The organism is Kitasatospora sp. NPDC059088, from assembly GCF_042738155.1.
In the GTDB taxonomy this organism is placed as follows: domain Bacteria; phylum Actinomycetota; class Actinomycetes; order Streptomycetales; family Streptomycetaceae; genus Kitasatospora.
This window is the reverse complement of the sequence record NZ_JBHYGR010000021.1, coordinates 1-53628: the sequence shown is the minus strand read 5'-3', so window position 1 is coordinate 53628 and position 53628 is coordinate 1. Positions and strand designations below refer to the sequence as shown.

The window sequence follows — 53628 nt, the reverse complement described above, 5'->3', positions numbered from 1 at the left end:
CTCCTTGAGGGCCGCGACCTGGTCGACCGAGCGCAGGATGGTGGTCTCGCCCCAGTTCGACACCAGGTCGTCCTCGGTGAGGGTGGTGGAGACGACGTACTTCGGCAGCGTCTTGTAGCGGGCGAACTCCGGCATGTCCGGCCAGACCGGGCTGAACGCCTGGTAGCTGACCCGGCCCAGCAGCATCGCGGTGGCCTCCTCCTGCTCCTGTCCCTTGATCTCGTAGGCCTCGGGGACGAACTCGACGTCCTTGAAGGTCCATCCGGAGTTCCGGTAGCCGGGTTCGCCGCCGGGGGCCTCGACGACGCCGTCGAGCGAGACGAAGGCGGTGCTGATCAGGGTACGCATGGGTGGTTCCTCGGTTCTCGTGGCTCTGCGGTTCTCGCGGGTCTACGGTTCTCGTGGCTCTGCGGATGTCGGACGGGCGATGCGTGCGCGTCGGTCAGGCGAGGAGCCAGGCCAGCCATCGCTGCCAGGCGGCTTCGGCCCCGTCCGTCGCGGGCCCGAAGAGGTGGTGGAACATCAGCACCGTCCCCGCGCCGTGGTGGAAGGTGTAGAGCCCGTCGGCGGTGCGGAGTTCGAAGCGTTCGTCGTCCGCCCAGACCACCTCCCCGTCCAGTGCGGGCAGTCCGGCCGGTCCGGCGTGGGCCCGGGCACCCACGGTGACCGGGAGCGGCAGTGACAGGGCGTCGGCGAGCAGGCCGCGGACCTCCGGGTCCGGGCGTCCGCCTCCGGGCGCGGCGGCGAAGACCGGGGTGCCGGTGCGGCCGGGGAAGTGGGTGAGGTACTCGCGGAGCGTGTGCAGGTGGAACGGCCAGCCGCGGCGCAGCGCGTCGTACTCGTCCTGCCAGTCGTCGCCGAGCAGGCCGCTGTGGACGACGCGGAGCACGGTGCTGCCGCCGTCCCGGCCCTCGATCAGGTACTCGAAGGCCATGAACCGGCCGTCCTCGGCGGTGGCGGTGCGGGTGGCCAGGCGCTTGCCGGGCTCGTGGGCGGTGACCACCGCCTCCGTGCGGTGGCCGCCGATCTCCATGCCGGCGGTTCCGCCCTCGCGCGGATCGAGTTCGTTGCGGCCCATGAACCAGGAGTCGAGGCCCGGTCCGGTGGCGATGGCCTCCCAGACCTGTTCCGGGCTCGCCGGGAGGGTCGTCTCCAGTTCGATCTCGAAGGGGTGGGTCATGTCCGGTTCTCCTGGTCGGCCTCGGGCCGCGGTCGGGTGTCCGTGGGCCGCGGTCGGGTGTCCGCGGGTTGCGGTCGGTCGTCCTCGGGTTGCGGTGCCGAGGGGATCTGGTGGAGTCCGACGACCACCCGGTGGCTGCGGCCCCCGGGGGCGGACTCGTCGTGGTAGCGGCTGACCAGGGTGGCCACGGCCAGGGACAGTTCCTCGGCGAAGGCCGTCCGGTCGGCGGCGGAGGCGAACCGCACCTGGGCGTCGATGCCGAAGGAGGCGACCCGGCGCCCGGCGCGGGAGGCGCCGGTGAGCAGGGCCCCGACCTCCTGCACCAGCCGGGAGCCCAGGGCGAGCAGCCAGCGGGCGGAGAGCTGGTCGGGGGAACGGGAGGGGTCGGGGCTCACGGCGGCCAGGACGCTGGGGGAGATCACGTAGGAGGCGGCGGTGGCGCGGTACACCCGTTCGGTGACGTTGCCCTTGCGTCGTTCCTCGGCGAGTTCGACGAGTCCGTGCCGTTCCAGTTCTTTCAGGTGGTAGTTGACCTTCTGCCGGGGCAGTTCCAGCCGGGTGGCCAGCATGGCGGCCGAGCCGGGCTCGGCGAGGGCGGCGAGGATCCGGGACCGGATCGGGTCCAGGGAGGCCTCGGCCGCGGCGGGTTCTTCGATCACGGCGACGTCCAGCACCTCTCCAGCATCCGACCGACAAAAAAATTTGTCAAGGAAAAAAGGGTTGTCGGTCACCTGAAAGAGCCAAGGGGGCTCCGGCATTCGGCGCATCCGACACGGAGCGTGACGGATGGGGGTGGTGGGGTGGACTTGAATCTTTGCGAACGGATGTTCGATCCTGGGGCTGTGCCCGTTTTCGAACCTTCTTTCGAATCCACCGTCGAACAGCAGCCCGCACGCCCCGTGCTGCGGCCGGTGGCGCTCCCGGCTGCCGTGCCCGCGTCCGAGAGCGTGCGGACGGACGGGTTGACGGACGGGATGACGGCTGGCTTGACGGCTGGGCAGGCGGCCGGGCGCGGACTGGTGTCCGTGGTGCCCGCCCTGCGCGAGGTACTGCCGGACGGCGGACTGCGGCGCGGGACGGCGGTGTCGGTGGCGGGCGGGGACGCCGGACTGCTGCTCGCGCTGGCCGCCGGGGTCCGGGAGACCGGGGGCGGCTGGGCGGCCGCGGTCGGGCTGCCGGAGCTGGGCCTCGCCGCCGCCGAGGGGTACGGCCTGGACCTGCGCCGCCTGCTGGTCGCCGACGACCCGGGGCGGCACTGGCCCGAGGTGGTGTCGGTGCTGGCCGGCGCGGTCGAACTGATCATGCTGCGCCCGGACGGGCCGGTGCCCCCGAAGCTGGCCGCCCGTCTGGCCGCCGTGCTGCGGCGCACCGGCTGCGTGCTGCTGGTGGCCGGGCCGTGGCCGGGGGCGGTGCTGCGGCTGGGGGTGCGGTCCGGGCGCTGGTTCGGGCTGGGGGACGGCCACGGGCAGCTCGCCGGGCGTCAGGTGGAGGTGGTGGCCGAGGGGCGCGGTTCGGCGGTGCGCGGCCGGACGGCCCGGCTCTGGCTGCCGGACGAGCACGGCGCGGTGCGCCCGGTCCGGGAGCAGCCGCAGCCCCTCGCCGTTCCCCCGGGCCCCGCGGCCGTCCCTGCCGTCGTCCCTGCCGTCGTCCCTGCCGTTTCCGCCGTAGTGCCCGCCGTTCCCGTGGCGGCTCCGCTCGTGGCGGCGGTGGTGTGACATGCCGACGACGCCCGACGGCGACCGGACCCCCAGGGTCCTGGTGGTCTGGTGCCCGGACTGGCCGGTGGTGGCCGTCACCGGTGACGACCCGGTGGCCGTGACCGAGGCCGGCCGGATCCTCGCCTGCTCCGCGGGCGCCCGGGCTGCCGGGGTGCGGCAGGGGCAGCGGCTCAAGCTGGCCCAGCGGCTCTGCCCGGAACTGGAGCTGCGCGACCGCGACCCGGAGGCGGAGACCCGCCGCTTCGAGCCGGTGGTCGCGGCGGTGGAGGCGTTCACGCCCCGGGTGGAGGTGATCCGCCCGGGTCTGTGCGCCATTCCGGTGAAGGGCCCGGGCCGCTACTTCGGCGGCGAGGAGGCGCTCGCGGCCCTGGTCGGCGCGGCGGTGGCGGACGCCCTCGGGCGACCGCCCGTCCCGGACGCCGTCCCCGGCGCGGTGGCAGTGCCCGCCACCCCAGGCCCGCCCGCCATACCTGTCACCGGACCCACCGCCGGACCCACCGCCGGACCCACCGCCGAACCCACCGCCGCACCGGCCACCGGACCGACCGCCCCCCACGCCCGGATCGGCGTCGCCGACGGCCTGTTCGCCGCCGTGCTCGCCGCCCGCGCCGGGGTGCTGGTGCCCGCCGGTCGTACGGCGGAGTTCCTCGCCCCCTACCCGGTGGCCGCGCTGGGTGACGAGACGCTGGCCGAGCTGCTGGGGCGGCTCGGCCTGCCCACCGTCGGGGCCTTCGCCGCGCTGCCGCCCGAGGCGGTCGCGGACCGCTTCGGCCCGACCGGGACGGTCGCGCACCGGCTGGCCCGCGGCCTGCAGCCGCGCCCGCTGGTGCCGCGCGGCGAGGAGCCGGACCTCGCCGTCGAGCAGCGCTTCGACCCGCCGGAGCCGTCGACCGAGCCGCTGGTGTTCGTCGCCCGCACGCTGGCCGAGCAGCTGCACCGGCGGCTGGCCGGAGCCGGGCTGACCTGCCGCCGGGTGGCGGTCGAGGTGGCCTGCGCGGACGGCCGGACGGTCTCCCGACTGTGGCGGCACGAGGGCCGGCTGTCCGCGACGGCCCTGGCCGAACGGGTCCGCTGGCAGCTCCAGGCCTGGCAGGGCATGGGCACCTTCACCAGCGGCCCCGGCAGTACCGGCAACACCGACGGCCAGGGCAGCACTGGCAGCACCGGCAGCCCCGCCAGCCCTGGGGCCGAGGAGGGCTTCGCCCTGCTCCGCCTCGCCCCCGACGGCCTCTCCCCGGACCAGGGCCGCCAGCTCGCCCTGTGGGGCCAGGCCGTCGCGGACGACCGGGTGGAGCGCGCGGTGGCCCGGGTGCAGGCGGTGCTCGGGCATGCCGGGTTGCGCCGGATCGAGCCGGCGGGCGGGCGTGGTCCGGGTGAGCAGCAGGTCCGGGTGCCGTGGGGCGAGCCGTACGAGGCGGCGGCCGCGGCGGACGCGCCCTGGCCGGGGCGGCTGGCGGAGCGGTCGGCGGACCTCTGGCCGGCCGTGGTGCTGCGCGAGCCGGCGCCGGTCCGGGTGCTGGACGAGGCCGGCCGACCGGTCACGGTGGACGGCCGGGCGGGGGTGTCGGGCCGCCCGGCCCTGGTCGTGGCCCGGGGCCGGGAGGAGCGGGTGGCGGCCTGGACCGGGCCCTGGCCGGCGGTCGAGTACTGGTGGGACCAGTCGCTCACCCGCCGCCGGGCGCGGTTCCAGGTGGTGGTGGACGGCGGCCGGGCGCTGCTGCTCACCGTGGAGGGGGGTGCGTGGTACCTGGAGGCCGGCTACGACTAGCGGCCCGAAGGCCCGCGGCAGGGGGACAGGGGGGCAGGACCAGTACGAGAGCGACGAAGGCAACCCCGATGGGCTTCACCAGCCACCCCACCGTCCCCTGGAGCGAACTGCACCGCCGGCTGACCGGCGCCGCGCCGGACCGCACGGTCGTCCCGCTGCGCCGCCCCGCCTCGGAGACCCCCACCGAGGAAGCCCCCACCTCGGAGACCCCCACCGAACCCCCCACCGAAGAAGCCCCCACCGAACCCCCCGCCGAGGAACCCCCTGCCGAACCCTGGGCCGAACTGCACGTCCACTCCGCCTTCAGCTTCCTGGACGGCGCCAGCGACCCGGAGGACCTGGTCGCCGAGGCGGCCCGGCTGGGCGTGGAGACCCTGGCGATCACCGACCACGACGGCCTGTACGGAGCGGTCCGGCTCGCCGAGGCGGCCCGGGGGACGGGCGTGGCCACCGTCTTCGGCGCCGAACTGACGATCCGTCACGGCGCGAGGGGTGCGGGTGCCGAGGACGTCGAGCACCTGCTCGTCCTGGCCCGTGACCCGGCCGGCTACCGCCGTCTCTCCGCCGCGATCGCCGCCGCCCAGCTGGCCGGCGGCGCCAAGGGCCGTCCGGCGTACGACTTCGCCGCGCTCGCCGGGGCGCACGACGGCCACTGGGCGGTGCTCACCGGCTGCCGCCTCGGCCGGGTCCCGGCGGCCCTCGCGACCGGCGGGGCGGAGCAGCGACTGCGCACCCTCACCGAGGCGTTCGGCCGCGAGAACGTGTACGTCGAGCTGATCGACCAGTGGCTGCCCGGCGACGACCGGCGCAACGACGCCCTCGCCGCGCTCGCCGGAGAACTGCGGCTGCCGGTCGTCGCCTCCACCAACGCCCACCACGCCGGCCCCGCCCAGGGCCGGCTCGCCCAGAGCCTGGCGGCCCTGCACGGGCGCCGCACCCTCCAGGAGGCGGCCGGCTGGACGAGGGCCTCCGGCACCGCGCACCTGCGCTCGGGCCGGGAGATGGCCGCCCGGCTGGCCCGCTTCCCCGGCGTCCGGCGGGCCACCGCCGAACTCGGCCGGGCCTGCGCCTTCGACTTCGCCAAGCTGGACCCGGAGCTGCCCGGCTACCCCGTCCCCGAGGGGGAGACCGAGATCGGCCACCTGCGCGCCCTGGTCGCGGCCGGCGGCCCGGCCCGCTTCGGCCCCGGCAACGCCGCCGCCCGCCGCCAGCTCGCCAAGGAACTGGACGTGATCGAGGACCTCGACCTGGCCGGCTACTTCCTGATCGTCCACGACATCGTGGACTTCTGCCGGAGCCAGGACATCTGGTGCCAGGGCCGCGGCTCGGCCGCCAACTCGGCGGTCTGCTACGCCCTCGGGATCACCGCCGTCGACCCGGTCCACTACAAGCTGCTGTTCGAGCGCTTCCTGTCCACCGCCCGGGACGGCCCGCCCGACATCGACCTGGACATCGAGAACCGCCGCCGCGAGGAGGTCATCCAGTACGTCTACCGCCGCTACGGGCGCGAGCACGCCGCCCAGGTCGCCAACGTGATCACCTACCGCCCCCGGCTGGCGATCCGCGACGCCGCCCGGGTGCTCGGCTACCCGCAGGGGCAGGTGGACGCCTTCAGCCGGCAGACCGACTTCCGTTCCGCCCCCGGCGCGGACGCCGTCATCCCCGCCGACGTGCTCTCGCTCGCCGCCCAACTCCACGGCCTGCCGCGCCACCTGGGCATCCACTCGGGCGGCATGGTGCTCACCAGGGAGCCGATCGGGGAGATCTGCCCGACCGAGTGGGCCCGGATGCCCGGGCGCTCCGTCCTCCAGTGGGACAAGGAGTCCACCGCGGGCGCCGGGCTGGTGAAGATCGACCTGCTCGGCCTCGGCATGCTCGCCGCGCTGCACGACGCCTGCGACCTGATCGCGCTCCACCACGGCCTGCGCTACGACCTGGCCGGCATCCCGGGCGACGACGAGGGCGTGTACGCGATGCTGCGCCGCGCCGACACCGTGGGCGTCTTCCAGGTCGAGTCCCGGGCGCAGATGGCCACCCTGCCCCGGCTCAAGCCGGACCACTTCTACGACCTGGTGGTCGAGGTCGCGCTGATCCGCCCCGGCCCGATCCAGGGCGGCTCCGTCCACCCGTACCTGCGCCGCCGCGCCGGGGCGGAGCCGCCCGGCTGCCCGCACCCGCTGATGGAGAACGCCCTCGGCAAGACCCTCGGGGTGCCGCTGTTCCAGGAGCAGATGATGCAACTCGCCATCGACTGCGCCGGGTTCACGCCTGCCGAGGCCGACCGGCTGCGCCAGGCGATGGGCGCCAAGCGCTCGCACGAGCGGGTCGCCCGGCTGCGCGACCGGCTGCTCACCGGGATGGCCGAGCGCGGCATCCCGGCCGAGGTCGCCGAGGACGTCTACGGCAAGATCGAGGCCTTCTCCAACTACGGCTTCCCGGAGTCGCACGCGATCAGCTTCGCCTACCTGGTGTACGCCAGCGCCTGGCTCAAGCACCACTTCCCGGCGGCCTTCACCTGCGCCCTGCTGGCCAACCAGCCGATGGGCTTCTACTCGCCGCTCAGCCTGGTCGCGGACGTCCGCCGGCACGGCGTACGGGTGCGCGGGGTGGACGTCAACGCCAGCGGGCCGCGCCCCACCCTGGAGCCGTACCGGGGCCCGACCCCCGCGCCGCCGCTGACCGCCGGCCGGCCCCAACCGGCCATCCGGCTCGGCCTGGAGACGGTGCGCGGCATCGGCACCCCGCAGGCCGAGCTGATCGCGGCCGGGCAGCCGTACGCCGACCTGGAGGACTTCGCCCGCCGCACCGGTCTGCCCGCGCCCGCCCTGGAGGCGCTGGCGACGGCCGGGGCCTTCGACTGCTTCGGCCTGACGAGACGTCAGGCGCTGTGGGCGGCAGGCGCGTTCGCGGGGATCTCGGCCGAACTGCTCCCCGGCACCACGCCCGGCACCGAGGCGCCGGAACTGCCCGGGATGAGCCCGGTCGAGGAGACCATCGCCGACCTGTGGGCCACCGGCACCTCCGCCACCAGCCACCCGCTCCAGCACCTGCGCGCCCACCTGGACCGCGGCGGCGCGCTCAGCGCCGCCCAACTCCCGCACGTGCCACCGGGAACGGCCGTGGTGGTCGGCGGCCTGGTCACCCACCGCCAGCGCCCGCCGACGGCCGGCGGGGTGCTCTTCCTCAGCCTGGAGGACGAGACCGGCCTGATCAACGTGATCTGCAACCGCCCGGTCTGGGAGTCCCAGCGCCGCACCGCCCTGGACCGGGCCGGCCTCCTGGTGCACGGCCACATCGAACGCGACCGCGGCGCCACCAACCTGATCGCCACCCGCCTCGCCCCACTCCGGATCGGCCTCTGAGGCCCCGGTCCGCCCGGTCGTGCTCAGCCCGGTCGCGCTCAGTCCGGGTAACGCACCAGCCCGCTCAGCTCCAGCTCGAAGTCGAACGGCTCGGGAACGCGCATGCTGTCCCCGAACTTCCGGTCGTGCCGCGCGTGGTAGCGGTCGTGGTCCGGTGCAGTCTGTGCGCGGACCCGCTCCGGGCCGGTCAGGCTCCGGCGCCGGGCTGCCGGCCCTTGCCGGGAGGGCCGGCGAAGGTCTGGGCGATCGGCAGCCAGATGGTGGCGATCGGGCCGGTGGCGGTCAGGGCGAGGTCGTCGCGGTGGCGGCGCTGGGTGACCAGGAGGCAGAAGTCCAGGGCCGGGCCGGTCACCACGTCCATCGCGTCGGTCGGGCCGAAGGCCCACGAACCCCCGTCGGGTGCGGTCAGTTCGAGGCGCACCGGGCGTTGCGGCGCGGGCAGGCCGTGGGCCGCGAAGGCGAAGCCGAGGGTGCGCAGGCCCAGGTGGGCGATGTGCCGCAGCCGGTCGGTGGGTTCCCGGGTCGTGCCCAGCGCGTCCGCCACGTCCTGGCCGTGCGCCCAGGTCTCCATCAGTCGGGCGGTGGCCATCGAGGCGGGCTTCATCGGCGGGCCGAACCAGGGCAGCCGGACGTCGGCGGGGACGGCGGCGAGGGCGGCCTGTACCTGCGCCCGCCCGGCCCGCCAGCGGGCGAGCAGGGCGGCGGGTTCGGCGGCCGCACCCTCCCGGGCGCCGTCCTCGACCGGGTCGGCGCCGGTGGCCAGCAGCTGGGTGAAGCGGCCGCCGAGCGAGGCGGTGAAGCCCTCCGGGTCGCGGGTGGCCAGTGCCGTCCAGTCGTCGGTCCAGGCCAGGTGGGCGATCTGGTGCGCGACCGTCCAGCCCTCGGCCGGGGTGGGCGCGGCCCAGTCCGCGGCCGACAGTCCGGCCACCAGCCCGTCCAGGACGGCGCTCTCGGCCCGCAGGTCGGCCAGCAGGCCGTGCAGGACGTGGCCCGGGGCGCCCGGCGTGCCCGGGGTGTCGGGGTCGGTCATCGGCTCTTCCCTCCGCTCGGCGCGGTTGCTACTGGTCGGTAGCCCGCGGCCGCACCCTACGCCCCGACCGGCGCCGACGCCCGCCACTCCACGGAACACGCACGTCAGGACTCTCGCCTCCGGTCGCACCGCGTGTGACAATTCCGCGATGACCAGGGCTGCGGACCCCCTCACTGCCGTGCCGTTCGGCGCCCCCGAGCGCCCGGACCACCCCGAGCGCCCCCACCACTCCCACCACTCCCACCACCCCGCCGACTCCGACGACCCCGAACTCGCCGCCCGCGCCGCCGAGCTGGTGCGCCGCGCGGTGCTCGGAGACCTCGCCCGCCGGGTGGTGGCCGAGTGCGGTGCCGATGTCGGGCTGGTCGGCGTGCCCGAGCCGCTGCCCGGCCGCCGCCCCGGCAGCGAGGGCATGGTGCTGCGCCATTGGGCCGGCACCCGGGCGGACCTGCTGCACGATGTGCCCGTCCCGGCCGGCCTCGGCCTCGGCGGCCGGGCGCTCGCCGAGCGCGCGCCCACCTGGGTGCCCGACTACCGTGCGGCCACGACCATTTCGCACCAGTACGACGCGGCCGTGGCCGCCGACGACCTGTACGCGATGCTCACCGTCCCGCTGCTGGACGGCGACACCGTGCACGGCGTGGTGTACGCCTCGCTGCGCACCGTCGTCCCGTTCGGGGACGTCCGGATCTCCGCCGTCGGCCGGCTGGCGGCGACGGCCGCCCGGGCGCTCGCCGGGGCGGCGGCCTGGAGCCGTACGAAGCCCGAACCGGTGTCGCCCGCACGGCCGTTGACCCGGCGCGAGCACGAGGTGCTGCGCTGGGCGGCGACCGGCCGGACCAATCCGGAGATCGCCGCCCATCTGGGCCTGACCTGCAATACCGTGACCGGCTACCTCAAGTCCGCGATGCACAAGCTCGGTGTCCGCAACCGGACCGAACTCGCCCTGGCGGCCAGGGCGACCGGACTCGTCAGTTGACCTGGCGCTCCCGCCCGCTCCAGTACGGCTCGCGCAGCCGGAACTTCTGCAGCTTCCCGGTGGCCGTGCGCGGCAGTTCGGCGCGGAACTCCACCGAGGTGGGTGACTTGTAGCCGGCCAGCCGCTGCTTGCAGTGCGCGATCAACTCCGCCTCGGTGACGGCCGCCCGGTCCTCCCGGAGCACCACCAGGGCCTTGACCGTCTCGCCCCACTTCTCGTGCGGCACCCCGATCACCGCGACCTCGGCCACCGCCGGGTGGCCGTACAGGCAGTCCTCCACCTCGATCGAGGAGACGTTCTCCCCGCCGCTGATGATGACGTCCTTCTTCCGGTCCGAGATGGACAGTTGGCCGTCGGTGAGGGTGCCGCCGTCGCCGGTGTGGAACCACTCGCCCCGCAGCGCCTCGGCGCTCGCCTCCGGCTGCTGCCAGTACCCGTCCAGCACGGTGTTGGAGCGCACCAGCACCTCGCCCTGGGCGTCGACCCGCAGCTGGGTGCCGAGCGCGGGCGCGCCGGCCTGCACCAGCTTCTCGGCCCGTTCGGCGGCCGGCAGGGCGTCCCACTCGGCGCGCGAGCGGTTGACGGTGACGATCGGCGCGGTCTCGGTCAGGCCGTAGAGCTGCATGAACTCCCAGCCCAGCTGCTCCTCGACCTGCTGCACCACGGAGGTCGGCGGCGGGGCGCCGGCCACGATCATCCGCACCCTGTCCCGGCCGGGCACCGGGCCGTCCCAGTCGGCGGCCGCGTCCAGCACCATCTGCACCACGGCGGGCGCGCCGGACAGGAAGGTCACCCCGTGCCGCTCGACCCGGCGCAGGATCTCGGCGCCGTCCACCTTGCGCAGCACGATGTGCCGGGCGCCGAGTCCGGTGAGCGAGAACGGCAGGCCCCAGCCGTTGGCGTGGAACATCGGCAGGGTGTGCAGGTACACGTCCCGGTCGTTCGCGCCGTAGTGCAGGCCCATCAGCGTCGCGTTCAGCCAGACGTTGCGGTGGGTGAGCTGAACCCCCTTGGGGCGGGCGGTGGTTCCGCTGGTGTAGTTGATGGTCGCGGTGTCGTTCTCGGAGATCGCGTACCGGCGGGGCGCGTGGTCGAAGTCGTACAGCAGCGCGTCACTGTCCGCGCCGAGCACGAACTTGTGCTTGGCCACCACCCCGTGCAGCGCGTCGGCGAGTTCGGGGTCGACCAGCAGGACGGAGGCGCCGCTCTGCTCGACGATGTACGCGACCTCCTCGGCCCGCAGCCGGAAGTTGACCGGCACCAGTACCCGGCCGTACCCGCTCACCCCGAAGAAGGCGGTGAGCAGCCGGGCCGAGTTGTGCGAGACGATCGCGACCCGCTCGCCCGGACCGACGCCGAGCCGGTCCAGCCCGGCGGCCTGGGCCCGGGCGAGCCCGGCGATCCGCCGGTAGCTCAGCTCGCCCCAGGATTCGGCCGGTTGCACCGGCTCGTCGACGATGCCGACCCGGTCGCCGTAGACCAGCTCGGCCCGGTCGAGGAAGTCCAGCACGGAGAGTGGAATCTGCATGCGCCCACTGTCCTATCCCGCGCGCCCGCTGCACACCCCCGATCGGGGGTGTCACCCGTTCGAACGCAGCCGCTCGGCCGCCGTCAGCGCCACCAGCAGCCGGTCCCGGGCCTCGGTCTGGGCGGCGATCCGGCGTTCGAGCGCCGCCAGCCGCTCCCGGACGACCCCCAGCACCCGCTCGGACGGCGGCCGGGCGAGGACGTCCCCGTCCAGGCAGGTGAGCATCGGCCGGAGGTCCTCCATGGTGAGCCCGGCGGCGACCAGGGCGCGGATGTTGCGGACCCGCGGGACGGCCGAATCCCGGTACTCCCGGTAGCCGTTGGCCGCCCGCTCGGAGTCGATCAGCCCGGCCTGCTCGTAGTGCCGCAGCGCCCGGGCCGTACTGCCCGTCCGCCGCGCCAGTTCACCGATCCGCACCGCCGCCCCGCCCGTCCGTCCGTCGGTTCCTCAGGCCACCAGCGCGCCCCCGTCCACGGACAACACTACGCCGGTCACGAACGAGGCCTGCGGCGAGGCGAGTTGGGTGATCGCCCAGGCCACCTCGGCGGGCCGCCCGATCCGGCCCAGCGGGGTGAGCCCCAACTGCCACTCCAGGATCGCCGCCGACAGCTCGGGGCTGAAACCGGAGTGCTCGCCGATCGGGGTGTCGATCGCCCCGGGCGCCACCGCGACCACCCGGATGCCGCGCGGAGCCAGCTCCACCGCCCAGCTGCGGGTGATCGTCTCCAGCGCCGCCTTGCCCGCCGCGTACACCGAGTTGGTCGGCCAGCCGCGCTGTCCGACGGCGGTGCTGACGTTGACCACCACGCCCCGGCTCTCGGCCAGTGCGGGCAGCGCGGCCTGCCCGAGCAGCACCGGGGCGACCAGGTTGGTGGCCAGCAGCGTCTCGATCCCGGCCCGGTGGAAGTCGCCGACGCGCTGGGTGTTCTGCACGATGCCGGCGTTGTTCACCAGCACGTCGAGCCGCCCGTACCGCTCCAGGGCCGTTCCGACGATCCGCTCCGGGGCGTCCGGTCCGGTGACGTCCGCCACCAGCGGCTCGATCAGCCCCGGGTGCGCGGCCGCCGTCTCCGCCAGCGGCCCGGGGCGCCGCCCGACCGCCACCACCCGGGCGCCCTCGGCCGCGAAGGCCCGCGCGGTCTCCCGCCCGATCCCCGTCCCGGCCCCGGTGACCACCACGACCCGACCCGTCCCCGCTTCGTTCTGTTCGCTCATGGGAGCACTCTCCGACCCTGCCGCCAGCGTCAAGGTCAAGCCGCAACCGTCGAGCGGTGGCCGGCCGTCCGTCAGGAAGATCGTGCAGCGGTTCCGAACCCAGGGGGAGAGCACCATGAACCACCACCGACCCGACCCGGCCCTGACCACCTTCCCGACGGCGGACGGCCTGCTGCTGCGCCCCTTCGAGGACGCCGACGCCCCGGCCCTGCGCGGTGGAGGCGCTGACCGTCTGGGCCTTCGAGGTCTTCGCCGCGGACGGCCTGGTCCGGATCGACCTGCTGCACGAGGGCGACGACGACGCCTCCTGCCGGGTCGCGGAGAAGAGCGGCTACGCGTTCGCGGAGGTCGTCCCGGCCTTCCCGCCGTCGTACCCGCTGGACGGGCACCGGCACTGCCGGAAAAGGCTGGACACGACCGAACGGCACCGGCCAGAGTGAGCCCATGGCTTCTCTGGTACGTCATGTGACGATCGACTGCGCGGACCCGTTCGCCCTCGCGGACTTCTGGGCGAAGGTGCTGGACGGCACCCTCGCCGAGGACGACAACCCGGGTGACCCGGAGGCGGTGGTGATCTCCGCCAGTGCCGATCTGCTGTTCATCCGGGTGCCCGAGGGCAAGACCGTGAAGAACCGGGTCCACCTGGACCTCCAGCCGCAGGACCGCAGCCGTGACGAGGAGGTCGAGCGCCTGCTCGCCCTGGGCGCCACGGTGGTGTCGGACCAGCGCCGCCCGGACGGCACCGGCTGGGTCACCCTGGCCGACCCGGAGGGCAACGAGCTGTGCGTCGAGCGCAGCCAGGCCGAGCGCACCGCCACCGGCGCGTCCTGAACCACCGGCGCGCCCCGCAGTACGGCCGCCCGCCGAGGTCCGTTCCACCGGGGCCTGCGCGGGCGGCCGTTCGCGCTTCCGTCCGATAATCGAGCTGTCTGAGGCCAGTGAGAAGCGAGGCCACCCTCCGAGCACCGGGCAGGTACCCCATGGCCAAAATCGCCGTGATCGGCGCCAATGGCGGCATCGGCAGCGCCGTCGTCGCGGAGGCGGCGGCCCGCGGGCACGAGGTCACCGCCGTGGTCCGCGAGCCGGACCGCTACCGGGGTGCGGCGGCCCGGGTGGAGCGCGGCGACGTACTGGACCCGGCCGACGTGGCCCGGGTGGCGGCCGGCCGGGACGTCCTGGTGAGCGCCGTCGGCGGCGGCGACGGCCCGGGCCACCTGGCGCTGATCGAGCCCGCCGCCCGTTCACTGGTCGAGGGCCTGCGGGCGGTCGCCGACGGCGCCGCGCCCCGCCTGATCGCGGTCGGCGGCGCGGGCAGCCTGGAGACCGCCCCGGGCGTGCGGGTCTGGGACGCCCCGGGCCTGCCGGAGCCGATCCTGCAGATCATGCACGCCCACGGCGAGGCGCTGGACTACTACCGGACCGTCTCCGACGTCCGCTGGACGGTACTCAGCCCGGCCGCGGAGATCGGCCCGGGGGAGCGGACCGGCCGCTACCGGACCGGCCTGGAGCAACTGCTCACGGACGCCGGGGGCCACAGCCGGATCTCGGTGCCGGACTACGCGGTCGCCCTGGTGGACGAGATCGAGCAGCCCGAGCACATCGGCGAGCGCTTCACCTGCTGCTCGCTGTAGCGCGCCGGGCTCACCCGTTCAGCCCAGCTGGATCGACCGCTTGGCCAGCCCCATCCAGAACCCGTCGATCACGCTGCGCTGGCTGCCGAGGTCGGCCTCGCCGGCGCCGAGGGTCACGAACAGCGGCGCGAAGTGCTCGGTGCGCGGGTGGGCGAGCCGCCCGGCCGGGGCCTTGCGCTCGAAGTCGAGCAGCGCGTCCAGGTCCTGGGCGTCCAGGGCGCGCCTGCCCCAGTCGTCGAACTCGGCCATCACCGAGCTGGTCCGGCCGTCGCTGTTGAGCGCCCGCAGGTTGTGGGTGAAGAAGCCGCTGCCGATGATCAGCACGCCCTCGTCGCGCAGCGGGGCGAGCCGGCGGCCGATCTCCAGCAGGCGCTGCGGGTCCAGGGTGGGCAGGGAGATCTGCAGCACCGGGACGTCGGCCTCCGGGAACATCTCCACCAGCGGGACGTACGCGCCGTGGTCGAGCCCGCGGTCGGGGATGTCCTGGACGGGCGTGCCGGGGGCGCGCAGCAGCTTGTGCACGCGCTCGGCCAACTCGGGGGCGCCGGGGGCGGCGTACCGGACGGCGTAGTAGTGCTCGGGGAAGCCCCAGAAGTCGTAGACCAGCGGGACGGTGGTGACGGCGCCGACGGCCAGCGGGGCCTCCTCCCAGTGGGCGGAGACCATCAGGACGGCCTTGGGCCGGGGCAGGTCGGCGGACCAGGCGGCCAGCTGGCCCGGCCAGATCGGGTCGTCGGCGAGCGGCGGCGCGCCGTGCGAGAGGTACAGGGCGGGCATGCGCTCGGGGGCCGCGGTGCTCAAGGTGTCCTCCTCAAGGGGAACGAGTGGGTAGTTCAAATTTGAACCTCTACTCCGGGACGGTACACCTTCGTTCGAATTTGAACAACAGGAGTAGGCTTCACCCCATGTCCTCACTGAACGAACCCCGCTGGCTCGACCAGGACGAGATGGCCGCCTGGCGGGGCTTCGTCGTCGCGAGCAACCTGCTCAACCGGCGGCTGGAGCGCCAGCTCAAGGACGACTCCGGCCTCTCGCACCAGCAGTACGAGATCCTGGTGCACCTGTCCGCCGCCCCCGGCGACTCGCTGCGGATGACCGAACTCGCCGACAAGCTGGTCACCTCCAAGAGCGGCCTGACCTACCAGGTCACCCAACTGGAGCGGATGGGCCTGGTCGGCCGCCGCTCCTGCCCCAGCGACGTGCGCGGCGTCATCGCCGAACTCACCGACCAGGGGCGGGAGACGCTCCGCCAGGCCGCCCCCGGCCACGTCGCCCTGGTGCGCGAGCTGCTGATCGACGTGCTCACCCGCGAGCAGCTCGCCGTCCTCGCCGAAGGCCTCGGCGCGGTCAGCGCCCGCCTGCGCCAGGACGACACCCCCTAGCTAGGGCCTGTCGCCCAGTGCGGCCGCCCGCTCCCGCAGCAGCTCCCGCTCCCGCTCGTTGCGGGTCAGCCCCGCCGCCCGCTCGAACTCCGCCCGGGCCTGGGCCGTCCGCCCCAGCCGGGCCAGCAGGTCGCCCCGCACGCTCGGCAGCAGGTGGTAGTCGCGCAGCGCCGGCTCCGCCGCCAGGGCGTCCACCAGCTCCAGGGCGGCGGCCGGGCCCCGGGCCATCGAGACGGCCACCGCCCGGTTCAGCGCCACCACCGGTGAGGGCGTCAGCACCAGCAGCCGCTCGTACAGCGCGGCGATCGTCGCCCAGTCGGTGTCCTCGTACCGCCGCGCCCTGGCGTGGCAGGCGGCGATCGCGGCCTGCGCCGAGTACGGCCCGCTGCCCGCCCGCCCGAACGCCTCGAAGCCGCGCCGGATCAGCAGCCCGTCCCAGCGCGCCCGGTTCTGCTCGGCCAGCAGCACCGGCCGCCCGTCGGGGCCGGTGCGGGCGGCCGTCCGGGAGGCCTGGAACTCCAGCAGCGCGGCCAGCCCGTGCGCCTCCGGCTCCCCGGGCACCAGCGCGGCCAGCACCCGGGCCAGCCGCAGGGCGTCCTCGCACAGCTGCGGGCGCAGCAGGTCGTCCCCGGCGGTGGCCGAGTAGCCCTCGTTGAAGATCAGGTAGACGACCTCCAGCACCGAGGACAGCCGCTGCGCCCGGTCCTCGCCGTACGGCACCTCGAACGGCACGCCCGCCTTCGCCAGCGTCCGCTTCGCCCGGACGATCCGCTGGGCCACCGTCGCCTCCGGCACCAGGAAGGCGCGGGCGATCTCCGGGGTGGTCAGCCCGCCCAGCAGCCGCAGGGTGAGCGCGATCCGCGCCTGCGCCGACAGCACCGGGTGGCAGGCGGTGAAGATCAGCCGCAGCAGGTCGTCGTCGATGTCGTCCGGGCCGGACGGCTCCGGTGGCTCCGGCGCGTCCTCCAGCGACCGCCCCACCTCGGCGAGTTTGCGGGCGTAGACCTCCCGGCGGCGTACCAGGTCGACCGCCCGCCGCTTGGCGGTGGCCGTCAGCCAGGCGCCCGGGTTGTCCGGCACGCCGTCGCGCGGCCACTGCTCCAGCGCGGCCACCAGCGCGTCCTGCGCCAACTCCTCGGCCAGGCCGACGTCCCGGACGATCCGCGCGGCCGCGGCGATGATCCGCGCGGACTCGATCCGGTACGCCGCCTCGACGACCGCCGTCGCCTCCCTCTCCGTCACGGCCACCCATCAGAGCAGCCGGCGGAGCGGGAGGCAACGTGCGCCACGGTCGCTACGGCCCTTACTGCCCTACCGCCCTACCGCCCTTACTGCGGGGGCCGCGGTGCCTCGTCGAGCTGCCGGACCTCCGCCTCGACCTGCCAGTGCGCCGGGTGGGTCTGCAGGAAGCGCCTGGTCCACTCCAGCGCCTCCGCCTTGTCCTTGCACTGCATGATCGCGTAGCCGCCGATGACCTCCTTGGTCTCGGTGAACGGCCCGTCGGTGTAGCCGACCTTCCCGTCGGCCCAGGTCACCCGGGTGCCCTGGGCGGTCGGGGTCAGCCCGGCGGTGTCCAGCATCACCCCGGCCCTGGTGATCTCCTCGAACAGGGCCCCCATCCGCTGCTCGAACCCCGGGTCGGGCTCCCAGTCGCCCCGGGCGCTCTCGTCGATCCGGATCAGTGACATGAAGCGCGGCATGGTGACTCCTCGGTCCTGCGGGCGGGGCCGTTCCCCGCCGCTCACCCCTGCGTCGATCGGGCCGGCGCCGGATCGACATCGGCCGGGAAGAATCTTTTTCCTACCTGTCGTCCGTCCGGGCCCTGCTCGCCGACCGGACGGTCACCGGACGGCGGTCACCGGACGGCGGTCACCGGACGGCCGCCGCCGGCGCGCACAGCAGTGCCGCCCGCAGGTCGGTCCGGTCGCGGAGGCGGGCCAGGTTGCGGCCGGTCAGCTCCTCGATCCGGCGGATCCGGTAGTGGACGGTGTTGACGTGGATGTGGAGCTGCTCGGCCGTCCGCGCCCAGGAGCCGTCATGGTCGAGGAACACCGCCAGGGTGCCGAGCAGCGAGACGCCGTTCTCGGCGTCGTGGGCGGTCAGCGGGGCCAGCAGCCGGGCGTGGAAGGCGGCCGTCACCTCGGGCGGGATGCCGCGCAACAGCCCGTCCAGGGAGTCCAGTTCGGCGGTGCTGCCAACCGGGCCGGGGGCGCCCGCCAAGACGTACCGGGCCTGCACCAGGGCCGCCCGCAGCGCCTGGGGGGTGGCCGGGGCGGCCGGGCCGACGCCGATCCGCAGGGTGCGCCGGCCGGTCAGCCGGGCCTGGAGGGCGGGCCGGGCCCGGCGCAGCCGTTCGGCGACCCGCTCGGCGGGTGCGGCCACCAGTGCGGCGGTGAGCCCGGTGCGGTCGGTGCCGGCCGCGTACGGGACGTCCAGCGGGTGCAGGGCCTCGGCCAGCGCGTGCGCCGCCCAGTCGACCGGCGCCTCGTCGCCGGCCCGGCCGGGCTCGATCCGCGCGGTGACCGCCACCAGCGGGCCGGTCTCGGCCAGCCCGCAGGCGGCGAGCGGTTCGGTGAGTCCGGCGTCGTCGGCCAACGCGTCCAGCAGCCGTCCGGCGGCCCGCCGCCGGGTGCCGGCCGCGGCCCGGGCGCGGGCGGCGAGCGGGGCGAGCAGGTCGGCGAGGCCCTGGAGCGCCGGTTCCACGGCGGGGGTGTGCGGGTGGGCCCGCAGCCGCCAGCCGTCGAACGGGGAGCCGTCCTGCGGGCCGACCGGCAGCCCGGGCCCGCCGCGACCGGCGGCCGGTGCGGGCTGGGGCGGGCCGGCCACCGGGCGGCCGCCGGCGGTGGTGATCGAGCACTCGGGCAGCCCGAGCCGGCCGACCGCGCGGGCCAGCACCTGGCCGGGTGCGGCCTCGGTGCGGACCAGGTCGAGCAGTTCGCTGCGGACGGTCTCCGGGATCGCCGCGGTGTCCTGCGCCCCCGCCCGCAGGTCGCCCCAGAGCCGCAGGTAGACCCGGTCGGTGACGGCCCGGAAGCTCACCCCGGCGGGCACCGCGAGCAGCGGGATGGCGTGGGTGCGGCAGGCCTCGGCCAGGCCGTCCGGGATGCTGCCGTGGGTGCCCTCGCCGGCCAGCAGGGCGGCCACCCCGGCGCTGCGCAGCGCGGTGGCGAAGCGCAGCGCGCCGGAGGCGTCGGCGGGCTGCCACCAGACCAGGCCGGTGAGCACGAGTTCGCCGGGCTGGAGGTAGCGGGCCGGGTCCTGGAGGTCGGTGGAGCTGACGCCGGTGACCGGGCGGTCGAGCAGGTCGGGGGTGCCCCAGGCCAGCCGGATGGACAGGTCGTCGAGGTGCAGCAGGTCGCCGACGATCATCTTTCGCTCGCTCTCGCCAGGGGTGTCGCTCTGGTGCGCCGCGTCGCTTCCTCTCGCAGATGAGAGGGATGCCGACGCATATGCATCGTAAATGCCAGTGGAACAACCGCGAATCTTCTTGTCGGATCATCCAGCCGAGGGCCCCGTGACCGGTGTGCGGAACCAGTGGTCCGCCCGATTGCCGGGTTGCTTGAATCGGTGTGCGGGGCGCGCCGGTCCTTCTCCTCCGGCGGGCGCCGCGGCCTCCGGCGTGCACCGCGACCGGTCTCGCACCTGCGAGCTGAACCGTCGCCCGGTCATCTCAGCTGCCGCTGAATGAGGGCATTCAGCGCCGCAACCGCGAATGTCGGAGCTGCCCCTCGGGTAGTCCTCCTCCCGGGCCGCAGTGGCGCGGCCCGGGAGGAAGGAGCGCCATGATCCGGACCGGCCCCGGCGTGACCCCGGCACCACCCACCGTCCGGCTGCACGGCCACCTCGACGAGCCGGCCGAGCTGACCGTCGAGCAACTGCGCACCCTCCCCGCGCACCGGGTCGAGGTCAGCTTCGACTGCCTGACCGAGGGCGAGCAGCGGCACGGCTACGAGGGCCCGGCCCTGCTGGACGTCCTGCTCGCCGCCCGGCCCCGGATCGACTTCTCCGGCCGCAAGCAGCGGCTGCGCTTCCTGCTCAACGTGGTCGGTGCGGACGGCCACCGGGCGGTGGTCTCCTGGGCCGAGATCGACCCGGACTTCGGCGGCCGCCGGATCCTGCTCGCCACCAGCATGGACGGCGCCCCGCTGGACGCGGACGGCCCGCAGCTGGTCGTCCCGGACGACCACTGCGGCGCCCGCTACGTCAGTGCCGTCACCGCCGTCTGGCTGGGCCCGCTCGGCGACCAGGAGCGGCCCGCCGCGGGCTGACCGCCCGGCTCGCGGCCCCGGCCCGCCCCGTGCCGCGGTGCCGGGCGGGGCCCCTGGAAAACCGCTGGCCAGAGGCGGCTTTCCGTGCCAACATGCCCCATATGGGGACGATTCTGCACGGCACCCTGGTCACCCTCCGCCCGGCCACCGCCGACGACATCCCGGCACTGGTGGCGATCCGCAGCACGCCCGAGGTGTTCGCCCGCTGGCGGGGCGGTGACGACCTGGTCGACGAGGTCGCCCGGGACTTGGACGCCCCCGAGACCGAGACCTTCGCGATCGACGTGGGCGGCCGGGTGGTCGGCGCCGTGCAGTGGTACGCCGAGAACGACGACGAGTACCGGCACGCCGGGATGGACATCTTCCTCGACCCCTCGGTGCACGGTCTGGGCCTGGGGACGGACGCCGTGCGCACCCTGGCCCGGCACCTGGTGCACGACCACCACTACCACCGGCTGGTGATCGACCCGGCCGCGGACAACCTGGCCGCCATCCGCTGCTACACCAAGGTCGGCTTCCGCCCGGTCGGCACCATGCGCCAGTACGAGCGCGGCTCGGACGGCACCTGGCACGACAACCTGCTGATGGACCTGCTCGCGGACGAACTGTCGGACGGCTGACGGCCGTTCACCGGCCGGCCGGCGGCGGGTACCAGGGTGTACAGACATCTTGTCGGCCGACGGCCCTGAGCTGTACAGACATCTCAGCGCCACAGGAGCGATCGCAACTGATCGCCTGGCGTTCTTCCCGACGTACCGAGCAGTAGCTAGCGTTCCCCCGCCAATCACCGGCGGCCGGTCACCCCGGCCCGCCCGGAACCCCACCGGTTGACGGACCCCCAGGAGAACGCTCATGCTCTCGCGCCGCACGGCCACCGCCCTCACCTCGGCGGCCGCCGCCGCACTGCTGCTCGGCGGCACCGCCCCGAGCGCCTCCGCCACCACCGCGGCGAGCCCCACCGCGCTGTCCGTCCTCGCCTTCAACGTCGACCTCGGCACCGCGATCGTCGACAGCACCCAGAACGAGCAGGCCGCCCGCCGCACCCCGGTGATCGAGCAGATCGTCCGGCAGCACAACGCCGACGTGGTCGTCCTGGACGAGCAGTTCAACAACAGCTCGACCGCCGACATCAACGCCAAGCTCGCCGACCTCTACCCGTACCGCACCCCGGTGGTCGGCGGGACCTGCTCCGGCGGCGGCTGGACGGGCGTCAGCGGCAACTGCTCCAGCTCGTGGTTCGTCATCAACGGCGGCACGATGATCCTCTCCAAGTACCCGATCACCGCCCAGTACGCCCACGTGTTCAGCAACTCCACCTACGGCACCTGGGACTACCACGCCAACAAGGGCGCGGCGCTGGTGCAGGTGAAGAAGAACGGCAGCACCGCGTGGGTGGTCGGCACCCACCTCCAGGCGGACGAGGCCGACACCTCCACCGACACCACCCAGTCCACCCGGCTCGGCCAGCTCGCCGAGATCCGCGCCTGGGTCGACGGCATCGTGGGCAGCGGCGCGCCGGTGCTGATCGGCGGCGACCTCAACGTCGAGTACTTCCACGGCCAGGCCCGTGGCGACTACGCCAACGCCCAGAACGCGGTCAACGGCGTGCTCGGCACCCCGGCCACCGCCCCGAACCAGACCCGCACCACCATGGACTGCCCGGTCTCCTCCTGGTGCCAGTACATGGCGGGCGTGGAGACCTTCCCGACCGACTACCGGGACGACCTGGACTACCTCGGCTACCTCAACGCCCCGGGCCGCCCGGTGCCGAACTCGATGTCCGACGTGAAGGTCGACTTCGACCCCCAGGCCGGCTGGGTACCGGGGCAGCCGGACACCAACGCGCCCAGCGACCACTACCCGGTCGAGGCCACCTTCCAGCTCAACTGACCTGCGGTCTAGGGCTGTTGCCCGGCACCGCCGGCCGGGCAGCCGCAGGAGCGCCGCACCACCAGCCGGGCCGGGAAGGTCCGGGCCCCGGCGGCGCGGCGCTCCGGGCCGCCGAGCACCAGGTCCACCGCGGCCCGGGCCATCTCGTCCTGCGCGGTGGTGACGGTGGTCAGCGCCGGTCCGGCGATCACCGCCTCCGCGATGTCGTCGAACCCGGCCACCGCGAGCTCCTCGGGCACCCGGATGCCCAGGTCGTCGGCGGCCCGCAGCAGGCCGATCGCCTGGTCGTCCGTCGCGCAGAAGACGGCGGACGGCCGGTCGGGCCGGCTCAGCAGGGTGAGCGCCTCGGCGTGCGCCCGGACCCGGTCGAAGGGCGCCGGGGTGAGCCGGCCGTCGGTGGACAGCCCGGCCTCGGCCAGCGCCTCGGCCCAGCCGGCCGTCCGCCCGGTGACCGGGTCGAGCGGGCTGAGCGCCAGGGTGCCGCCGAAGCAGTGCACCTCGGCGTGGCCGTGGTCGAGCAGGTGGCGGACCACCTCGCGGGCGCCGCCCTCGTCGTCGGCCACCACGGCCACGCCGTCGACGCTCTCGGTGCGGTGGTGCAGCAGCACGACCGGGGTGCCGTCGGCCGAGTCGAAGCCGCTCAGCCCGGGGGCGGCCGGGTCCTGGGTGACCAGGATCAGCCCGTCCACCTGCATCCCCAGGAAGGCCCGGATGTAGTGCGCCTCGCGCTCGTCCGCGTAGTCGGAGTTGCCGATCAGCAGCAGCCGGCCGTGCTCGGTGGCGGCCTGCTCCACGGCGTGGGCGAGCCCGGCGAAGAAGGGCTGCCGGGCGTCCGGCACGACCATGCCGAGCAGGTCGGTCCGGCGGCGGGCCATCGCCTGGGCGACCCGGTTGGGCCGGTAGCCGAGCTCCTCCACCGCCGCGAGCACCCGCGCCCGGGTGGCCGGTGCCACCGGACGCGGTCCGTCGTTGATCACATAACTCACGACCGCCGTGGACGTCCCCGCCACCCGCGCCACATCGTCCCGTGTCACCCTCGCCATGACGGATGAGCCTACACAGCGGCTCCGACCAGCGTGTTTTCCGCGTCTGCGGGGAGGCCCCGGGCGGCCCGCCCCGGTTGCGGAGCAGGTGGTAGCGTGCCGACGCTGGCGGGACGGGCGGCAGCAGGTGCCGCCGCCGCCGACCGTGGGAGCAGGTCGATGAGCACGCCGCCGCACCGCAGGGCCGTCCGGCCCCTGCGTCCGACCGCCCGGCCCAAGGTCCGCATCGACGCCCGGGTGCGCGCCACGAGCGCCACCCGGCCGAAGGTCCGCCCCTGGCGGGCGTACGCCGTGCTGGTGGCGATCGTGCTGTTCGTGGCCGCCGGCCTGGTGCTCTACTCCGACGAGCGCTCCACCCGCGGTCGGGCCCAGGAGGTGGGCGTCGACCACCCGTCGGACTTCCTGGAGGTCGACGTGGTGCTCCAGCGGGTCGACGCGGCCGCCCAGACCGTCGCCGCCAAGATCCTGGTGGTGCCGCACGGCGCCCTGGGGACGTCCGGCATCCAGCAGATCCCGGCGCAGGACGTGGCACTGGAGACCACCTCGCTGGAGCAGACCGTGCTCAAGTACCCGGCCGGCCAGCCGATCCCCTCCAGCCCGGTGTCGTTCAGCCTCGCCGAGGGGCGGGTCACCGACTACCCCTTCGACGGCTACCGCGCGCAGGTCGGCTTCCGGGCCACCGTCGGGGGGCGGCCGGTCCCGGTGACGATCGGGATCCAGGAGGCCGACCCGTTCTTCGCCTTCACCCAGGGGGAGAAGGAGACCGACGGCCTCGGCATCGCCGTCACCGAGCAGATCAGCCGCTCGCGCAGCACCTACATCCTGGCCTGGTTCATGATGGCGGCGATGTGGGCACTGGCGCTGTCCGTCCTGGTGGCGGCCTGGCTGATCGTCCGGCAGCGGCGCGGGATCGTCTGGCCGGCCCTGAGCTGGATGGCGGCCACCCTGTTCGCGCTGGTCGGCATGCGCAACGCCGCGCCCGGCAGCCCGCCGATCGGCTCGCTGCTGGACTACGCGGCGTTCTTCTGGGCGGAGCTGCTGGTCGCGGTGGGCCTGACCATGGTCGTGGTGCGCGGCGCCCGGATCGAGGGCGCCCACCGGCCCAGCACGTAGCCGTCCTGATCGCCGGGGTCAGTACACGTAGTCCGCGCAGACGTCGGCGGCGAGCCGCAGGGCCTGCTCCGCGCGGGGCCCGCGCAGCGCCAGCAGGGTCTGGGCGAGCGCGTCCACGGCGGCCAGGTGGGCCAGCCGGCTGGCGGTGGTCTCCAGACCGAAGACCAGGTCCTGCCCGCCCGCGACCAGGACGCAGGTCGCCGTCTCGGTGAGCGGTGAGCGGGCGTAGCTGGTGAGCGCCAGCACCTCGGCCCCGGACGCCCGGGCGGCCCGGGCGGCGGCCACCACGCTGTGGGTGGCGCCGGTGTGGCTGACGGCCAGGCAGACGGCGCCCGGCGGCAGCCCGGCGGCGACCAGCTGGGCGGTCATCGAGTCGGCCGGGGCGTCCACCACCAGGCCGAGCGCCCGCAGCCGGTAGGCGATGTCCAGTGCGACGGCGCCGGACAGCCCGGTGCCGACCAGCAGCACCCGGGGGGCGTCGTCCAGCAGTTCGGCGGCGGCCCGCAGGTCGTCCGGGCCGAGCGTGGCGGTGATGCCCTCGAGGGCGGCCCGGGCGGCGCGCAGGGTGTCGGCGAGGGCCCGGGCGGCCGGGTCGTCGGCGTCCGCGGCCGGTTCCGCGGCGGGGGCGGCCGGGGCGTGCAGGGCCGCGGCGATCTTCAACTCCTGGAAGCCGCGGAAGCCGAGCCGCTGGCAGGCCCGGACCACCGAGGAGGGTGCCGTCCCGGCCAGCGCCGCCACGTCGCTGACGCTCAGGTGCACCAGTTCGGCGCCCCGGTCCAGCACCACCCGGGCGACCCGCGCCTCGGTGCCGCGCAGTTCGCCGAGCCTGGCCCGGATCTGCGCGGCCAGCTGGGATTCCAGGGGCGTGAAAAATTCGGAACGTTCTTCCATGGCTCTAGGGTAGCGTGGAATCCAGTTCCAGCGCCGCCGGAAATCCGGCAGGCTGACGGGAGGGGAGCTTCGCCATGTCAGAAATCGGATCGGCCGTGCCGCTGGCCGTGCTCACGGCCGCCGTGCTGCACGCGGTGTGGAACGGGCTGGCGCACCGGATCCCGGACAAGATGGTCGGCTTCGCGCTGATCAACCTGACGTACACCGCCTGCGCGGTGGTGCTGGTGGCGGTCAACCCGCTGCCGGCGGCCGCCGCCTGGCCGTACCTGCTGGCCTCCACGGTGGTCCAGACGGTCTCGACGGTCCTGCTGCTGCGGGCCTACCAGCTGGGCGACTTCGGACAGATGTACCCGATCGCCCGCGGTTCGGCGCCGCTGCTGGTCGCCCTGCTGTCGGTCACGGTGCTCGGCCAGCACCTGGGCGCGGGCGAGCTGGCGGGCGTGGTGGTGATCTCCTGCGGGCTGATCGGGCTGGCCTTCGCCCAGGGCATACCCGGGCGGGCGCAGCTGCCCGCTCTCACGGCCGCCGCCGGCACCGGGGCGATGATCGCCGGGTACACGGTGCTGGACGGCAGCGGCGTCCGGCACGCCGGCACCGTCGGCGGGTACGTGGCCTGGCTGTTCCTGCTCCAGGGGCCGGCGCTCGTCGCAGTGGTCTGGGCCCGGCGCGGCCGCACCCTGCTCACCGGGATGCGCGGGGTGCTGCCGGTCGGGGTCCTCGGCGGGGTGCTCTCGCTGACGGCGTACGGCCTGGTGGTCTGGGCGCAGTCCCGGGGCAACCTGGCGACGATCGCGGCGCTGCGCGAGACCAGCATCGTGATCGCCGCGCTGATCGCCACCGTGGTGTTCCGCGAGCGGCTCGGGCGGCTGCGGCTGACCGCCGCGTTCACCGTCCTCGGCGGGATCGCCGTCCTGGAGCTTGCCCGGCCCTGAGCCCTGGCGCCCGCGGCTCAGGGTTCAGGACTCAGCGCTCAGGGCTCAGGCTCAGGCTCAGGGCCTTGGGCCCGGCGGGCCTCAGGCGGCGTCCGGCACGATCACGGTCAGCGAGGTCTCCCGCAGCTCGAAGCCCAGGGCCTCGTAGACCCGGCGCGCCGGGTTGCCCTCGGAGACCACCAGGTGCACGTCGGCCAGCCCGCGCCCGGCGGCGTCCGCGACCGCCCGGCGGAGCAGGTCGGCGCCGAGGCCGCGGTAGCCGCGCCGCGGGTGGCGGAAGACCTCCGCGACCCAGGGCAGGCCGTCGCGATCGGTCAGCACGGCGGCGCCGACCACCCGGTCCTCGGCGTCCACGGCGAGCAGGCTGGACGGCAGCACCGGGCCGATGGCGTTCCCGGCCAGCAGCGGGCCGATCCGCTCGGCCAGGGCCCGGGCGTCGTCCCCGGGGAAGTGGTCCACGTGCGCCGGGTCGAAGGCGGCCCGCCACGGCTCCAGCAGTTCCTCGGGCGCGCGGTCGCAGGGCACCGCCCGCAGCCCCTCCCGCAGCGGGGCCCCGGCCCAGTCGGCGGGCGGGGGATCGGCGCGCAGGTCCCGCCGGAAGGTGTGGGCGTGGCGCAGGGCCGTCGCCCCCTGCGCGAGCAGCCGCTGCCCGAGCTCGGGGCTGCCGGAGACCACCCAGCCCGCCAGCTCTGTGCGGACGTACGCCACGGCGTCCGCCGAGTCGTCCAGCACCTCCAGCAGGTCGGCCCAGGGGCGTCCCTCCCGCTCGCCCTGCTGGTACCGCAGCACCGGCGCTCCGGCGCCGTCGTGCCTGATCACCCAGTCCGTTTCGGGCATGGCCCCACCCCACTTCGCGAGAATCACGAGAATCACGAGATCGTTCGTCGGCGGCCCATGCTCACCAGAACCGGAGCGTCCCGGCAACCGGTTTTCGACCGGCCCGGGCGCCGGTCGCTCGGCCCACCGGCCCGGCCGCCGGTCGCTCAGCCCACCACCGCCGCCCGGACGCAGAGCACGTCCGGCAGGTGGGAGACCAGCAGCGACCAGGTCTCGCCCTCGTCGCGGCTGCCGTACACGTCGCCGGTCCGGTTGCCGAAGTAGATCCCGGCCGGGTCTGCGTCGTCGGTGCGCAGGGCGTCGCGCAGCACGATGCCGTAGTGGTCCTCGCCGGGCAGCCCGTCGGCCAGCTGCTGCCAGCTGGTGCCGCCGTCGGTGGTGCGGAAGACCCGGCAGCGGCGGCCGGGCGGGATCCGGTCGTCCGAGCCGCCGAGCGGGAAGAGGTAGGCGGTGTCGCCGCGGCGCGGGTGGGCGGCGACCGCGAAGCCGAACTCGGCGGGCAGGCCGTCCGCGATGGAGTGCCAGCTCCCGCCCCGGTCGTCGCTGCGGTAGACCCCGCCGTGGTTCTGGAGGTAGAGCCGGTCGGGGTGGACCGGGTCGGCGGCGATCTTGTGCACGCACTGGCCGAACTCGGGGTACTGGCGCTCCTCCGGGAAGAACTCGGCGCGCAGGCCGGTGTTGGAGGGCTCCCAGCTGTCGCCGCCGTCCTTGCTGCGGTAGACGCCGCCGCTGGAGACCGCGACCAGCAGCCGTTGCGGGTCGCGCGGGTCGGTGAGGACGGTGTGCAGGCCCTGGCCGCCGTAGCCGGCGCCCCACGCGGACCGCTGGGGGTGGTTCCAGAGCGGTTCGACCAGCGTGAAGCTCTCGCCCCCGTCGGTGGAGCGGAACAGCGCGGCGGGTTCGGTGCCCGCGTACACCACCCCGGGGGCCTCCGGCCCGGCGGGCTGGAGCTGCCAGACCCGGGTGAGCGAGGCGCCGGTCGACTCGGGGAAGCGGATCGCCGGCCGGGCCGGCTCGTGCCAGCGGGCGCCGAGGTCGTCGGAGCGCCACACCGAGGGCCCCCAGTGGCTGCTGTCGGCGCCGACCAGCAGTCTGGTGCGGCCCTCGCGGCGGTCGATCGAGACGGAGTAGATCGCGTTCATCGGGAAGTGCGGCCCGCTGAAATCCCAGTCCAGCCGGTCGCGGCTGCGGCCGAGAAAGAGGCCCTTCTCGGTTCCGACGGCCAACAGCACCTCGGTCATGTCTCACACCACCTGATCGCGAGCGGCCCCCCACGACGACCCCCCGGGGCGCGGCGGACGCGCGACCCCACCGCCCAGTGTCCCGCCGTCCACCGGCGGTCACACCTCGCCGCGCCGCGCCCCCTGAGGGGGAGGGGTGCCCCGGGAGGGGCGTCCGGAGGGCTGCCGGGGGATCAGCCCCGGCAGCCCTCCAGCAGTCGCAGCCACACCTCGCTGATCGTCGGGTAGGCGGGGACGGCGTGCCAGAGCCGGTCGACCGGCACCTCGCCGACCACCGCGACGGTCGCCGAGTGCAGCAGTTCGGCGACGGCCGGGCCGACCAGGCAGGCGCCGATGATCACCTGCCGGTCCAGGTCGAAGACCACCCGGGCGCGGCCGCGGTAGTCGTCGGCGTAGAGCGAGGCCCCGGCGACGTTGCCGATCTCGTGGTCGACGGCCTTGACCCGCAGGTCGAGCCGCTCGGCCTCGGCCAGGGTCAGGCCGACGGCCGCGACCTCGGGTCGGGTGAACACCACCTGCGGCGCTCCGGCGAGGTCGGCGGACGCGGAGTGCGCGCCCCAGCGCGAGGTGTCCAGGGCGCGCCCTTCGGCCCGGGCGGCGATCGCCCCGCCGGTGATCCGGGCCTGGTACTTGCCCTGGTGGGTGAGCAGCGCCCGGTGGTTGACGTCCCCGGCGGCGTACAGCCACTCGCCGTCCACGCCCAGCACCGTGCAGCTGTCGTCCACGTCCAGCCAGCTGCCCGGCCGCAGTCCGACCTGCTCCAGTCCGATGTCGGCGGTGCGCGGGGCCCGGCCGGTGGCGTACAGCACCTCGTCGACGGTCAGTTGATCGCCGCCGGAGAGCGTCAGCACCGCCGGCCCGGTGGCGTCGGCGCGCTCCAGGGCCGTCACCTCGGTGCCGAAGCGGAGGTCCACGCCGGCCTCCCACAGCCCCTCGGCCACCAGCTCGCCCGCGAAGGGCTCCATCCGCGGCAACAGGGTGTCGCCGCGCACCAGCAGCACCACCTCGGAGCCGAGCGCCCGCCAGGCGGTGGCCATCTCCACGCCGACCACCCCGCCGCCGACCACCGCGAGCCGCCCGGGGACGGTCGGCGAGCCGGTCGCCTCCCGGTTGGTCCACGGGTGGGCCTCCGCCAGCCCGGGCACGGTGGCGGGCAGCACCGGGCGGCTGCCGGTGCACACGGCGACGGCGTGCCGGGCGGTGAGCACCCGCTCGGTGCCGTCCTCCGCCTCCACCGTGACGGTCCGCACGCCTGCCAGCCGACCGTGGCCGCGGACCAGCTCGATGCCGGTGTCCCGCAGCCACTGCACCTGGCCGTCGTCCTTCCAGTGCGAGGCGAAGGAGTCCCGGCGGGCCAGCACTGCCGCCGCGTCCAGCCGCCCGTCGCCGACCGCCTCCCGGGCGCCGCCCACCGCGCGGGCGTCGTCCAGCGCGGCGGCCGGGCGCAGCAGCGCCTTGCTCGGCATGCAGGCCCAGTACGAGCACTCGCCGCCGACCAGTTCGGCCTCCACGATCACCGTGCTCAGGCCCGCGGCGACGGTCCGGTCGGCCACGTTCTCGCCGGTCGGCCCGGCGCCCAGGACGATGACGTCGTACTCCCCGGTGGTGCTGCTGCTGGTCATGTCCGGTCCTCCGTGGTCTCGCGGGTCGCCCGGTCCCCGACCGGGTGCGGCGTGCGCCCCATCCTGCGACGCGGACCGGCCGGAGCACGGGCGAACACGCCAACCGTGATCAGATCGCCGCGAGTTCCGCGAGCAGCGCGGCGGTGTCGGCGGGGCGGGAGAACATCGGCCAGTGCCCGGTGGGCAGTTCGCGCAGTTCCCAGTTCGGCCCGTCCAGCCCGACGAACCACGGGTGGCCGGCCGCGATCATCTCCCGCACCCGGTCGAGCGGGAAGGAGCAGGAGACCAGGGCCTGCGGCAGGGCGGCCCCGGCGCCGGTCAGCCGGAGCCGGTCCCGGTACGAGCCGGCCGGGTGCGGGGTGACCCGGGTGCCGATCCGGGCCAGCGCGGCCCCGTCCAGGCCCTCGGTGCTGGCGCCGGAGGCGGCGATCGCGTCCCACGGCGGCATCGGCAGGCGGCCGTCGACCACCGAGGCGTCGGCGGCCTCGCGGTAGTCGGGCTGCCAGAGGTCGTAGAGCGAACCGCCGTCCGCCATCGGCCCGCTGTCCAGGTAGACCACCCGCCGGATCCGCTCCGGCATCCGGTCCGCGACCCCGCCGACCGGGGCACAGGCGCCGCTGTGCGCGACCAGCACCACGTCCCACAGGTCCTCGCGTACCAGCAGGTCGGCGAGGTCCGCGATGTGCTCCTCCAGCCCGAAGTCGCCCTGCTCGCCGGCCCGTTCGGCGAGCCCGGGCAGGCTCACCGGGTGGACCCGGTGCCCGGCCGCGCGCAGCGGCGCGGCCACCTCGTCCCAGGCCCAGGCGCCGAGCCAGAATCCGGGAACCAGTACGAAGGTGCTCATGGTGGACCGTCCTTCCGCGGTGGGGACCCCCGTCACCCGCGACTCTAGGAGCGGATCGGGGCGGAGCCCACCGGATGACCCGGCCCGGGAGGGGCGTCCCCGGCGGAACACCCGGAGAGCCGCAGCTCCCCGGGCCTCCGGACGGCCCAGGACCCAGGGCCCGGAGATCAGGCCTGGCCCTCGGCCGCCTGCTCCTCCGCCACCTTGCGCTTGACCTCGGTCATGTCCAGCTCGCGGGCCTGGCCGATCAGGTCCTCGAACACCGGCTCCGGCAGCGCCCCGGCCTGGGAGAAGATCAGCACGCCCTCGCGGATGATCGCCAGCGTGGGGATCGACTGGATGCCGAACGCGGCGGCCAGCTCCTGCTGGGCCTCGGTGTCGACCTTGGCGAAGACGAGGTCCGAGTGGCGCGCCGCGGCCTTCTCGTACACCGGGGAGAACTGGCGGCACGGCCCGCACCACCCGGCCCAGAAGTCGATCAGGACGAAGTCCTTGCCCTCCGGGCCCGGGACGATGTCGTCGAAGTTCTCCTTGGTCAGCTCGACCGTGTTGCTCATCTCGCGGGTCCTTCCCTTCCGAAGGTGCCGGTACGGATCATGCGCCCGGGACAACGGTGATGCCCGCCGGGGTATTCCGGGCCCGGCCGGTATTGAGCACCGGGCGGCCACCGTCCGTACTGAGGGGTGTCCAGTCCGTTCACCGACGCGGGAGGCTCCCCATGCGCAGCACCCCACCCCGCACCCGCCGGGCCGTCGTGCTCGCCGCCTCCGGCCTCGCCGCGGCGGCCCTGGTCGCCGGCTGCGGGTCCTCCGGATCGAGCAAGTCGAGTGCGCCGAGCCCGTCGAGCAGCTCCAGCGCCCCGGCCGCCGCCACCCTCCGGACCGCCGACGACCCCAAGCTCGGCACCGTCGTCACCGACAGCGCGGGCTTCACGCTCTACCGCTTCGACCAGGATCAGAGCAACCCCTCGGACTCGTACTGCAACGGTAACTGCGCCACCCTGTGGCCGCCCGAGCACGCCAACGGCGACATCACGGCCAAGGGCATCGACAGCAAGCTGGTCGGCAGCTTCACCCGCGACGACGGCACCAAGCAGGTCACCGTCAACGGCTGGCCCGTCTACCGCTACTCGCCGGACGCCAAGCCCGGCGACACCAAGGGCGAGGGCGTGGCCGGCCAGTGGTTCGCGGTGACCCCGACCGGCGGCAAGGCGATGCCGAGCGGCACCCCGGCACCCGCCACCCCGGCACCCGCCACCCCGGCGCCGAGCACCCCCACACCGACGCCCACCCCGCCGTCGTCGGGCTACTGACCGACCGCTGACCACCGCTGACCATCGCCCTCGACCGGGAGGCCCGGGTGCGCAACCATGAAGTGGTGACCGAGGAGCACCCCGCCGCACACGGCCAGGGGGCCGCGGACGAGGAGCTGATGCGGGCCCTGTACCGCGAGCATGCCGGACCGCTGTTCGGCTTCGTGCTCCACCTGGTCGCCGGGGACCGGCAGCGCGCCGAGGACGTCGTCCAGGAGACCCTGGTCCGGGCCTGGCGCAACATCCACCGGCTCGACCCGCAGGCCTGCTCGCTGCGCCCCTGGCTGGTCACCGTGGCCCGCCGGATCGTGATCGACGGCCACCGCAGTGCCGGCGCCCGCCCGCGCGAGGTGGAGGCGGCGGCCCTGGAGCAGCTGCCCGCCGAGGACGAGATCGACCGGGCGCTGCGGATGATGACCGTCGCCGACGCGCTCGCCGACCTCTCGCCCGCCCACCGGGAGATCATCGTCGAGACCTACCTCAAGGGCCGCACCGCCAAGGAGGCGGCCGCCGTCCTCGGCATCCCGGCCGGAACCGTCCGGTCGAGGGTGTTCTACGCACTGCGCTCGCTCCGGCTCGCGCTGGAGGAACGGGGAGTGACATCGTGACCGAGCGGCCCGACCTCCGCCCCGGCCCGTCCGGTGGCCCCGAGCACCTGGACGTCGCGTCGTACGTCCTCGGCCTGCTGGAGCCCGCCGAGCGCGCGGCCTTCGAGCGGCACCTGGCGGACTGCCCGCAGTGCACCGGGCAGGTCGGCGAACTGGGCTTCGTGGAGCCGATGCTGGGCGAGTACGTGGCGTCGGCGCGGGCCGCCGGGCTGGACCCGGCCGACTTCGCGCCGGCACCGGACGGGCGGCTCCTGGACCGGCTGGTCGCCGAGGTCGCGGCCGGCCGTCGGCGTGGCCGGGTGCGGCGGCTGGTGCTCGCCCTGGCCGCGACCGCGATGGTCGCGGCCGGCCCGGCCGTCACGGCCGCGGTGCTCACCGCGGAGACCACGCCCGCCGTGGTCGCCGTCGCCGAGCAGTTCAGCGCCAGCGACCCGGCCACCGGGGCCAAGGCCACCGTCGGCGTCGACGGCACCACCTGGGGCAGCCGGGTCAGCCTGCAACTCTCCGGCGTACAGGGCCCGTTGACCTGCCGCCTGGTCGCCGTCTCGCACGGCGGCGAGCACCAGACCGTCACCACCTGGTACGTCCCGGCCGACGGCTACGGCGAACCCGACGCCCCGGGCGTGCTGCGCACCACCGGCGGGGCGGCCATGCAGCCGGGCGCCATCGACCACTTCGAGGTGCGGGTCCAGAACTCCGACGCCCTGCTGGTCTCCGTCCCCGCGCACCGATCGTGACCGCGCACCCGGGGTGGCCGCGCACCGGGCGTGACCGCGCGCCCGGGGTGACCGCGCACCGATCGTGGCCGGGCGGGACCGGTTCAGCCCGGAAGGTGCAGCACGACGTACCCCATCAGCCGCCGCACCCGGGCCGCGCCCAGGTGGGCGGGCCAGTACGGGTTGGGCTCCCCGCCACCGGTCATGTGCTCCCGCCGCCAGGTCCGGCCCCAGCCGACCCGCAGCTCCTGCTGGAAGCTGTGCCACCGGCCGCACGGGCACGGCACCAGCACCCGGGCGCAGGTGCGGCACAGTTCGGCCCGGTCGTGGCCGGTCGACACCTCCACCGCGGGCCCTTCCTCCCCGCAGGCCGGGCAGCCGGGCAGTTCGGCCCCGTCCAGCAGCGCGTTCTGCCGTCGGACGTAGTCGGGCAGGCGCAACGCCGGGTGCAGGAAGGGGTCGTGGCGCCAGGCGTCGTTCGGTGAGGTCCACCAGGGCTGGTTCCACCACACCGGCGTCGCCGCCCGGCGGCCGTCCCGCTTCTCGGTCCGCCGCTGCGCCGCGTACTGCTCCGCCCGGGCCAGCCACAGCTGCCGCGCCTCGTGCAGTTCCTCCACCGCCCGCACCAGGGACTCCGGGTCGGCCTCCAGGTGCCGGGGCATCCGGGCGCTGAGCGTCAGGTGGTGGTAGGTCGCCCGCAGGCCGTACGGGGCGAAGCCGGTCAGGCAGGTGCGCAGGGCGCTGTGGCGCCGGCGGACGGGCAGCGCGGCGTCGAGGACCAGGGCCCGGTGGGTGTGGAAGCTGGTCACGGCGCCGGCTCCTCGCCGTCCTCGGGGGTGACCGCCCCTGGAGCCGGAACCGGCACCGGGGGCGGCGGTGTCATCCGGCGATCATGCCGCAGACCCGGGCCGGGCGGCGAGCGGATTCACGCCGCCGCCGGGCGGGGTCAGCGCGGTCCGCCCCGGGCGGCGTCCGCCGCGATCGCCGCCAGCACCCGCCCGCAGCGCCGGACGAAGGCGTGCTGGAGGAGCGGGAACAGCGGGCCGACCAGCCGGGCCCACCAGGCGACCGGCCGGCTGAACGCGGTAACGCCGAACCAGACCGTCCCGTCGGGCGCCAGCTCGACCAGGAAGGTCTCCTCGCCCCGGCCGAGGTGTCCGGGCCTGGTCCCGTAGGTGAAGCCGTACCGGTCCGGGCCGTCGACGGCGGCCAGCACCCGGTTGGGCGCGCCCGCCCGCAGCGGACCGACGCCGATCGCGCAGCGGACGGCGACGCCCGGGGCCGCCCGGTCGGCCTCCGCGTCGATCCGGACGCCGGCCAGCCGGTGCATCCGCCAGCCGAGCAGCGCGGCCCCGGCGACCTCCAGGGCGGCGCGTCCGTGGCCGATCGGGGCCCGGTGCCGCAGGTGGTGGTAGCCGGCGGGCAGCTCGCCGGTGCGGCTGGCGCCCTGCTCGGGGTAGCTGTAGTCGGCTCCGGGGTGACCGGGGTCGGTCCCGAGGTGGCTGCGGTCGTTCATCGGGCGTCCTCCGCGGTGGTGATCCGGCGCCAGGCGAGGAGCGCGCAGAGCGCGAAGCCGAGCGCGTTGCCGAGGCCGTGGGTGGCGGCCATCCAGGCCAGGGTGGGGTGGGGGAGTCCGGCGGCCCGGCCGAGCGCCCACCACAGGGCGAGCAGCATGGTGAGGGCCAGCACGCCCGAGGAGACGGTGAGCAGTCCGGCGGTGACCGGGTCGGCCGCGCGGGGGCGCAGGTCGCGCCAGCTGACCAGGCCGACCAGCCACATCCCGGTGCTGAGGACGACCGCCCCGGCGAACTGCCACCAGTTGCCGAGGAAGTACCCGGCGAGCACCAGCAGGGTGCCGGCCGGGACGCTGAGCGCCGCGCAGCGGGCCGCCGCGGAGCCGGGCGCCGAGGCGCGGCAGACCAGTCCGGCGACCAGCGCGGCGGTGAATCCGGCGTAGTGGAAGTGCGGGACGGTCAGTGCCAGGATGTGCGGTTCGAAGCCGAACAGCGGGTAGCCGGAGCGTTCGGCGACCAGTGCGACCCCGGCCACCGAGGGCGCGGCGAGTGCAGTGAGCACGGCGATCTCGGCGGGGGCGAGCGAGCGGGTGCGGGCCAGTCGCCGGGGCGCGTGCAGGGCGACGGCCAGGGTGCCGAGGGCGTAGAGGACGGCGGTGGCGGTGGCGAGGCCGCCGCGGGGCAGCCAGAGCGACAGTGCCCCGGGGACGGCGGCGAGCGGCCAGAGCCGGCGGATCCGGGCCAGCCCGGGTTCGTCGACCAGGGCCAGGCCGAGCGGCAGGACGGCGCCCATGCCGAGCAGGACCAGCAGGTCGACCAGTTCGGTCGTGCCCTTGTCCATGGCGGGCACACCCCCTCTTGAACGCGTTCAAATACCCTTCGTCCGCGACTCTACGTCGCCGAGTTGAACATGTTCAACCTGACCCCCGGGCCGGCTGGCCTGGTGATCACGCTGGGTGCGGCGCACTCTGGAGGAGTAACCGATGGAGGTGATCCGCCATGCAGACTCTGGTCGGTTGGCACATCGAGATGGAGTTCCGCGAGGAGGGCGCGCGGACGACCGCCGCCGCCCTGCTGCGGCTCGGCGACGGGACGGAGGTGCGGGCCCACGGCTACAGCAGCCGCCACCCCTCCGACCCGGAACAGCTGCGGGTGGGCGAGGAGATCGCGGGCGCCCGCGCGCTCAACGACCTGGCCTCGCAGCTGCTCACCAAGGCCCACGGCGAGATCCAGGACGTCAGCCCGGTCCCGACCCACCCGCTCTCGTGACCGCCCCGCACCCGGACGGCGGCCAAGGCCAGGCCGGACGGGACCCGAACCGGCCGCGCATCCCGCTGATCTGCCCGCGCTGCGGCCACGAGCAGCGGGTCGTCCCCGGCGGCCCCGAGCGGGCGGTCAGGGTCGTGCACCTGGGGACCGGCCGGGAGGCCTGCGAACCGAGGGACCTGGCCCGGGCCCCGGACGACGGGGCCTGACCCGCGACGCCCCGAACGCCGGCGCCGGAAACGCCGAGCGCCGGGCCCGTTCCCACGGATCCCGGCACTCGACGCGCTCCGGGGTGCCCGAAGCCCTTCCGCGCCGCTCAGTTGACGCAGTACGTCCCCGGCGGGCGCCACTCCGGCCCGACCAGCCGCTGCTCCAGCTCGTTCGGCGTGATCCGGATCCCGACCGTCCCGGACAGCCCGACCCGGAACCGACTCCGGGCCAGCGTGAGCAGGGCCGTCAGGCCGTACTTGTTGATCAGTGAGGTGCGGTAGCGCGCGGTCGCGTCGGCGTCGCAGAGCCGGGCGCGGGCCGGGAGCCGGCGGCCGGTGGGCCGCCCGTGGGCGTCGCAGGGGCCGATCAGCACCCGGGGGTGGCGGCGGATCCGTTCGGCCTCACCGGAGTGGGCCGGGGTCCAGACGCCGAGCGCCCGGCCGTCCGCGACCACCCACAGCTGGGTGTCCAGTCGGCTGCCGTCGTCGCCGAAGGTGGTCAGCAGGAGGTACTTGCTGTCGGCGAGCCGGTCGGTGGGGTCGTGCATGATCTCCTCCCTCGCACAGGGGGGCGGGGTCAGTGGTGACCGTGGCCCTCGCCCTCGGTGATCTCGCGGTGCTCGCGGTGCTCGTGGTGCTCGCGGTACTCCTCGGCGGTGGGCTTCCCGATCCGCGCGTGCTCGCCGTGGAACCCGCGGGACAGCCGCACGCGGGTGCGGGTGAGCGCGCCCGCCGGCCGGGCCACTCCATTCTCGTCGACCGCGGGCGGCAGTTCGAGGGGGCGGGGCTGCTCGTGTGCGGTGAGCCGGTGCAGTTCGGCGGGCGCGAGCCCGGCGTGCACCTCGGTGAACTCGCCGTGCGGCAGCCGCTTGACGACGCCGGTCTCCCGGCCGTGCAGCACCTTGTCGCGGTCCCGCCGTTGCAGGCCCAGGCACCAGCGCTTGGTGACCACGAAGACGGCCACCGGGACGACGAAGAAGCCGATCCGTACGGCGTAGGTGATGGCGTTGAGCGACAGGTGCAGATGGGTGGCGATGAGGTCGTTGCCGCCGCCCGCGAGCATCACCAGGTAGACGCTGATCCAGGCCGCGCCGAGGGCGGTGCGGACCGGCGCGTTGCGCGGCCGGTCGAGCAGGTGGTGCTCGCGGGCGTCGTTCGTCACCCAGCCCTCGACGAACGGGTAGACCGCGATCGCGCCGAGGATCACCGGGAACAGCGTGAACGGGATCAGCACCCCGAGGTTGAGGGTGTGCCCCCACAGGCCGACCTCCCAGCCCGGCATCACCCGGATCAGGCCCTCGGCGAAGCCCATGTACCAGTCGGGCTGGGCGTCGGTGGAGACCTGGTCGGGCCGGTACGGGCCGTACGCCCAGATCGGGTTGATCGTGGCGATCGCCGACATCAGGGCGACGATCCCGAAGACCAGGAAGAAGAAGCCGCCGGCCTTCGCCATGTAGACCGGCATCAGCGGCATGCCGACGACGTTCTTCTCGGTCCTGCCGGGGCCCGCCCACTGGGTGTGCTTGTGGTAGAAGACCAGGATCAGGTGCGCCACCAGCAGCCCGAGCATGATGCCGGGCACGAGCAGCACGTGGACGGTGAAGAACCTCGGGATGATGTCGTGCCCGGGGAACTCCCCCCCGAACAGGAACATCTGGATGTAGGTGCCGACCAGCGGCACGGCCAGCACCACGCCCTCGATGAACCGGATGCCGGTGCCGGAGAGCAGGTCGTCCGGGAGCGAGTAGCCGAAGAAGCCGTCCAGCATGCCGAGGAACAGCAGCAGGAAGCCGAAGACCCAGTTGACCTCGCGCGGCTTGCGGAACGCTCCGGTGAAGAACACCCGCATCATGTGCACGAACATCGCCGCGACGAAGACGATCGCCGCCCAGTGGTGGATCTGCCGGATCAGCAGCCCGCCGCGGACCTCGAAGCTGATGTCCACGGTGGAGGCGTAGGCCTCGGACATCCGGATGCCCTTGAGCGGGACGTACGAGCCGCTGTAGACCACCTCGCCCATGCTCGGCTTGAAGAACAGGGTCAGCCAGACGCCGGTCAGGATGATGATCAGGAAGGTGTAGAGGCAGATCTCGCCCAGCATGAAGGACCAGTGGTCCGGGAAGATCTTGCGCAGGTTGGCCCTGGCGAGGGAGTGGATCCCCAGTCGGCCGTCCGCCCAGTCGGCGGCCCGCTGCCCCCGCCCTGGGTTCTGATTCCGGGTCATGTGCACGCACCTCGGTCCGAAGGAAACGGGGATCAGTCCCCGCTTCGTACGGACGCCACCATAATCGGGGACTTATCCCCACTTCTACCCGGGGCCCCTCCCGCCGCGGCTCGCCGCTCCCGGGCGGCCCCTCCGGAAACGGCGAACGGCCCGCCCGGTGTCGTGGAAGACACCGGACGGGCCGCATGCGCACCCGAGTCACCCCGTGGGGCCCCGCGAGGGTCAGTGCACCAGCACCGGCACCTCGTCGCTCTTCGCCGCACCCGAGCCGGCACCCGTGGTGTCGGGGCGACCGGCGTTGATGAAGGTGAAGGCGACGGCGGCGGCCGCCACCAGGATCCCGAAGGACACCCAGATCGCGGTCGAGAAGCCGTGCACCATGCCCTGGAACTGCACGAGCTTGGCGGCCTCCGGGCTGGCCGCGGTGGCCAGCGAGGTGGCGTGCGAGGTCAGCCAGCTGGTGGTGGCGCTGGCCGCGATGGTGTTCAGCAGCGCGGTGCCGATGGCGCCGCCGACCTGCTGCGAGGTGTTGACCATGGCCGAGGCCACGCCCGCGTCACGCGGCTGGACGCCGTAGGTCGCGAGGCTCATGGCCGGCATGAAGGCGGTGCCCATGCCGAGGCCCATCAGGACCAGGCCGGGCAGGATCAGCGCCGGGTACGAGGTGTCCAGGCCGATGTGGGTCAGCAGGAACATGCCGACCGAGGCGGTCAGGAAGCCGGGCGCCATCAGGTAGCGCGCCGGGACGCGGGTCATCAGCCGGGCGCCGATCTGGGTCGAGCCCGTGATCATGCCCGCCACCATCGGCAGGAAGGCGACGCCGGTCAGCACCGGGCTGTAGCCGCGCACGACCTGGAGGTAGTAGGTCAGGAAGAGGAACAGACCGAACATGCCGATCACGGCCATGCCCAGCGACAGGTAGACCCCACCCCGGTTGCGGTTGAGCACCACGCGCAGCGGCAGCAGCGGGGCGGCGACCGCGCGCTCCACGATCACGAAGGCGGTCAGCAGCACGACGGCCGCGGCGAACAGCGCCAGGGTGCTGCCGGCGGTCCAGCCGCTGGACTCGGCGCGGGTGAAGCCGTACACCAGCGAGACCAGGCCGGTGGTCACCAGCACCACGCCGGGGATGTCCAGCTTGTTGCGGTTGCGGCCCCCGACGGGCTCGCTGATCACCAGGACGGCGCCGGCGATGGCCGCGATGGCGAACGGGATGTTGACGTAGAAGGTCCAGCGCCAGTTCAGGTACTCGGTCAGCGCGCCGCCGAGGATCAGACCGATGGCGCCACCGCCACCGGCGATCGCCCCGTAGATGCCGAAGGCCTTGGCGCGCTCCTTGGCCTCGGTGAAGGTCACGGCGAGCAGCGACAGCGCGGCCGGGGCGAGCAGCGCGCCGAACACGCCCTGGAGGGCGCGGGCGCCGAGCAGCATCGCGGTGTTGACCGCCATGCCGCCGAGCGCGGAGGCGAGGGCGAAGCCGGTCAGACCGACGATGAAGGTCCGCTTGCGGCCCCAGAGGTCCGCGATCCGGCCGCCGAACAGCAGCAGGCCGCCGAAGGCCAGCGCGTAGGCGGTGATCACCCACTGGCGGTTGCCGTCGGATATGCCCAGATCGGTCTGGGCGGACGGCAGGGCGATGTTCACGATGGTGGCGTCGAGGACGACCATCAGCTGGGCCAGGCCGATGAAGATCAGCGCCTTCCAGCGCCTGGGATCGGGGATCGTCGCCGGAGCGGCGTCGGTCTGAGACATGGGGGTACCCATTTCACGGTGCGTGGTGTGCGAGAACGGTCAACTGCCGTACGGGAACGGCAGGTTGCCGTACGGGTGCGAGGGCGCGCGGACGCGCCCGGAGGCGACTCCGGTCAGTCGCGCGGAAGGTGGGGTGCGAGGGGGGTCGGATCGGCTCGGATCAGGATCGGATCAGTGGTTGGGTCCAGGTGGTCGGTCAGTGCCGAGGGCGGAAGTCCTCGAAGGTCGCGGCCCGGCCGGGCAGCGCCGAGCGGGCCGGCGCGCGCAGGCCGTCCAGGAACAGCTGCAGGTGGCGGTGGACGAAGTCGTCGAGCAGCTGGCAGGAGGTGCCCGGCAGCGGCCGGGTCAGCTGGCTCATCGCGACGAACAGGTCCCCGTGGTCGACGTCCGGCCGGAGCTCGCCGGTGGCCCGGGCGCGCTCCATCAGTCCGCTCACGGCGGACCGCAGGCGCTCCCGCGTCTCGGTCAACTCCGGGTCGTCCGGATCGACGGTGCTGGTGAAGACGGCGCAGAGCCCGCCGACCTTCTCCGCCACGGTCGCGTGCACGAACCGCTGCAGAGCGTCGAACGGACCGCCGCCCACTCCCGCGTCCGCCTCGGCCGTCGCCGTCTCGGCGAGGGCCAGGATGCGGTTCTTGACGAGCAGCGCCACTTCCTGGATCAGCGCCGCGCGGTCCGGGAAGTTCCGGTACAGCGTGGCATTGCCGACCCCCGCCCGCTTCGCGATCTCGTCCAGCGGCACCTCGGCACCGTGCTCGACGAACGCGTCCCGGGCCGCCAGTACGATCCGCTCCCGGTTCCGGCTCGCGTCCGCACGCAACTTCGGCGTGCGCACACTCCCCGTGGAACGGGCCGGCTCTGCGGCGACGGTGGTCATGGCGACGTGCTCCTCCAGAATACCGGGGAAGTTCTCCCCGCTTTCTCCAACGTACTCGCAAACGGGGAATCTGTCCCCGCAATTTCTTCCCATGCTGTGACCTGCGTCACGTTTACGGTTCCCGCCCGCCGATCTCCTCGTTGTCCGATCGGACAACCAGGCGGCGGAGGGGGACCCGTGAGCGTGATCCCTGGACGCCCGCAGATGGTGCCCGAGGAGTTCGAGGAGCTCGCGCGTCTCGCCCCCGGGCGGTCGAAGGAATCCGGCTGGAGTTCCTCGGCGGGCGGCTGGTGGTCCAGCCCCGACCCGACGGCAACCACGGACGGGTGGTCGAGTGGCTGGTGCGCAGGTGCCTGCACGTGCGGCCGGAACAGTTCCTGCACAGCCACGGCCTGAAGGTGCAGGCGCTCCGGGACGGGCGGGCGCACCCTGACGGCGTCCTGGCGCCCTCGGAGGCCTTCGCCGGCCTCGGTGCGTGGGCGGAGGTCGAGGAGGTGCTGATGGTCTTCGAGGTCGCTGACGACGATGCGGACGCCGACCACCGGGCCCGCGTCGAGAAACCGCGTGCCTACGCCGAGGCCGGCATCCCCGTCTACCTGCTGATCGATCGCGACTCCGCCGAAGCCGTCGTCCACAGCCGGCCGGACGGCGTTCGCTACGAAACCGTCCGGACCTTCGCCTTCGGCAAGACCGTCCGCCTCCCCGGCCCGGTCGGCATCGTCCTCGACACCGAGCCGCTCAAGAACTGGGTGCGCTGAGCCCGGCCGTGCCTTCCCGGGCGGGCTGCTCCGCCCGCCCTAGGCTGTGGGCGTCCCGGGCGGCCGGTGGGCCGCGGGAGTCGGGAGGGGCCCGGCGGCCGGGTGGGCGAGGAGGTCCGCGATGGGCAGCGAGGAGACGACCGCCAAGGTGCGCTGCGTGGCGGCCGTTCCGTGCTGGGTGAGCCTGATGGCCCGGGACCTGGAGAGCGCCACGGGGTTCTACGGTCCGCTGCTGGGTTGGGAGTTCGAGCCCGGCCCGGAGCGCTTCGGCCCGTACGTGCACGCGGTGACCGGCGGGGAGGCGGTGGCCGGGTTGGGGGTGGCGGGCCTGGGGGCGGTGCCGCTCGCCTGGACCAGTTACTTCGGGACGGAGAGCGCCGACGCCGCCGCCGACGCCGTGCGCGAGCGCGGCGCGACCCTGGCGGTCGGCCCGCTGGCCTTCGACGCCGGGCGGGTGGCCTTCGCGGCGGACCCGGCCGGGGCGGTGTTCGGCATCTGGGAGGGCCCGCCGGGCCGGGCCCGGCGGCTGGACGTGCCGGGAGCGCCGGTCTGGATCGAGCTGCGCACCCCGGACCCCTTCGCGGCGGCGCTGTTCTACGGCGAGGTGTTCCGCTGGGACGGCCGGGACCCGGAGCGCTTCGAGGTCCGCTGGGAGCACGACCGGGTGGTGCTGCGCGCGGAGGGGCACAGCGTCGCGGCGCTGGCCAAGGAGCAGGCGGGCGGACCGGCGGGCCCACCGCCGCACTGGGAGGTCTCCTTCGCCGTCCCGGACACCGACCGGGCGGTGGCGCGGGCGGTTGAGCTGGGCGGGGCGGGGATCGGACCGGTCTTCGACTCCCCGTACGGCCGGGTGGCCCGGCTGCGGGACCGTGACGGCGCCCGCTTCGCGGTGATCAGCCCGAAGAGCTGACCGGCCTCAGCCCGCGGGGCCGCTGCCCGCCGGTTCGGTGCCCGCCTGTTCGGTGCCCGTCGCCTCGGTGCCCGCTGGTTCGGTGCCTCTCGCTTCGGTGCCCGCAGGATCGCTGCCCGTCGGCTCGGTGTCCGCCCGCTGGGCCCGGAGCCGTTCGCCGAGCTCCGCGCGGGTCGCTGCGGGCAGGGCCTTGCGGGCGGCCGGGAAGACCGTCTTCTCCTCGCCGGTGAGGTGCCGCCGGAGGGTGTCGCCGAGGCCGTGCAGGAGGGTGTCGAACGCCGGGTCGTCCGGGCCGAGTCCTTGCAGGTCGGCGAGGTACTGCCCGATCGCGAGGTGGTCGTGGATGCTGCTGAACACCAGGGCTCCGCCCTCGGGCACGTCGTGCTGGACGAGTGGGAAGAGGTGCTCCTCCTCAGCGGCGCAGTGGCTGAACAGCAGGTCGGTCAGCCTGCTGACCAGCTCGCCGCGCTCGGCCGAGCCGGCCGGCGCCGCCTCGGCGCGGTCGAGCAGGTCGGTGGCCGCCTTGTGGTCGGCGGTGAACTCGCCGAGGATGTCCGGCCTGCGGCTCATGGCGTGCCCGCCTCTCGTCCGGGATCAGGACTCGCCCCCCCGTACTGTCCAGTATCCGGCGCCGCCGCGCGAAACCCCGGTCCGGGCCGCTGCTGGGTGCGGGTTCCGCGGGGAGATCCCTGCTCAGCCGCCGTCCCGCCGCCCGGTGAGGGCCAGCAGCCGGGTCTGCGGGGCGGCGTCCGAGGGGACCGGCAGCGGCGGGTCGAAGAGTCCGCTGCCGGAGAGGTCGCCGTAGCCGCCGATCTCGCCGAGCGCGAAGTCCACCAGGCCGGCCGGGAGCCGGGTACGGGTGCCGATGCCCTCGGCGAGGTCCCAGGCGTGGACGACCAGGTCGGTGGTGAGCTGGTCCAGGTAGTACTGCCCGGAGACGTCCGCGAAGGAGAGGTGGACGGTGAGTTCGGTGGCGCCGGGCACGTCCCAGGCCTGCCGGGCGGCTTCGGCGGCGGAGTTCCAGGCGGCGACCGGGTCGTCGCCGAGCACGTCGCCGTCGTAGCGGCCGCCGACCTCGGCGATGGTGGCGCCCATCAGCAGGTCGGGGACCCAGAGCTGCTCGCCGGTGAGGTGGTTGACCAGGTCCCGCACCGTCCAGTCGGCGCACGGGGTGGGGGAGTCCCAATGGCCGGGGGCGATCAGCCGGACCCGTTCGTCGAAGGCGGCGAGCGCCTCGGGGTAGGGCGTGCCGGGCCGGTCGGCCGGCGGGCGTTGCCTGCGGTGAGCCATGTCTCCACCCTGCCCCGGCCCCGGTGGGGTGCGCGAGTCGTCCATGCACCGTCAGTTGTTCAAATTCGAACTCCAAGGTACGGTCGAGGAGTGGCCGGTTCAAATTTGAACAAAAGGCGCGGCGTGTCCCACCCCGCCCGGCCGCATCACCACACACACCCCTACGACCGACCCCGATCGATGGAGACGCGCATGCCGAGCAGCAGCCCGAGCACGACCGCCGCCACCAGTCCCACCAGCCCCGCCGCCCGCTCCGCACGGGGCGGCTCCGGGTCCGCGACGACCTCCCCGCACGCCTACGACGCCGGACTCCTGCTCCTGCGCCTGGTGCTCGGCCTGACCATGGCCGCGCACGGCAGTCAGAAGCTGTTCGGCTGGTTCGGGGGCGGCGGGATCGACGGCACCGGTCAGTTCTTCACCATGAGCGGTTACCCGGCCGGCAACGCCATGGCCGTGGTGGCCGGCCTGACCGAGGTCCTGGGCGGACTCGGCCTCGCCGTCGGCCTGCTGACCCCGCTGGCGGGCGCCGCGATCGTCGGCACGATGGTCAACGCGATCGCCGTCACCTGGGGCGGCGGCTTCTTCGCCCCGAAGGGCAGCGAGTACGAGCTGCTGCTGACGGCGGGCGCCGCCGCCCTGGCGCTGACCGGCCCGGGCCGCTACGCGGTGGACCGCTTCCTGCCGGTGTTGAAGGCGCACCGCCTGGCGTACGGCGCGGCTGCCGTGCTGGTCGGCCTGGTGACGGCCGGAGTGATCCTGCTGCTGCGCAAGTAGCCGCCGGCAGCGACTCAACTCGCTTTTCCGGAGGCCGTGCTGACGAACCGTCGGCACGGCTTCCGGCGTTCCGGCGTTCCGGTCCCCGGTGCTTCCGGGGCATCGCGCGCGGCTACTCGCCGATCCGCACCAGCGCCAGGGTGATGTTGTCCGGACCGCCCGCCTCGACGGCCGCCTTCCACAGCTCGAAGGCGGCCCTGCCGTCGGCCCGGTCGGAGGGCCCGTCCGCGCGGGCGAGCAGTCCGGCGAGCTCCTCCTCGGGCACCGGGTCGGTCAGGCCGTCGCTGCACACCAGGTAGCGGTCGCCGGCGGCGAGCGGCGAGACCCGTACGTGCGGTTCGACGAAGGTGAGTCCGAGCGAGCCGCCCAGGGTCTGGGTGACCAGCGGGGTGGTGCGTTGTCCGGGCGGCAGCGGCGGGCTGTCGTCCACGCTCACCCGCTCCAGGCTCACCCGCTCCAGGCTCACCCGCTCCGGGGCCTCCCGCTCCGGGGCCTCCCGCCCCGGGGCCTCCCGCGCCGAGGTCCCCCGCTCCGGGCTCGACCGCTCCGGGGGCGACGGCTCCGGCCCGCCACTGCTGATCCGGTAGACCCGGCTGTCGCCGACGTTGAAGACCACGGCCCGGTCGGGCAGCAGCACCAGCCCGGCGACCGTCGTCCCCATCGCGGCCAGCTCCGGCTCCCCGGCGGCGGCCGCGTAGACCGCCCGGTTGCACTCCTGGAGCTCCGCCCGGACGGCCTCCTCGCCGTCCAGTCCGCCCCCGGCGGCGGCGAGCCGCCGGGCGACCAGGGCGCTGGCCACCTCGCCGCCGGGGTGGCCGCCGAGGCCGTCGGTCACGGCGACCACGCAGGGCGGGCCGAGCGGGAAGAGCAGGGTCTGCGGGTTGGTGGTCACGGTGGCGCAGAGCGTCCACGGGCCGATCGTGAGGCTGTCCTCGTTGTGCTCCCGCACCAGGCCCTCGTGGCTCAGTGCGCTCACCGCGATGTACGGCGCCATCGGTTCGCCGTCCTTCCGCGGGCTCCGGCGGTTGCCGGGGCCCGCCTTCCATTGTCGGCGGGAAGCGCGGGAATAACGATCCGCGCCTGCGTGCTAGGGTGGTTGAAAGTTGAACGACTTGGACCTCCTGGAGTGTGGTGAGCAGCATGCAGTTCGGAATCTTCACCGTCGGCGACGTCACCCCCGACCCGACCACCGGACGCACCCCGAGCGAGCACGAGCGGATCAAGGCGATGGTGGCCATCGCGCGCAAGGCCGAGGAAGTGGGCCTGGACGTCTTCGCGACCGGCGAGCACCACAACCCGCCGTTCGTCCCGTCCTCGCCGACGACCATGCTCGGCTACATCGCCGCGCAGACGGACCGGATCATCCTCTCGACCTCGACCACGCTGATCACCACCAACGACCCGGTGAAGATCGCCGAGGACTTCGCGATGCTCCAGCACCTCGCCGACGGCCGGGTGGACCTCATGATGGGCCGCGGCAACACCGGCCCGGTGTACCCGTGGTTCGGCAAGGACATCCGCCAGGGCATCCCGCTCGCGGTCGAGAACTACGCGCTGCTGCACCAGCTGTGGCGCGAGGAGGTCGTCGACTGGCAGGGCCGCTTCCGCACCCCGCTGCAGTCCTTCACCTCCACCCCGCGCCCGCTGGACGACGTCCCGCCGTTCGTCTGGCACGGCTCGATCCGCAGCCCGGAGATCGCCGAACAGGCCGCCTACTACGGGGACGGCTTCTTCGCGAACAACATCTTCTGGCCCAAGGAGCACTTCCAGAAGCTGATCGACCTCTACCGCGAGCGCTACGCCCACTACGGGCACGGCACCCCCGAGCAGGCGGTCGTCGGCCTCGGCGGCCAGCTGTTCATGCGGAAGAACTCCCAGGACGCGGTCCGCGAGTTCCGTCCGTACTTCGACAACGCGCCGGTGTACGGGCACGGGCCCTCGCTGGAGGAGTTCACCGAGCAGACCCCGCTGACCGTCGGCAGCCCGCAGGAGGTCATCGAGAAGACGCTGACCTTCCGCGAGACCTTCGGCGACTACCAGCGCCAGCTGTTCCTGATGGACCACGCCGGCCTGCCGCTCAAGACCGTGCTGGAGCAGCTGGACCTGCTGGGCGAGGAGGTCGTGCCGGTGCTGCGCGAGGAGTTCGCCAAGGGCCGTCCGGCCGAGGTCCCGGACGGGCCGACCCACGCCGCGCTGGTCGCGGCCCGTGACAAGGAGCCCGTGGAGGTGGCCGAGTGACCGCGTTCAAGCTGGCCGTGGTGAGCGCCGGCCTCAGCAAGCCGTCCTCGACGCGGCTGCTGGCCGACCGGCTCGCCGAGTCGACCGTGCGCCGGCTCGCCCTGGAGGGGCGGGAGGTCGAGGTCACCGTGGTCGAGTTGCGCGACCTCGCCGTGGACATCGCCAACAACTTCGTCACCGGCTTCCCGGCCGCCGCGCTGCGCGGGGCGATCGGGACGGTGACGGGGGCGGACGCGGTGATCGCGGTGACGCCGATCTTCACGGCCTCCTACAGCGGCCTGTTCAAGTCCTTCTTCGACCTGGTCGACCACGACGCGCTCACCGGCAAGCCGGTGCTGATCGCCGCCACCGGCGGCACGCCACGGCACTCGCTCGCCCTGGAGCACGCCGTCCGGCCGCTGTTCAGCTACCTGCGCGCGGTGGTGCTGCCGACCGCCGTGTACGCGGCCACCGACGACTGGGGCACGGCGGGCGACGCGCTCACCGACGGCCTGCCGGGCCGGATCGACCGCGCGGCGGGCGAGCTGGCGGCCCTGCTGGCGGGGCGGGCCCCGGCGGCGGAGGCGGCGGCGGTGCCGGAGCAGGTGGTCCCGTTCGCCGAGCAGCTGGCGGCGTTGCGGGTCTGAGGGCCGGACCTGAGGGGCGGGTGCGCGACGGTGCGCCCCGCCCCTTCCGCACGTCCACCCCTCCGCAGGTCCGCCCCTTCGGCCTGTCCGCTCCTTCCGCAGGTCCGCGCCCGGCCGCCCGCCGTGCGAGGTCCTCATCGGCATGATCAGATTGGTGCTGATCCGTCGCGATCCGTTCACACCCCGTGAGAGAGCGCTCCGCGAGCCGCCTCCCGAGGAGGACCCCCGCCGTGCAGCCCGAACCCCAAGCCGTGCTCTCCCCGCTGACCAGTGCGGCGGTCTTCCTGGTCCTCACCGTGGAACCCGGCGGCGAGCCCACCGTCCGCGACCTGCTGCCCGACCTCGCCGGACTGCGCCGGGCCGTCGGCTTCCGGGCCCCCGAGGGCGGCCTCACCTGCGTCACCGGCATCGGCTCCGACCTCTGGGACCGGCTCTTCACCGGCCCCCGTCCCGCCGGACTCCACCCCTTCCAGGAGGTGGTCGGCCCCCGCCACCGCGCCCCGGCTACCCCCGGCGACCTGCTGCTGCACCTGCGGGCCGAACGGATGGACCTCTGCTTCGAACTCGCCACCCGCCTGGTCGACCGGCTCGCCGGGGCGGCCACCGTGGTCGACTCCGTCCAGGGCTTCAAGTACTTCGACGACCGCGACCTGCTCGGCTTCGTCGACGGGACCGAGAACCCCGAGGGCCGTGCGGCCGAGACCGCCGCCGTGGTGGGGGAGGAGGACCCGGGCTTCGCCGGCGGCAGCTACGTCATCGTCCAGAAGTACCTGCACGACCTCGACACGTGGAACGCCCTCGCCGTCGAGCAGCAGGAGGGGGCCGTCGGCCGCACCAAGCTCACCGACATCGAGCTGGACGACGACGTCAAACCCGCCGACTCGCACGTCGCCCTCACCGTGATCACCGGCCCGGACGGCGCCGAGCGGAAGATCCTCCGGTTCAACATGCCCTTCGGTTCCTTCGACCGCAGCGGCGAGTTCGGCACCTACTTCATCGGCTACGCGCGCGACCCCGGGGTCACCGAGGAGATGCTGCGCAACATGTTCCTCGGCCGCCCGCCCGGCACCACCGACCGGCTGCTCGACTTCTCCACCGCCGTCACCGGTTCGCTGTTCTTCGTCCCGACCGCCGACCTCCTGGACACCCCGCCCCCGGCCGCCCCGGCCTCGGGCCCGACCCCGGCCCCGGCTGCGCCCGCAGCCCGCCCGGACGGCTCACTCGGCATCGGCAGCCTCAGACCGACCTCCTGAACCACAGACCTCCTGAACAGCCGACCTCCTGAACGGCCGACCTCCTGAACAGGACCCGCACCATGAGCAACCTGCACCGAGAACTCGCCCCCGTCTCCGCCGCCGCCTGGGAGGAGATCGAGGAGGAGGCCCGGCAGACCTTCAAACTCCACGTCGCCGGCCGCCGCGTGGTCGACCTCGACGGTCCCGAGGGCCCCACCCTCGCCGCCGTCGGCACCGGCCACCTCACCACCATCGACCCACCCCTCGACGGCGTCCAGGCCCACGCCCGCACCAGCCGCCCGGTGGTCGAACTGCGCGTCCCCTTCACCGTCAGCCGCTCCGCCGTCGACGACGTCGAACGCGGCTCCCGCGACTCCGACTGGCAACCCGTCAAGGACGCCGCCCGCACCCTCGCCCGCGCCGAGGACCGCACCGTCTTCGACGGCTACCCCGCCGCCCGCATCGAGGGCATCCGCGCCGACTCCACCAACCCGCCGGTCCAACTCCCGCCCGACGTCCGCGAATACCCCGAAGCCGTCAGCCAGGCCCTCACCGCTCTCCGCCTCGCCGGCGTCGGCGGCCCCTACGCCCTCCTCCTCGGCGCCGACGCCTACACCGCCGTCAACGAGACCTCCGACCACGGCTACCCCGTCGCCAGCCACATCGCCCGCCTCCTCGACGGGGACATCATCTGGGCCCCCGCCATCGAGGGCGCCTTCCTGCTCTCCACCCGCGGCGGCGACTTCGAACTCCACCTGGGCCAGGACGTTTCCGTCGGCTACCTCTCCCACGACGGTGACTCGGTACGGCTCTATCTGCAGGAGTCGTTGACCTTCAGCGTCTACACGGGAGAGGCAGCCGTCGCGTTGACCGCTGCCTGACCTCGTGGCCCCGCGTCCACGGGCCGGCGCGAACCGCACCGGCCCGTGGTGCCGGACGGCGCGGGGCGATCAGGCTGACGATCCGTCATGTCTCGTGGTATCAGTGATGCCCGGACGATTCCGGCGCCTTCTCCGGCCGTCTCCGTCCTTCGTTCGTGCTGTGCCTGACGGGTAGGGGGAGCCGATGGAACCGGATTCGTGCGGGGCGCCGCGAGTTCGACGTCCTCGCCGGTCCGGCGGCGGCCGGTGAGCGCGGCGGACTCCACCCGTGAGCTGAGTTCCACGGTGCGCAACTCCCTTGCCGGGAGCGAGGTCGCCGGTGCGGTCGTCCAGGCGGGCCGGATCCGCGACCTGACCGTCTACTCCTCGCCCGCTGGCTCCTCGCCCCCGGTACCTCGGCAGCTTCCCCCCGTGCCGCGTCGGCTGGTCGGACGGGACGCCGACCTCGCCTGCCTGGACCGAGAGTTGGGCAGGGCGGGCGGTCCGGTCGACCTGACCGTGGTGCTCACCGGGCCCGCCGGGGTGGGGAAGACCGCCCTCGGTGTCCACTGGCTGCGAGGCCATTCCGAGCGCTTCCCGGACGGTCGGCTCTTCGCCGACCTGCGGGCCCACGCCCCCGGCGGTCCGGCGGATCCTGCCGAGGTGCTGGCGGGCTTCCTGCGCGCCCTCGGCGTCTCGCCGGTGCCACGCGACCCCTCCGAGGGCGCCGCGCTCTGGCGCTCGCTCGCCGCCGAACGCCGGATCGCCGTCCTGCTCGACGACGCATCCAGCGCCGCCCAGGTCCGCTCGCTGCTGCCCGGCGCGGAGCACGCCGTGGTCGTGGTCACCAGCCGCCGTCGACTCACCCGGCTCGGCACGGACGGTGCCGTTCTCCGGCCGGTCGACCTGCTGTCGGACGAGGACTCGGTGCGACTGTTCGCCCAGCTGGTCGGCGAGGAGCGGGTGGCGCGGGAGCAGGCGGTCGCGGAACTGGTGGTGGGGTGCTGCGCCGGGCTTCCGCTGGCCGTCTGTCTTGCCGCCGCCAGGGTCGCGGCCCGGCCCGCGCAGTCGCTCCTGGGCGCCGCCGGACCCGTCGTCGACGAGTCCCGGCGGCTCGTCGCACTCGACATCGACGGAGAGGGCGTGCGGCAGCCACTGGACGCCTCCCTGGCCGGACTGGGCCCGGCGACTGTCCGGCTGTACCGACTGCTGGGTCTCCTGCCGTTTCCGGTCTTCACCCTGGACGTCGTCCGGGTGCTCGGCGATCTGGAACGGGCCGAGGCCGAGCCGCTGCTCGACCGGTTGGTCGACGTCCACCTGCTGGAGGCGGCGGCGGACGGCTTCCGGTTCCACGGCCTGGTGAAGCTGCACGCGTCGGCGTGCGGGGAGGGGATCCGCGACCACCCCGAGGGGCGGGCTGCCGTCGACCGTCTCCTCGACTGGTACCTGGCCACTGCCACGGCCGCGGAGGCCCTGCTGACCCCGAGTCATCGAACCCTGCGCCGTGACTTCGTGACCGGACCGGTGCCCGGGGAGTTCGCCGGAGAAGCGGCGGCGGTCGACTGGCTCGACGCGGAGACCGGGCGGCTCGCCGACGTCGTCCGCTGGGCCGCCGACACCGGTCGTGCCGCCACCGCCTGGCAGCTGGTCGACGCCATGTGGCCGCTCTTCCTCCAGCTGCGTCCCGTCCCGCTGTGGGTCGAGGCCCACCGGATCGGCCTGATCGCCGCGCGCTCGGCGGGCCACCGCGACGGCGAGCTACGCATGCTCACCTCCGGCGGCGCCGGTCTGCGCAACGTCGGCCGGGGCGCGGAGGCCGCCGCGTGGTACACCGAGGCGCTCCACCTGGCCCGTGGCGCCGGCAACGCGCTCGCCGAGGCCGACGCCCTCTACGGCCTCGGCCAGACCCACCACGCGGAGGGCCGGTTCGCCCAGGCGGCGGACTGCCTGCGCAGGACGGCCGCGATCCGGGCGGCCCGAGGCTACCGACGGGGTACGGCGCTGGCCCGACTCGCCCTCGGCGGCATCCTGCTGGAGGAGGGTCGGGCCGCCGAGGCCGTCCCGGTCCTCATCGGAGCCCACCGGGAGCTCGCCACCCTCCCCACGGCGTACGAGGCCGCCCGTGCGCTGGCCTTCCTCGGCCGGGCGCACACGGTCCTCGGGGCCCACGAGGAGGCGGGGCGGTGCTTCGCGGAGGCGCTCGGGGTCTTCCGGGAAGGCCGGGCGAGGCGCTGGGAGGCCCGGGTCCTCGAACTCACGGGAAACCTCGCCCTGGCCTGCGGCGACCCCGCCGGGGCGGACGCCCGCTGGCAGGAGTCCCTCGACCTCTACCAGGCGCTGGGCGCCCCCGATGCCGCGCGTGTCGCCGCCGTGATGGCTGCTGGTGCACCGACCCCGTCGTCGGCCGCGGGCCACAACGGCGAGGGCAGCGGCAGTACGGGCGGTACGGGCGGAGGAGTGGGTTCGGCCAGGCCGAGGACGCGGTAGAGCAGCTGACGCATCCTGAGGTCGAACCGGCCGGGCTCCGAGCTGATCCGGGCCGCGACCGCGGCGTAGTCCTCGCGCCGGTACCGCTCGGCGGCGCGGTCGAGCTGGGCGGTGAGCGAGCGGGACGGGCTGAGTGCCGGCGCGGTGCGGGCGAGCCGCGCGCCGGGCGAGCGCGGGTTGATGCCGTGCTGCGGGTAGGCGGCGAGCAGGATCGGGGCGCCGGTCATGGTGCCGTAGAGGGTGACCGAGCCGTGGTCGCCGATGACGACGTCGGCGGCGACCAGCAGGGGGCGCCAGTCCTCCTCCGGCCCGGGCACGCTGACCGCCCGGGGTGCGGTGCCGGCCACCCGTGCGCGGACGGCCCGGGGGCCGTGCGCGGCGGCCACGTTGGGATGGACCAGCAGTGCGGCGCGGTGGCCGTGGCGGGGCAGCTCGGCGGCCAGCCGCGGCAGGACGGTGTCGAGCCGCGCGAACAGCGAGCCGCTGCCCCAGGTGGAGCAGAGCAGCACCAGCCGCTCCTCGGGCGCCAGTCCGAGCGCGGTCCGGTACCGCTCCCGGTCGGGCAGCGCGGCGGCGATCCGGTCGTGGTCGGCATCGCCCACGACCTCGGCGATCGACAGCGCCTCCGGGCAGCCGCGACCGAGCTCGGTGCGGTCGTCCCGGTGCGCGAGCGCGTACGCGGCGGGCACCAGCCGTCCCTGCCAGACGAGGTACTCGGGCCCGAGCCCGGCGACGGTCCGCCCGGCCCCGATGCCGGACGGCGACAGCTTGTTGTGTCCGACGCCGTGCGTCAGCCGGACCGTCGGGCCGTGCAGTCGCTCCAGCCCTCGCGAACCCGCGGCGAGCACCAGGTCGAAACTCCGGCGGACGGCCTCCGCCCAGGGCAGCACGGTGGCGCCGAGCCGTCGGACGTGGGCGGCCGCACCCCGGTTGAACGTGTGCGGCGCCACCGTGAACCGGACCCGCACCCGCGGGTCGGCGTCGAGGAGGGCGTGGACGCTGCGCAGCCGCTGGCCGTAGACCGTGGTGTGCACGACCACCAGCACGTCCACCGACGTCATCTCCGCCGCCTCCTCCGGTGCCGATCCGCCGCCCCGGGCCCCGGTTCGGCACTGCGGGCGGCACGCTCGGGCATTCTGGTGCACTCCGGCACGGCCCCGGACACCGGGTAGGGTACTGAGTGCCTTTACCAGGGGTACTGAGTGCCGTATTCTCTCGGTGGAGCCTCTGATGCCAGTCGCAGACAGCCGACCCGGCATGCCGGTCCAGGTGGCGCTTGCGGCACGCGGGCCGTTGCCGGGCCGGGGTTGGCACTCAGTACCCTCGGCCTGACCTGAGGCCATGGATCCAGTGCATCCGTGCACCCGTGACAGGAGAAACCGCTCATGAGCTTGAGGATCGTCGTCTGTGTGAAGTACGTGCCGGATGCGACGGGTGACCGTCGTTTCGCGGACGACCACACCACGGACCGGGAGGGTGTGGACGGCCTCCTGTCGGA

Annotated in this window: 54 protein-coding genes and 2 pseudogenes (1 of these 56 only partly in view); 27 read left to right on the top strand and 29 right to left on the bottom strand. The window is 74.4% G+C overall.

The window, feature by feature from the left end; all coding sequences use genetic code 11:
- From ACFWXO_RS12430 to ACFWXO_RS12420, 3 genes are all read right to left on the bottom strand, one after another.
- Positions 1-348 carry the 5' portion of a dihydrofolate reductase family protein gene (locus ACFWXO_RS12430; protein WP_375891204.1) on the bottom strand. It extends 225 nt beyond the left edge of the window, so only the first 348 of its 573 coding nucleotides appear in the window; the start codon lies at positions 346-348; its stop codon lies off the left edge, out of view.
- A gap of 94 nt (positions 349-442) precedes the next feature.
- Positions 443-1180: an SRPBCC domain-containing protein gene (locus ACFWXO_RS12425; RefSeq protein WP_380523531.1), complete on the bottom strand. Its 738-nt coding sequence runs from the start codon at positions 1178-1180 to the stop codon at positions 443-445.
- Positions 1177-1854, bottom strand: a complete 678-nt coding sequence (locus ACFWXO_RS12420) for a helix-turn-helix domain-containing protein (RefSeq protein ID WP_380523529.1) — start codon at positions 1852-1854, stop codon at positions 1177-1179. The genes ACFWXO_RS12425 and ACFWXO_RS12420 overlap by 4 nt, the downstream gene beginning before the upstream one ends.
- A gap of 312 nt (positions 1855-2166) precedes the next feature.
- Between ACFWXO_RS12420 and ACFWXO_RS12415 the strand changes: the two genes are divergently transcribed.
- From ACFWXO_RS12415 to ACFWXO_RS12405, 3 genes are all read left to right on the top strand, one after another.
- Positions 2167-2895, top strand: coding sequence for a hypothetical protein (locus tag ACFWXO_RS12415; RefSeq protein ID WP_380523527.1), 729 nt, complete (start codon positions 2167-2169; stop codon positions 2893-2895).
- Position 2896: 1 nt separating this feature from the next.
- Complete coding sequence (locus ACFWXO_RS12410) at positions 2897-4666, top strand: DNA polymerase Y family protein (protein WP_380523525.1); 1770 nt, start codon at positions 2897-2899, stop codon at positions 4664-4666.
- A gap of 68 nt (positions 4667-4734) precedes the next feature.
- The gene (locus ACFWXO_RS12405) at positions 4735-8028 is read left to right on the top strand and encodes an error-prone DNA polymerase (RefSeq protein ID WP_380523522.1); all 3294 of its coding nucleotides are present in this window, start codon (positions 4735-4737) and stop codon (positions 8026-8028) included.
- Positions 8029-8215: 187 nt separating this feature from the next.
- Here the strand turns inward: ACFWXO_RS12405 and ACFWXO_RS12400 are convergent, their stop codons facing one another.
- On the bottom strand, positions 8216-9058 hold the full coding sequence (locus ACFWXO_RS12400) for a TIGR03084 family metal-binding protein (RefSeq protein ID WP_380523520.1): 843 nt from the start codon (positions 9056-9058) through the stop codon (positions 8216-8218).
- 148 nt (positions 9059-9206) lie between these two features.
- Between ACFWXO_RS12400 and ACFWXO_RS12395 the strand changes: the two genes are divergently transcribed.
- Positions 9207-10037 (top strand): LuxR C-terminal-related transcriptional regulator, encoded by an 831-nt coding sequence (locus ACFWXO_RS12395; RefSeq protein WP_380523518.1) that lies wholly within the window; start codon positions 9207-9209, stop codon positions 10035-10037.
- Here the strand turns inward: ACFWXO_RS12395 and ACFWXO_RS12390 are convergent.
- Genes ACFWXO_RS12390 through ACFWXO_RS12380 form a run of 3 tightly spaced genes read right to left on the bottom strand, consistent with a single transcriptional unit; the run spans position 10030 to position 12780 of the window.
- Positions 10030-11565 (bottom strand): AMP-binding protein, encoded by a 1536-nt coding sequence (locus ACFWXO_RS12390; RefSeq protein WP_375891219.1) that lies wholly within the window; start codon positions 11563-11565, stop codon positions 10030-10032. The two genes, ACFWXO_RS12395 and ACFWXO_RS12390, sit on opposite strands and share 8 nt — an antisense overlap.
- A gap of 51 nt (positions 11566-11616) precedes the next feature.
- Positions 11617-11982, bottom strand: coding sequence for a MerR family transcriptional regulator (locus tag ACFWXO_RS12385; RefSeq protein WP_380523515.1), 366 nt, complete (start codon positions 11980-11982; stop codon positions 11617-11619).
- Between the two features lie 30 nt (positions 11983-12012).
- Positions 12013-12780: an SDR family NAD(P)-dependent oxidoreductase gene (locus ACFWXO_RS12380; protein ID WP_380523513.1), complete on the bottom strand. Its 768-nt coding sequence runs from the start codon at positions 12778-12780 to the stop codon at positions 12013-12015.
- Between the two features lie 215 nt (positions 12781-12995).
- Between ACFWXO_RS12380 and ACFWXO_RS12375 the strand changes: the two genes are divergently transcribed.
- From ACFWXO_RS12375 to ACFWXO_RS12365, 3 genes are all read left to right on the top strand, one after another.
- A complete protein-coding gene (locus tag ACFWXO_RS12375) occupies positions 12996-13220 on the top strand; it encodes a hypothetical protein (RefSeq protein WP_380523511.1) in 225 nt (74 codons plus the stop codon).
- Positions 13221-13224: 4 nt separating this feature from the next.
- Positions 13225-13611: a VOC family protein gene (locus tag ACFWXO_RS12370; protein ID WP_380523509.1), complete on the top strand. Its 387-nt coding sequence runs from the start codon at positions 13225-13227 to the stop codon at positions 13609-13611.
- Between the two features lie 149 nt (positions 13612-13760).
- Positions 13761-14411, top strand: coding sequence for an NAD(P)-dependent oxidoreductase (locus tag ACFWXO_RS12365; RefSeq protein WP_380523507.1), 651 nt, complete (start codon positions 13761-13763; stop codon positions 14409-14411).
- Between the two features lie 18 nt (positions 14412-14429).
- Here the strand turns inward: ACFWXO_RS12365 and ACFWXO_RS12360 are convergent, their stop codons facing one another.
- Positions 14430-15212 (bottom strand): dioxygenase, encoded by a 783-nt coding sequence (locus ACFWXO_RS12360; RefSeq protein ID WP_380523505.1) that lies wholly within the window; start codon positions 15210-15212, stop codon positions 14430-14432.
- A 113-nt stretch (positions 15213-15325) separates the two neighbouring features.
- Here ACFWXO_RS12360 and ACFWXO_RS12355 point away from each other — a divergent pair, with 113 nt between their 5' ends.
- The gene (locus tag ACFWXO_RS12355; RefSeq protein ID WP_360237449.1) at positions 15326-15793 is read left to right on the top strand and encodes a MarR family transcriptional regulator; all 468 of its coding nucleotides are present in this window, start codon (positions 15326-15328) and stop codon (positions 15791-15793) included.
- Here the strand turns inward: ACFWXO_RS12355 and ACFWXO_RS12350 are convergent, their stop codons facing one another.
- The 3 genes from ACFWXO_RS12350 to ACFWXO_RS12340 form a co-directional block, all read right to left on the bottom strand.
- Positions 15794-17035 (bottom strand): RNA polymerase sigma factor, encoded by a 1242-nt coding sequence (locus tag ACFWXO_RS12350; RefSeq protein WP_380523503.1) that lies wholly within the window; start codon positions 17033-17035, stop codon positions 15794-15796.
- Positions 17036-17121: 86 nt separating this feature from the next.
- A complete protein-coding gene (locus tag ACFWXO_RS12345) occupies positions 17122-17493 on the bottom strand; it encodes a YciI family protein (RefSeq protein WP_375891234.1) in 372 nt (123 codons plus the stop codon).
- A 169-nt stretch (positions 17494-17662) separates the two neighbouring features.
- Positions 17663-19162 carry a PucR family transcriptional regulator gene (locus ACFWXO_RS12340; RefSeq protein WP_380523501.1) on the bottom strand — a complete coding sequence of 500 codons (1500 nt, stop codon included), beginning with the start codon at positions 19160-19162 and terminating at the stop codon, positions 17663-17665.
- 413 nt (positions 19163-19575) lie between these two features.
- Here ACFWXO_RS12340 and ACFWXO_RS12335 point away from each other — a divergent pair, with 413 nt between their 5' ends.
- From ACFWXO_RS12335 to ACFWXO_RS12325, 3 genes are all read left to right on the top strand, one after another.
- Positions 19576-20061, top strand: coding sequence for a molybdopterin-dependent oxidoreductase (locus ACFWXO_RS12335; RefSeq protein ID WP_375891237.1), 486 nt, complete (start codon positions 19576-19578; stop codon positions 20059-20061).
- Between the two features lie 101 nt (positions 20062-20162).
- On the top strand, positions 20163-20681 hold the full coding sequence (locus tag ACFWXO_RS12330; RefSeq protein WP_375891239.1) for a GNAT family N-acetyltransferase: 519 nt from the start codon (positions 20163-20165) through the stop codon (positions 20679-20681).
- Between the two features lie 232 nt (positions 20682-20913).
- Positions 20914-21951: a sphingomyelin phosphodiesterase gene (locus ACFWXO_RS12325; RefSeq protein WP_380523499.1), complete on the top strand. Its 1038-nt coding sequence runs from the start codon at positions 20914-20916 to the stop codon at positions 21949-21951.
- 8 nt (positions 21952-21959) lie between these two features.
- Here ACFWXO_RS12325 and ACFWXO_RS12320 read toward each other — a convergent pair whose 3' ends face one another.
- A complete protein-coding gene (locus tag ACFWXO_RS12320) occupies positions 21960-22994 on the bottom strand; it encodes a LacI family DNA-binding transcriptional regulator (protein ID WP_380523497.1) in 1035 nt (344 codons plus the stop codon).
- A gap of 159 nt (positions 22995-23153) precedes the next feature.
- Between ACFWXO_RS12320 and ACFWXO_RS12315 the strand changes: the two genes are divergently transcribed.
- Entirely contained in the window at positions 23154-24107 is a 954-nt protein-coding gene (locus ACFWXO_RS12315) for a DUF4436 family protein (RefSeq protein ID WP_375891245.1), read from the top strand.
- Positions 24108-24125: 18 nt separating this feature from the next.
- Here the strand turns inward: ACFWXO_RS12315 and ACFWXO_RS12310 are convergent, their stop codons facing one another.
- Positions 24126-24998 (bottom strand): MurR/RpiR family transcriptional regulator, encoded by an 873-nt coding sequence (locus ACFWXO_RS12310; protein ID WP_375891247.1) that lies wholly within the window; start codon positions 24996-24998, stop codon positions 24126-24128.
- A 74-nt stretch (positions 24999-25072) separates the two neighbouring features.
- On the opposite strand from ACFWXO_RS12310, the gene ACFWXO_RS12305 reads away from it, so the two are divergent.
- On the top strand, positions 25073-25930 hold the full coding sequence (locus ACFWXO_RS12305; protein WP_375891249.1) for an EamA family transporter: 858 nt from the start codon (positions 25073-25075) through the stop codon (positions 25928-25930).
- Positions 25931-26011: 81 nt separating this feature from the next.
- On the opposite strand, the gene ACFWXO_RS12300 is transcribed toward ACFWXO_RS12305, so the two are convergent.
- The 5 genes from ACFWXO_RS12300 to ACFWXO_RS12280 form a co-directional block, all read right to left on the bottom strand.
- Positions 26012-26767, bottom strand: coding sequence for a GNAT family N-acetyltransferase (locus ACFWXO_RS12300; protein WP_380523494.1), 756 nt, complete (start codon positions 26765-26767; stop codon positions 26012-26014).
- 146 nt (positions 26768-26913) lie between these two features.
- Positions 26914-28008, bottom strand: a complete 1095-nt coding sequence (locus tag ACFWXO_RS12295) for a WD40/YVTN/BNR-like repeat-containing protein (protein WP_375891253.1) — start codon at positions 28006-28008, stop codon at positions 26914-26916.
- Between the two features lie 173 nt (positions 28009-28181).
- Positions 28182-29630, bottom strand: coding sequence for a dihydrolipoyl dehydrogenase family protein (locus ACFWXO_RS12290; RefSeq protein ID WP_380523492.1), 1449 nt, complete (start codon positions 29628-29630; stop codon positions 28182-28184).
- A gap of 109 nt (positions 29631-29739) precedes the next feature.
- Positions 29740-30474 carry an alpha/beta fold hydrolase gene (locus ACFWXO_RS12285; RefSeq protein WP_380523491.1) on the bottom strand — a complete coding sequence of 245 codons (735 nt, stop codon included), beginning with the start codon at positions 30472-30474 and terminating at the stop codon, positions 29740-29742.
- Positions 30475-30641: 167 nt separating this feature from the next.
- Positions 30642-31085 (bottom strand): thioredoxin family protein, encoded by a 444-nt coding sequence (locus ACFWXO_RS12280; RefSeq protein ID WP_380523489.1) that lies wholly within the window; start codon positions 31083-31085, stop codon positions 30642-30644.
- A gap of 107 nt (positions 31086-31192) precedes the next feature.
- On the opposite strand from ACFWXO_RS12280, the gene ACFWXO_RS12275 reads away from it, so the two are divergent.
- From ACFWXO_RS12275 to ACFWXO_RS12265, 3 genes are read left to right on the top strand one after another with little or no spacing between them, the layout of a single operon-like run.
- Positions 31193-31786 (top strand): hypothetical protein, encoded by a 594-nt coding sequence (locus ACFWXO_RS12275; protein WP_380523487.1) that lies wholly within the window; start codon positions 31193-31195, stop codon positions 31784-31786.
- A 47-nt stretch (positions 31787-31833) separates the two neighbouring features.
- Positions 31834-32394, top strand: coding sequence for a sigma-70 family RNA polymerase sigma factor (locus ACFWXO_RS12270; RefSeq protein ID WP_380523485.1), 561 nt, complete (start codon positions 31834-31836; stop codon positions 32392-32394).
- On the top strand, positions 32391-33131 hold the full coding sequence (locus ACFWXO_RS12265; protein ID WP_380407433.1) for a zf-HC2 domain-containing protein: 741 nt from the start codon (positions 32391-32393) through the stop codon (positions 33129-33131). The genes ACFWXO_RS12270 and ACFWXO_RS12265 overlap by 4 nt, the downstream gene beginning before the upstream one ends.
- An 83-nt stretch (positions 33132-33214) precedes the next feature.
- On the opposite strand, the gene ACFWXO_RS12260 is transcribed toward ACFWXO_RS12265, so the two are convergent.
- The 3 genes from ACFWXO_RS12260 to ACFWXO_RS12250 all read right to left on the bottom strand — a co-directional run bounded on the left by ACFWXO_RS12260 (position 33215) and on the right by ACFWXO_RS12250 (position 35465).
- Entirely contained in the window at positions 33215-33919 is a 705-nt protein-coding gene (locus tag ACFWXO_RS12260) for a hypothetical protein (protein ID WP_380523482.1), read from the bottom strand.
- A 137-nt stretch (positions 33920-34056) separates the two neighbouring features.
- On the bottom strand, positions 34057-34626 hold the full coding sequence (locus tag ACFWXO_RS12255) for a DUF1990 family protein (protein WP_375891268.1): 570 nt from the start codon (positions 34624-34626) through the stop codon (positions 34057-34059).
- Positions 34623-35465: a YndJ family protein gene (locus tag ACFWXO_RS12250; protein WP_380407427.1), complete on the bottom strand. Its 843-nt coding sequence runs from the start codon at positions 35463-35465 to the stop codon at positions 34623-34625. Before ACFWXO_RS12250 ends, ACFWXO_RS12255 begins: the two co-directional genes overlap by 4 nt.
- A gap of 158 nt (positions 35466-35623) precedes the next feature.
- Here ACFWXO_RS12250 and ACFWXO_RS12245 point away from each other — a divergent pair, with 158 nt between their 5' ends.
- Entirely contained in the window at positions 35624-35893 is a 270-nt protein-coding gene (locus tag ACFWXO_RS12245; protein WP_375891271.1) for a DUF1876 domain-containing protein, read from the top strand.
- Positions 35890-36099, top strand: a complete 210-nt coding sequence (locus tag ACFWXO_RS12240) for a hypothetical protein (protein ID WP_380523480.1) — start codon at positions 35890-35892, stop codon at positions 36097-36099. Before ACFWXO_RS12245 ends, ACFWXO_RS12240 begins: the two co-directional genes overlap by 4 nt.
- A 107-nt stretch (positions 36100-36206) precedes the next feature.
- Here the strand turns inward: ACFWXO_RS12240 and ACFWXO_RS12235 are convergent, their stop codons facing one another.
- From ACFWXO_RS12235 to ACFWXO_RS12220, 4 genes are all read right to left on the bottom strand, one after another.
- Positions 36207-36647 (bottom strand): PPOX class F420-dependent oxidoreductase, encoded by a 441-nt coding sequence (locus ACFWXO_RS12235; RefSeq protein WP_375891275.1) that lies wholly within the window; start codon positions 36645-36647, stop codon positions 36207-36209.
- 29 nt (positions 36648-36676) lie between these two features.
- On the bottom strand, positions 36677-38323 hold the full coding sequence (locus tag ACFWXO_RS12230; RefSeq protein ID WP_380523478.1) for a cytochrome bc complex cytochrome b subunit: 1647 nt from the start codon (positions 38321-38323) through the stop codon (positions 36677-36679).
- 222 nt (positions 38324-38545) lie between these two features.
- Positions 38546-40087 (bottom strand): MFS transporter, encoded by a 1542-nt coding sequence (locus tag ACFWXO_RS12225; protein ID WP_375891279.1) that lies wholly within the window; start codon positions 40085-40087, stop codon positions 38546-38548.
- Positions 40088-40271: 184 nt separating this feature from the next.
- Positions 40272-40952, bottom strand: coding sequence for a TetR/AcrR family transcriptional regulator (locus ACFWXO_RS12220; protein ID WP_375891281.1), 681 nt, complete (start codon positions 40950-40952; stop codon positions 40272-40274).
- A gap of 290 nt (positions 40953-41242) precedes the next feature.
- Here ACFWXO_RS12220 and ACFWXO_RS12215 point away from each other — a divergent pair, with 290 nt between their 5' ends.
- Both ACFWXO_RS12215 and ACFWXO_RS12210 read left to right on the top strand, forming a co-directional pair.
- Positions 41243-41710, top strand: a complete 468-nt coding sequence (locus ACFWXO_RS12215; RefSeq protein ID WP_380523475.1) for a Uma2 family endonuclease — start codon at positions 41243-41245, stop codon at positions 41708-41710.
- A gap of 121 nt (positions 41711-41831) precedes the next feature.
- Positions 41832-42620 (top strand): VOC family protein, encoded by a 789-nt coding sequence (locus tag ACFWXO_RS12210; protein WP_375891285.1) that lies wholly within the window; start codon positions 41832-41834, stop codon positions 42618-42620.
- Positions 42621-42626: 6 nt separating this feature from the next.
- Here ACFWXO_RS12210 and ACFWXO_RS12205 read toward each other — a convergent pair whose 3' ends face one another.
- Both ACFWXO_RS12205 and ACFWXO_RS12200 read right to left on the bottom strand, forming a co-directional pair.
- The gene (locus ACFWXO_RS12205) at positions 42627-43190 is read right to left on the bottom strand and encodes a hemerythrin domain-containing protein (RefSeq protein WP_380523472.1); all 564 of its coding nucleotides are present in this window, start codon (positions 43188-43190) and stop codon (positions 42627-42629) included.
- A 123-nt stretch (positions 43191-43313) separates the two neighbouring features.
- Positions 43314-43910, bottom strand: coding sequence for a TIGR03086 family metal-binding protein (locus ACFWXO_RS12200; protein WP_380523470.1), 597 nt, complete (start codon positions 43908-43910; stop codon positions 43314-43316).
- A gap of 192 nt (positions 43911-44102) precedes the next feature.
- On the opposite strand from ACFWXO_RS12200, the gene ACFWXO_RS12195 reads away from it, so the two are divergent.
- Positions 44103-44684: a DoxX family protein gene (locus ACFWXO_RS12195; protein WP_375891290.1), complete on the top strand. Its 582-nt coding sequence runs from the start codon at positions 44103-44105 to the stop codon at positions 44682-44684.
- A gap of 112 nt (positions 44685-44796) precedes the next feature.
- Here ACFWXO_RS12195 and ACFWXO_RS12190 read toward each other — a convergent pair whose 3' ends face one another.
- On the bottom strand, positions 44797-45678 hold the full coding sequence (locus tag ACFWXO_RS12190) for a PP2C family protein-serine/threonine phosphatase (protein ID WP_380523466.1): 882 nt from the start codon (positions 45676-45678) through the stop codon (positions 44797-44799).
- A gap of 146 nt (positions 45679-45824) precedes the next feature.
- Between ACFWXO_RS12190 and ACFWXO_RS12185 the strand changes: the two genes are divergently transcribed.
- From ACFWXO_RS12185 to ACFWXO_RS12165, 5 genes and pseudogenes are all read left to right on the top strand, one after another.
- Positions 45825-46922 carry an LLM class flavin-dependent oxidoreductase gene (locus tag ACFWXO_RS12185; RefSeq protein ID WP_380523465.1) on the top strand — a complete coding sequence of 366 codons (1098 nt, stop codon included), beginning with the start codon at positions 45825-45827 and terminating at the stop codon, positions 46920-46922.
- Positions 46919-47548 (top strand): FMN reductase, encoded by a 630-nt coding sequence (locus ACFWXO_RS12180; RefSeq protein WP_380523463.1) that lies wholly within the window; start codon positions 46919-46921, stop codon positions 47546-47548. The genes ACFWXO_RS12185 and ACFWXO_RS12180 overlap by 4 nt, the downstream gene beginning before the upstream one ends.
- Positions 47549-47778: 230 nt before the next feature.
- The gene (locus ACFWXO_RS12175) at positions 47779-48801 is read left to right on the top strand and encodes a Dyp-type peroxidase (RefSeq protein WP_380523461.1); all 1023 of its coding nucleotides are present in this window, start codon (positions 47779-47781) and stop codon (positions 48799-48801) included.
- Between the two features lie 62 nt (positions 48802-48863).
- Positions 48864-49664 carry a family 1 encapsulin nanocompartment shell protein gene (locus ACFWXO_RS12170; protein WP_380523459.1) on the top strand — a complete coding sequence of 267 codons (801 nt, stop codon included), beginning with the start codon at positions 48864-48866 and terminating at the stop codon, positions 49662-49664.
- 198 nt (positions 49665-49862) lie between these two features.
- Positions 49863-50675: pseudogene (locus ACFWXO_RS12165) on the top strand (NB-ARC domain-containing protein); the annotation flags it as partial.
- Positions 50676-51970: 1295 nt separating this feature from the next.
- Here the strand turns inward: ACFWXO_RS12165 and ACFWXO_RS12160 are convergent.
- Positions 51971-53191, bottom strand: coding sequence for a hypothetical protein (locus ACFWXO_RS12160; protein WP_380523456.1), 1221 nt, complete (start codon positions 53189-53191; stop codon positions 51971-51973).
- A 324-nt stretch (positions 53192-53515) separates the two neighbouring features.
- Here ACFWXO_RS12160 and ACFWXO_RS12155 point away from each other — a divergent pair.
- Positions 53516-53628, top strand: a pseudogene (locus ACFWXO_RS12155) (electron transfer flavoprotein subunit beta); the annotation flags it as partial.

What these genes read in the sequence shown, in the direction of transcription:
- ACFWXO_RS12425 (WP_380523531.1), bottom strand. Translation starts at nt 1,180, where the DNA reads ATGACCCACCCCTTCGAGATCGAACTGGAGACGACCCTCCCGGCGAGC.
- ACFWXO_RS12410 (WP_380523525.1), top strand. Translation starts at nt 2,897, where the DNA reads ATGCCGACGACGCCCGACGGCGACCGGACCCCCAGGGTCCTGGTGGTC.
- ACFWXO_RS12405 (WP_380523522.1), top strand. Translation starts at nt 4,735, where the DNA reads ATGGGCTTCACCAGCCACCCCACCGTCCCCTGGAGCGAACTGCACCGC.
- ACFWXO_RS12400 (WP_380523520.1), bottom strand. Translation starts at nt 9,058, where the DNA reads ATGACCGACCCCGACACCCCGGGCACGCCGGGCGCCCCGGGCCACGTC.
- ACFWXO_RS12395 (WP_380523518.1), top strand. Translation starts at nt 9,207, where the DNA reads ATGACCAGGGCTGCGGACCCCCTCACTGCCGTGCCGTTCGGCGCCCCC.
- ACFWXO_RS12390 (WP_375891219.1), bottom strand. Translation starts at nt 11,565, where the DNA reads ATGCAGATTCCACTCTCCGTGCTGGACTTCCTCGACCGGGCCGAGCTG.
- ACFWXO_RS12380 (WP_380523513.1), bottom strand. Translation starts at nt 12,780, where the DNA reads ATGAGCGAACAGAACGAAGCGGGGACGGGTCGGGTCGTGGTGGTCACC.
- ACFWXO_RS12370 (WP_380523509.1), top strand. Translation starts at nt 13,225, where the DNA reads ATGGCTTCTCTGGTACGTCATGTGACGATCGACTGCGCGGACCCGTTC.
- ACFWXO_RS12365 (WP_380523507.1), top strand. Translation starts at nt 13,761, where the DNA reads ATGGCCAAAATCGCCGTGATCGGCGCCAATGGCGGCATCGGCAGCGCC.
- ACFWXO_RS12345 (WP_375891234.1), bottom strand. Translation starts at nt 17,493, where the DNA reads ATGCCGCGCTTCATGTCACTGATCCGGATCGACGAGAGCGCCCGGGGC.
- ACFWXO_RS12340 (WP_380523501.1), bottom strand. Translation starts at nt 19,162, where the DNA reads ATGATCGTCGGCGACCTGCTGCACCTCGACGACCTGTCCATCCGGCTG.
- ACFWXO_RS12335 (WP_375891237.1), top strand. Translation starts at nt 19,576, where the DNA reads ATGATCCGGACCGGCCCCGGCGTGACCCCGGCACCACCCACCGTCCGG.
- ACFWXO_RS12330 (WP_375891239.1), top strand. Translation starts at nt 20,163, where the DNA reads ATGGGGACGATTCTGCACGGCACCCTGGTCACCCTCCGCCCGGCCACC.
- ACFWXO_RS12325 (WP_380523499.1), top strand. Translation starts at nt 20,914, where the DNA reads ATGCTCTCGCGCCGCACGGCCACCGCCCTCACCTCGGCGGCCGCCGCC.
- ACFWXO_RS12320 (WP_380523497.1), bottom strand. Translation starts at nt 22,994, where the DNA reads ATGGCGAGGGTGACACGGGACGATGTGGCGCGGGTGGCGGGGACGTCC.
- ACFWXO_RS12315 (WP_375891245.1), top strand. Translation starts at nt 23,154, where the DNA reads ATGAGCACGCCGCCGCACCGCAGGGCCGTCCGGCCCCTGCGTCCGACC.
- ACFWXO_RS12310 (WP_375891247.1), bottom strand. Translation starts at nt 24,998, where the DNA reads ATGGAAGAACGTTCCGAATTTTTCACGCCCCTGGAATCCCAGCTGGCC.
- ACFWXO_RS12305 (WP_375891249.1), top strand. Translation starts at nt 25,073, where the DNA reads ATGTCAGAAATCGGATCGGCCGTGCCGCTGGCCGTGCTCACGGCCGCC.
- ACFWXO_RS12300 (WP_380523494.1), bottom strand. Translation starts at nt 26,767, where the DNA reads ATGCCCGAAACGGACTGGGTGATCAGGCACGACGGCGCCGGAGCGCCG.
- ACFWXO_RS12295 (WP_375891253.1), bottom strand. Translation starts at nt 28,008, where the DNA reads ATGACCGAGGTGCTGTTGGCCGTCGGAACCGAGAAGGGCCTCTTTCTC.
- ACFWXO_RS12290 (WP_380523492.1), bottom strand. Translation starts at nt 29,630, where the DNA reads ATGACCAGCAGCAGCACCACCGGGGAGTACGACGTCATCGTCCTGGGC.
- ACFWXO_RS12285 (WP_380523491.1), bottom strand. Translation starts at nt 30,474, where the DNA reads ATGAGCACCTTCGTACTGGTTCCCGGATTCTGGCTCGGCGCCTGGGCC.
- ACFWXO_RS12275 (WP_380523487.1), top strand. Translation starts at nt 31,193, where the DNA reads ATGCGCAGCACCCCACCCCGCACCCGCCGGGCCGTCGTGCTCGCCGCC.
- ACFWXO_RS12255 (WP_375891268.1), bottom strand. Translation starts at nt 34,626, where the DNA reads ATGAACGACCGCAGCCACCTCGGGACCGACCCCGGTCACCCCGGAGCC.
- ACFWXO_RS12250 (WP_380407427.1), bottom strand. Translation starts at nt 35,465, where the DNA reads ATGGACAAGGGCACGACCGAACTGGTCGACCTGCTGGTCCTGCTCGGC.
- ACFWXO_RS12245 (WP_375891271.1), top strand. Translation starts at nt 35,624, where the DNA reads ATGCAGACTCTGGTCGGTTGGCACATCGAGATGGAGTTCCGCGAGGAG.
- ACFWXO_RS12235 (WP_375891275.1), bottom strand. Translation starts at nt 36,647, where the DNA reads ATGCACGACCCCACCGACCGGCTCGCCGACAGCAAGTACCTCCTGCTG.
- ACFWXO_RS12230 (WP_380523478.1), bottom strand. Translation starts at nt 38,323, where the DNA reads ATGACCCGGAATCAGAACCCAGGGCGGGGGCAGCGGGCCGCCGACTGG.
- ACFWXO_RS12225 (WP_375891279.1), bottom strand. Translation starts at nt 40,087, where the DNA reads ATGGGTACCCCCATGTCTCAGACCGACGCCGCTCCGGCGACGATCCCC.
- ACFWXO_RS12220 (WP_375891281.1), bottom strand. Translation starts at nt 40,952, where the DNA reads ATGACCACCGTCGCCGCAGAGCCGGCCCGTTCCACGGGGAGTGTGCGC.
- ACFWXO_RS12210 (WP_375891285.1), top strand. Translation starts at nt 41,832, where the DNA reads ATGGGCAGCGAGGAGACGACCGCCAAGGTGCGCTGCGTGGCGGCCGTT.
- ACFWXO_RS12205 (WP_380523472.1), bottom strand. Translation starts at nt 43,190, where the DNA reads ATGAGCCGCAGGCCGGACATCCTCGGCGAGTTCACCGCCGACCACAAG.
- ACFWXO_RS12200 (WP_380523470.1), bottom strand. Translation starts at nt 43,910, where the DNA reads ATGGCTCACCGCAGGCAACGCCCGCCGGCCGACCGGCCCGGCACGCCC.
- ACFWXO_RS12195 (WP_375891290.1), top strand. Translation starts at nt 44,103, where the DNA reads ATGCCGAGCAGCAGCCCGAGCACGACCGCCGCCACCAGTCCCACCAGC.
- ACFWXO_RS12190 (WP_380523466.1), bottom strand. Translation starts at nt 45,678, where the DNA reads ATGGCGCCGTACATCGCGGTGAGCGCACTGAGCCACGAGGGCCTGGTG.
- ACFWXO_RS12185 (WP_380523465.1), top strand. Translation starts at nt 45,825, where the DNA reads ATGCAGTTCGGAATCTTCACCGTCGGCGACGTCACCCCCGACCCGACC.
- ACFWXO_RS12170 (WP_380523459.1), top strand. Translation starts at nt 48,864, where the DNA reads ATGAGCAACCTGCACCGAGAACTCGCCCCCGTCTCCGCCGCCGCCTGG.
- ACFWXO_RS12160 (WP_380523456.1), bottom strand. Translation starts at nt 53,191, where the DNA reads ATGACGTCGGTGGACGTGCTGGTGGTCGTGCACACCACGGTCTACGGC.